General features: G+C 43.2%; 49 protein-coding genes and 1 pseudogene (1 of these 50 running past the window's edge). 37 read left to right on the top strand and 13 right to left on the bottom strand.

Annotated features, from left to right (window positions below; all coding sequences use genetic code 11):
- The 8 genes from ACX1DY_RS25580 to ACX1DY_RS25545 form a co-directional block, all read left to right on the top strand.
- A protein-coding gene (locus ACX1DY_RS25580) for a tRNA dihydrouridine synthase (protein ID WP_458967016.1) crosses the window boundary here: on the top strand, positions 1–644 show its 3' portion. Its footprint begins 346 nt before the window's first position; 644 of the gene's 990 nt are visible here — the last part of the coding sequence; its start codon lies off the left edge, out of view; it ends in the stop codon at positions 642–644.
- A 90-nt stretch (positions 645–734) separates the two neighbouring features.
- Positions 735–1304 carry an SF0329 family protein gene (locus ACX1DY_RS25575; RefSeq protein ID WP_458967015.1) on the top strand — a complete coding sequence of 190 codons (570 nt, stop codon included), beginning with the start codon at positions 735–737 and terminating at the stop codon, positions 1302–1304.
- 596 nt (positions 1305–1900) lie between these two features.
- Positions 1901–3526, top strand: a complete 1626-nt coding sequence (locus ACX1DY_RS25570) for a hypothetical protein (protein ID WP_458967014.1) — start codon at positions 1901–1903, stop codon at positions 3524–3526.
- Between the two features lie 866 nt (positions 3527–4392).
- On the top strand, positions 4393–5979 hold the full coding sequence (locus ACX1DY_RS25565) for a restriction endonuclease subunit S (protein ID WP_458967013.1): 1587 nt from the start codon (positions 4393–4395) through the stop codon (positions 5977–5979).
- Between the two features lie 16 nt (positions 5980–5995).
- Complete coding sequence (locus ACX1DY_RS25560; RefSeq protein ID WP_458967012.1) at positions 5996–7519, top strand: class I SAM-dependent DNA methyltransferase; 1524 nt, start codon at positions 5996–5998, stop codon at positions 7517–7519.
- Positions 7509–8678: a restriction endonuclease subunit S gene (locus ACX1DY_RS25555; protein ID WP_458967011.1), complete on the top strand. Its 1170-nt coding sequence runs from the start codon at positions 7509–7511 to the stop codon at positions 8676–8678. The genes ACX1DY_RS25560 and ACX1DY_RS25555 overlap by 11 nt, the downstream gene beginning before the upstream one ends.
- 102 nt (positions 8679–8780) lie before the next feature.
- Complete coding sequence (locus ACX1DY_RS25550) at positions 8781–11918, top strand: type I restriction endonuclease subunit R (RefSeq protein ID WP_458967010.1); 3138 nt, start codon at positions 8781–8783, stop codon at positions 11916–11918.
- Between the two features lie 123 nt (positions 11919–12041).
- Positions 12042–13493: a PIN domain-containing protein gene (locus tag ACX1DY_RS25545; protein WP_458967078.1), complete on the top strand. Its 1452-nt coding sequence runs from the start codon at positions 12042–12044 to the stop codon at positions 13491–13493.
- A 340-nt stretch (positions 13494–13833) separates the two neighbouring features.
- Here ACX1DY_RS25545 and ACX1DY_RS25540 read toward each other — a convergent pair whose 3' ends face one another.
- Positions 13834–15456 carry a DNA/RNA helicase domain-containing protein gene (locus ACX1DY_RS25540; RefSeq protein ID WP_458967009.1) on the bottom strand — a complete coding sequence of 541 codons (1623 nt, stop codon included), beginning with the start codon at positions 15454–15456 and terminating at the stop codon, positions 13834–13836.
- A gap of 1016 nt (positions 15457–16472) precedes the next feature.
- Here ACX1DY_RS25540 and ACX1DY_RS25535 point away from each other — a divergent pair.
- The 3 genes from ACX1DY_RS25535 to ACX1DY_RS25525 are packed head-to-tail and all read left to right on the top strand — an operon-like array spanning position 16473 to position 18345.
- Positions 16473–17357 carry a hypothetical protein gene (locus ACX1DY_RS25535; RefSeq protein ID WP_458967008.1) on the top strand — a complete coding sequence of 295 codons (885 nt, stop codon included), beginning with the start codon at positions 16473–16475 and terminating at the stop codon, positions 17355–17357.
- Entirely contained in the window at positions 17354–18133 is a 780-nt protein-coding gene (locus ACX1DY_RS25530) for a ParB N-terminal domain-containing protein (RefSeq protein WP_458967007.1), read from the top strand. Before ACX1DY_RS25535 ends, ACX1DY_RS25530 begins: the two co-directional genes overlap by 4 nt.
- Positions 18134–18147: 14 nt before the next feature.
- Positions 18148–18345 (top strand): hypothetical protein, encoded by a 198-nt coding sequence (locus ACX1DY_RS25525; protein ID WP_379146265.1) that lies wholly within the window; start codon positions 18148–18150, stop codon positions 18343–18345.
- Positions 18346–18795: 450 nt separating this feature from the next.
- On the opposite strand, the gene ACX1DY_RS25520 is transcribed toward ACX1DY_RS25525, so the two are convergent.
- The gene (locus ACX1DY_RS25520; RefSeq protein ID WP_458967006.1) at positions 18796–19044 is read right to left on the bottom strand and encodes a helix-turn-helix domain-containing protein; all 249 of its coding nucleotides are present in this window, start codon (positions 19042–19044) and stop codon (positions 18796–18798) included.
- A 151-nt stretch (positions 19045–19195) separates the two neighbouring features.
- Between ACX1DY_RS25520 and ACX1DY_RS25515 the strand changes: the two genes are divergently transcribed.
- The 9 genes and pseudogenes from ACX1DY_RS25515 to ACX1DY_RS25475 all read left to right on the top strand — a co-directional run bounded on the left by ACX1DY_RS25515 (position 19196) and on the right by ACX1DY_RS25475 (position 29043).
- A complete protein-coding gene (locus ACX1DY_RS25515; protein ID WP_458967005.1) occupies positions 19196–19693 on the top strand; it encodes a hypothetical protein in 498 nt (165 codons plus the stop codon).
- Between the two features lie 252 nt (positions 19694–19945).
- Positions 19946–20524 carry a nuclease-related domain-containing protein gene (locus ACX1DY_RS25510; RefSeq protein ID WP_458967077.1) on the top strand — a complete coding sequence of 193 codons (579 nt, stop codon included), beginning with the start codon at positions 19946–19948 and terminating at the stop codon, positions 20522–20524.
- 5 nt (positions 20525–20529) lie between these two features.
- Positions 20530–20853 (top strand): nucleoside triphosphate pyrophosphohydrolase, encoded by a 324-nt coding sequence (locus ACX1DY_RS25505; RefSeq protein WP_458967004.1) that lies wholly within the window; start codon positions 20530–20532, stop codon positions 20851–20853.
- A 52-nt stretch (positions 20854–20905) separates the two neighbouring features.
- On the top strand, positions 20906–23152 hold the full coding sequence (locus ACX1DY_RS25500) for an MrcB family domain-containing protein (RefSeq protein WP_458967003.1): 2247 nt from the start codon (positions 20906–20908) through the stop codon (positions 23150–23152).
- Positions 23124–25538: a DUF2357 domain-containing protein gene (locus ACX1DY_RS25495; protein WP_458967002.1), complete on the top strand. Its 2415-nt coding sequence runs from the start codon at positions 23124–23126 to the stop codon at positions 25536–25538. Before ACX1DY_RS25500 ends, ACX1DY_RS25495 begins: the two co-directional genes overlap by 29 nt.
- 216 nt (positions 25539–25754) lie before the next feature.
- Positions 25755–26024 (top strand): hypothetical protein, encoded by a 270-nt coding sequence (locus tag ACX1DY_RS25490; protein WP_458967001.1) that lies wholly within the window; start codon positions 25755–25757, stop codon positions 26022–26024.
- 228 nt (positions 26025–26252) lie between these two features.
- Positions 26253–27356 (top strand): slipin family protein, encoded by a 1104-nt coding sequence (locus tag ACX1DY_RS25485; RefSeq protein ID WP_458967000.1) that lies wholly within the window; start codon positions 26253–26255, stop codon positions 27354–27356.
- A gap of 159 nt (positions 27357–27515) precedes the next feature.
- Positions 27516–27773 (top strand): annotated as a pseudogene (locus ACX1DY_RS25480) (hypothetical protein); the annotation flags it as partial.
- 109 nt (positions 27774–27882) lie between these two features.
- Entirely contained in the window at positions 27883–29043 is a 1161-nt protein-coding gene (locus tag ACX1DY_RS25475) for a cobalamin-independent methionine synthase II family protein (RefSeq protein WP_458966999.1), read from the top strand.
- Positions 29044–29222: 179 nt separating this feature from the next.
- On the opposite strand, the gene ACX1DY_RS25470 is transcribed toward ACX1DY_RS25475, so the two are convergent.
- Complete coding sequence (locus ACX1DY_RS25470; protein WP_458967076.1) at positions 29223–29582, bottom strand: hypothetical protein; 360 nt, start codon at positions 29580–29582, stop codon at positions 29223–29225.
- A 313-nt stretch (positions 29583–29895) separates the two neighbouring features.
- Here ACX1DY_RS25470 and ACX1DY_RS25465 point away from each other — a divergent pair, with 313 nt between their 5' ends.
- The 4 genes from ACX1DY_RS25465 to ACX1DY_RS25450 all read left to right on the top strand — a co-directional run bounded on the left by ACX1DY_RS25465 (position 29896) and on the right by ACX1DY_RS25450 (position 33073).
- Positions 29896–31062: a DUF4317 domain-containing protein gene (locus ACX1DY_RS25465; RefSeq protein WP_458966998.1), complete on the top strand. Its 1167-nt coding sequence runs from the start codon at positions 29896–29898 to the stop codon at positions 31060–31062.
- Positions 31063–31113: 51 nt separating this feature from the next.
- A complete protein-coding gene (locus tag ACX1DY_RS25460) occupies positions 31114–31680 on the top strand; it encodes a DUF4256 domain-containing protein (RefSeq protein ID WP_458966997.1) in 567 nt (188 codons plus the stop codon).
- Position 31681: 1 nt separating this feature from the next.
- Positions 31682–32239 (top strand): hypothetical protein, encoded by a 558-nt coding sequence (locus tag ACX1DY_RS25455; RefSeq protein WP_458966996.1) that lies wholly within the window; start codon positions 31682–31684, stop codon positions 32237–32239.
- A gap of 288 nt (positions 32240–32527) precedes the next feature.
- Positions 32528–33073, top strand: coding sequence for a GNAT family N-acetyltransferase (locus tag ACX1DY_RS25450; protein WP_458966995.1), 546 nt, complete (start codon positions 32528–32530; stop codon positions 33071–33073).
- A gap of 181 nt (positions 33074–33254) precedes the next feature.
- On the opposite strand, the gene ACX1DY_RS25445 is transcribed toward ACX1DY_RS25450, so the two are convergent.
- The gene (locus ACX1DY_RS25445) at positions 33255–33632 is read right to left on the bottom strand and encodes a MerR family transcriptional regulator (RefSeq protein ID WP_458966994.1); all 378 of its coding nucleotides are present in this window, start codon (positions 33630–33632) and stop codon (positions 33255–33257) included.
- Positions 33633–33813: 181 nt separating this feature from the next.
- Between ACX1DY_RS25445 and ACX1DY_RS25440 the strand changes: the two genes are divergently transcribed.
- The 8 genes from ACX1DY_RS25440 (at position 33814) to ACX1DY_RS25405 (ending at position 44624) form a co-directional block, all read left to right on the top strand.
- On the top strand, positions 33814–34659 hold the full coding sequence (locus ACX1DY_RS25440; RefSeq protein ID WP_458966993.1) for an SDR family oxidoreductase: 846 nt from the start codon (positions 33814–33816) through the stop codon (positions 34657–34659).
- 47 nt (positions 34660–34706) lie between these two features.
- Complete coding sequence (locus tag ACX1DY_RS25435; RefSeq protein ID WP_458966992.1) at positions 34707–35657, top strand: alpha/beta hydrolase; 951 nt, start codon at positions 34707–34709, stop codon at positions 35655–35657.
- Between the two features lie 176 nt (positions 35658–35833).
- A complete protein-coding gene (locus ACX1DY_RS25430) occupies positions 35834–36769 on the top strand; it encodes a serine hydrolase domain-containing protein (protein WP_458967075.1) in 936 nt (311 codons plus the stop codon).
- A gap of 428 nt (positions 36770–37197) precedes the next feature.
- Positions 37198–38337 carry a cation:proton antiporter gene (locus ACX1DY_RS25425; protein ID WP_458966991.1) on the top strand — a complete coding sequence of 380 codons (1140 nt, stop codon included), beginning with the start codon at positions 37198–37200 and terminating at the stop codon, positions 38335–38337.
- Between the two features lie 529 nt (positions 38338–38866).
- On the top strand, positions 38867–40132 hold the full coding sequence (locus ACX1DY_RS25420; RefSeq protein WP_458966990.1) for a class I SAM-dependent methyltransferase: 1266 nt from the start codon (positions 38867–38869) through the stop codon (positions 40130–40132).
- Between the two features lie 2 nt (positions 40133–40134).
- Positions 40135–42720, top strand: a complete 2586-nt coding sequence (locus tag ACX1DY_RS25415; protein ID WP_458966989.1) for a metallophosphoesterase — start codon at positions 40135–40137, stop codon at positions 42718–42720.
- A gap of 138 nt (positions 42721–42858) precedes the next feature.
- Positions 42859–43644, top strand: coding sequence for a TatD family hydrolase (locus ACX1DY_RS25410; RefSeq protein WP_458966988.1), 786 nt, complete (start codon positions 42859–42861; stop codon positions 43642–43644).
- Between the two features lie 83 nt (positions 43645–43727).
- Positions 43728–44624: an ATP-grasp domain-containing protein gene (locus tag ACX1DY_RS25405; protein WP_458966987.1), complete on the top strand. Its 897-nt coding sequence runs from the start codon at positions 43728–43730 to the stop codon at positions 44622–44624.
- Positions 44625–44870: 246 nt separating this feature from the next.
- On the opposite strand, the gene ACX1DY_RS25400 is transcribed toward ACX1DY_RS25405, so the two are convergent.
- From ACX1DY_RS25400 to ACX1DY_RS25390, 3 genes are read right to left on the bottom strand one after another with little or no spacing between them, the layout of a single operon-like run.
- Positions 44871–45428 (bottom strand): O-acetyl-ADP-ribose deacetylase, encoded by a 558-nt coding sequence (locus ACX1DY_RS25400; protein WP_458966986.1) that lies wholly within the window; start codon positions 45426–45428, stop codon positions 44871–44873.
- Between the two features lie 28 nt (positions 45429–45456).
- Positions 45457–46281 carry a WYL domain-containing protein gene (locus tag ACX1DY_RS25395; protein ID WP_458966985.1) on the bottom strand — a complete coding sequence of 275 codons (825 nt, stop codon included), beginning with the start codon at positions 46279–46281 and terminating at the stop codon, positions 45457–45459.
- Complete coding sequence (locus ACX1DY_RS25390; RefSeq protein ID WP_458966984.1) at positions 46268–47578, bottom strand: helix-turn-helix transcriptional regulator; 1311 nt, start codon at positions 47576–47578, stop codon at positions 46268–46270. Before ACX1DY_RS25390 ends, ACX1DY_RS25395 begins: the two co-directional genes overlap by 14 nt.
- 229 nt (positions 47579–47807) lie before the next feature.
- Between ACX1DY_RS25390 and ACX1DY_RS25385 the strand changes: the two genes are divergently transcribed.
- The 3 genes from ACX1DY_RS25385 to ACX1DY_RS25375 all read left to right on the top strand — a co-directional run bounded on the left by ACX1DY_RS25385 (position 47808) and on the right by ACX1DY_RS25375 (position 51705).
- Positions 47808–49382: a limonene hydroxylase gene (locus tag ACX1DY_RS25385; protein ID WP_458966983.1), complete on the top strand. Its 1575-nt coding sequence runs from the start codon at positions 47808–47810 to the stop codon at positions 49380–49382.
- 42 nt (positions 49383–49424) lie between these two features.
- Positions 49425–50651 (top strand): RtcB family protein, encoded by a 1227-nt coding sequence (locus ACX1DY_RS25380; RefSeq protein WP_458966982.1) that lies wholly within the window; start codon positions 49425–49427, stop codon positions 50649–50651.
- A 427-nt stretch (positions 50652–51078) separates the two neighbouring features.
- Complete coding sequence (locus tag ACX1DY_RS25375; RefSeq protein ID WP_458966981.1) at positions 51079–51705, top strand: type 1 glutamine amidotransferase family protein; 627 nt, start codon at positions 51079–51081, stop codon at positions 51703–51705.
- A 21-nt stretch (positions 51706–51726) separates the two neighbouring features.
- On the opposite strand, the gene ACX1DY_RS25370 is transcribed toward ACX1DY_RS25375, so the two are convergent.
- From ACX1DY_RS25370 to ACX1DY_RS25350, 5 genes are all read right to left on the bottom strand, one after another.
- The gene (locus ACX1DY_RS25370; protein WP_458966980.1) at positions 51727–52455 is read right to left on the bottom strand and encodes a CPBP family intramembrane glutamic endopeptidase; all 729 of its coding nucleotides are present in this window, start codon (positions 52453–52455) and stop codon (positions 51727–51729) included.
- Positions 52456–52526: 71 nt separating this feature from the next.
- Complete coding sequence (locus ACX1DY_RS25365) at positions 52527–53117, bottom strand: TetR/AcrR family transcriptional regulator (protein WP_458966979.1); 591 nt, start codon at positions 53115–53117, stop codon at positions 52527–52529.
- A 153-nt stretch (positions 53118–53270) separates the two neighbouring features.
- Positions 53271–53927 carry an ABC-2 transporter permease gene (locus ACX1DY_RS25360; RefSeq protein WP_458966978.1) on the bottom strand — a complete coding sequence of 219 codons (657 nt, stop codon included), beginning with the start codon at positions 53925–53927 and terminating at the stop codon, positions 53271–53273.
- Positions 53924–54787: an ABC transporter ATP-binding protein gene (locus ACX1DY_RS25355; protein WP_458966977.1), complete on the bottom strand. Its 864-nt coding sequence runs from the start codon at positions 54785–54787 to the stop codon at positions 53924–53926. The genes ACX1DY_RS25360 and ACX1DY_RS25355 overlap by 4 nt, the downstream gene beginning before the upstream one ends.
- A 2-nt stretch (positions 54788–54789) precedes the next feature.
- Positions 54790–55167, bottom strand: coding sequence for a GntR family transcriptional regulator (locus ACX1DY_RS25350; RefSeq protein ID WP_458966976.1), 378 nt, complete (start codon positions 55165–55167; stop codon positions 54790–54792).
- Between the two features lie 168 nt (positions 55168–55335).
- On the opposite strand from ACX1DY_RS25350, the gene ACX1DY_RS25345 reads away from it, so the two are divergent.
- Positions 55336–56250 (top strand): helix-turn-helix domain-containing protein, encoded by a 915-nt coding sequence (locus ACX1DY_RS25345; protein ID WP_458966975.1) that lies wholly within the window; start codon positions 55336–55338, stop codon positions 56248–56250.
- A gap of 15 nt (positions 56251–56265) precedes the next feature.
- On the top strand, positions 56266–56835 hold the full coding sequence (locus tag ACX1DY_RS25340; RefSeq protein ID WP_458966974.1) for a GNAT family N-acetyltransferase: 570 nt from the start codon (positions 56266–56268) through the stop codon (positions 56833–56835).
- Positions 56836–56889: 54 nt separating this feature from the next.
- On the opposite strand, the gene ACX1DY_RS25335 is transcribed toward ACX1DY_RS25340, so the two are convergent.
- Positions 56890–57366 (bottom strand): SAM-dependent methyltransferase, encoded by a 477-nt coding sequence (locus tag ACX1DY_RS25335; protein ID WP_458966973.1) that lies wholly within the window; start codon positions 57364–57366, stop codon positions 56890–56892.
- Between the last annotated feature and the right edge of the window lie 305 nt (positions 57367–57671).

Raw genomic sequence — 57671 nt, 5'->3', positions numbered from 1 at the left:
GAAGCGGCCTGATCTGCCGTCCCGAACTCGCAGCGGAGATCATCCAGGCTGCAAAAGCCGGGGGACTGCCCGTCAGTGTAAAAACAAGACTCGGGTTCAGTGACTTAGACGAATGGCGTGGCTGGTTAACCCATATTTTGCAGCAAGACATTGTGAATCTGTCCATTCATCTGCGTACAAGAGAGGAAATGAGCAAGGTAGATGCCCACTGGGAACTGATTCCGGAGATTAAGAAGCTGCGTGATGAGGTGGCACCAGATACACTGCTGACCATTAACGGGGATATCCCGGACCGTCAGACTGGCCTGAGGCTCGCTGAAGAGTACGGTGTGGATGGGATTATGATCGGGCGTGGTATTTTTCATAATCCATTTGCTTTTGAGAAGGAGCCGAAGGATCACAGTAGTAGGGAATTGCTTGATTTGCTGCGGCTGCATCTGGATCTCCATGATAAATACTCAGTACAGGCACCACGTTCGTTCAGCCCGCTTCAACGATTCTTTAAAATATATGTCCGCGGATTCCGAGGGGCAAGTGAATTAAGAAATAGCTTAATGAACACAAGATCAACAAGTGAAGTGCGTGTGCTGCTCGATGAATTTGGAAATAAGGAGCCTGATGGGGCGGAGGAACGTGGGGATTAGGTTGCCAAGATTGAGGATCGGCTGAATGGAGAGGGGGACCAACCCGGAGCCAACAAGCCTTTCCTCTGTTTTTATAGGGAGGGGGATCACATGTCCTGGAGCAAATTGAAACAACAACTGGAGGGCTTTCTCTGTCCTGCGTTAAATGGAAGGGTAGAATACCGCGCACCAGGTTACCGTTATCTGCCTGATAAATCAGGGATTTGTTATATTACCGTAGATAAAAAGAACGTGCTCAATATGAGTGATAAAACGAACCCGATCAGATGGTATCAAACGGAGCTGGAAATTAAGAATGATCCGGATATCCAAATTCCTATCAGCAATGATGAAATTGAAGCGGTCAGAAAAGCCACCAAGGGGCCAGTGCCGGAGGATCGTCTAGTAGTAATGGCTAGAAGCAGAAAAAGTACAGAGCATGCAAAAGAGCTTTTGTCAGCACAGGCTTCATTAAGTAAATCGAATTTTATCGTTGTGGCTAATAAGTTCTTGACTACTCCTATAGAGGAAAGTATGGAGAGCGAGGAGATTCTGTTGAATGTTCTGGCTTTGGTGGATAGAAGGGTTGGGAAAAAGCGGATTGAGAGCATGGCTGAGAGGGTGAGGTTGAAGCATCCGATTGTGCGGTATTTTTATGAGTTGCGGCGTAAGACATTGTGAAGTATGATGCTCGCGAATGATCATAGATGGGCAAGGGGCAATCGGCAAATGGACAGGGTAGTGATAATTAAGAACTCACTCTTAAGTAGCGAATAGTTGTAATTATTAAACCGAAGACCCTATTTGATTTAGGTCGTCGGCTTTTCATTTTTTGGGGCACATCGTATAAAGTTGTATACACTGTCTACTTCACACATGTGGAGTCGGTAGCCTTATTGCTTCAAAAATGAGTTGGGGTGTATTGCTATAGTGTTGAAAAGAAGGATGGTCTAGTTACTACGTGGATCACTTGTATACAAAGTAGAATTGAATATTGTTTTTTTCAGAAAATAGGCACCTAACTGGTGCTTATTTTCTATCGGAAAAAGCAGGAAATAGACTTATCTAAACGAAATCAATTGATATTATTCTGAGTTCAACGGTTTTTGTTGCCTTTGGGATGGGATTGGTAACATTCAAACTGAGTTCAAATAATGCATCAAAAGACATTAAGTATAAGCGCAAATTAAGGTATAAGTGGCTTCGAGGAGTGTAGGGGAACTTTGATTTCTAAATATTACCTGTGAGGTTTAATTCAGGGAGGGATTACTTTGTCCATGGAACCATTATTACGTCCAGGAGATTATACTATCGAAAAATGCAGCATAGCCCTACTTCACTTTCTTAGACGGTTTAAAATTGATGATGTATTTCGATTAATTGGATACTCCTATATACGCTTAAACCATGAGGCAGCTACTTCCAGTGGATATAAAGTTTCACCTAAACTAATGGTTAACTTACCTTTCATGTATGCAGAAAATGCATTCAATGGGGTGGAGAGGATTAGTAATTATGATTCTGCTTTTACTCATATAGTAGATATGCTTGAAGACATTTATTATTGTCACTACAATGATGCAACAGCTGGAGCGGATACAAATTATTCTCATGGAGACGTAGCTTCTAATATGTATATGAATTTTCATTTTAACTTCCCTGATATTTCTATTAGACAGTACTTGGAGTTTTTCTATAAGCACGTTGATATATTAGAACACTATTTTAGAACGATTGAGTTAACTGGGGATCAGATTATCAGGGGGATCCTACTAGTGATGAATTATGAACGGGCATGCAACAAAAATTTAATGCTGAGAATGCAAAAGAAGTGGCATCAAATAAGAGACAGAAATTGTTTTGTTCCTTTAGGAGTTGATTCAAAAATTAACCCGAAGATTAGATCACATTTTTCAACAGAATGTATTCGCATGTTACTTATTAATTTCGATATTCCGGCGGACATATTCATTAATGCTTTGTTTCTTAATGTGCAACAACAAGATGTAATTTCCTTTGAGTATCCTACTAATCTATATAAGAAGTATAGAGGCTACATTGGAATAGAACATAACAGATATATCTTGTTACCCAGAAATCATTATGTTATGGATCGCTTGTTTAATATTATTGAGGACAGTGAGTTGTACATTGATAAAAGAAAAGGAGATTATTTAGAGAATAAAGCTTATGAGATTATTTGTGATTTTTTTGGGAAGGAAAATGTATATAAAAATTTATTCGATGAGAACGGAGATGATCAAGATATTATGGTCCTGTATAATGGTTATCTTCTATCTATTGAATGCAAAGCAACAAAATTAAAAGAGGTTTTTATCAACAATGAAAAATCAAAAACAAGATTACAAAGAAATTTTAAATCCTCATTACAAAAAGCTTATTCTCAGTCTGAAAGAATTGCTCTTCATATGGAAAAAGGTACAGCGAAATTCTACAACTCAAAAGATAAAGAAAAAAGAAAATTAATATTAGATTTAGCAGTAATCAAGAAAACGGCTGTTAGAAGCATAATTGTCACTCTTACTCCTTATCTAAATCTTGGTACGGATATTCATTTAATGCTAAAAAAAGAAGGTGTAATAAAGGAACCTTGGTCAGTTGATATATTTTCTTTGGAGCAAATACTGTTTAGATGCAAGCACAATTTCAATATTGAATTTTTCATGGGGTTTCTTGAAAACCGACTTGAGTTATTTGGTTCAGTCTTTTCAGTATCAGGTGATGAACTCAGCCATTTTGGAAGTTACATTAGATATCGTGAACTGTTTAACCAGCGTATAGAAGGAGTAACCACACGATTAGGACCTGGATATCGAAGTTTTGTCAACGACTATATAAATTTAGATAACTATATGGTTTTTCGTGATTACTTAGGTATTTAATTTTGTAGAGATTGACTGTTATTGAATAACGGAGGTGTTTTCTTAAACGATACAATAGTTTAATTTATCGGATCTATAAGATTTTCATGAAGCACGCTCTTTGATTATCACCGGATAACGGGGGCTCTGGTGAATCGAGGCTATCCTTTTAATAGGGAACATATACGCCGTCTGATGTAACTAATAGGCATATAGATATCATAAGCCCAATCTCCGCATGCACCTGTATTCCAAGTGCTGATGACCTTATATGCTTCGTAGACTGGCCATTGATCGTCCTACTATGAGCTATTCAGTTCTCTGGAAAAAGGTTTTGTTTTTACCCGCCTCAAATGCGCTTTCCAGCGCTGTAAACGGGAGATTATGAACATTGAATAAGACTCTTGCTTTATAAGTAGAACTTACCAGGGACTGCTCGGAAAGGAGATCTAAAGGTCTCTATAGACTTCAAAAGCCCCGCTCCAAAAGGATCTTGTATTATTCAGACAAAAGCAGTGATTGACCCTGCATTATAAGGACATGAGTACTCGCGAAAGAAGTGGTACTCCTCTCATATCGTACTACCTTTCTAATTATGAGCGTCGAACAACCTGCATCTTAAAGACAAGATGTGGGTTGTTTGATATTGACAGGCACTCTTCAATAAAATCTTGAAAAAGTAAAGGTATGAATGCCTATTACCTATATAGCCCTGAATTGATATTGATAAATATCTAATATGGGTAATTACTTATCCCACGGATGGGGTACCAACTTTAATTAAAAGAATTCGATAAAGAAACAATACAATCATTTTTAGTATTGTAATACTAAATATTATCATGGTATTATTTAGATGTAAGTTCCTAGTGCTAGAGGGTGATAAATTGATTGAATCGTTCTGGAATATCTGTTTACTTCATGATATTAGCTCCCGGGATCAATTACTTCGGGAGGCTGTAAGAGTTACTCAGACTAAAAGGGTATTGGAACAACAAGGGGGAGATCATCAGATTTTTTTAGAGCCGGAAGTATTGTTTCGATGGATGAAGGAACAGGTAGGAGAGAGAGAATTGGGACATTTCCCAGGTGATCAGGATTTATTTAATAAACTGTATCACGCTGGGAAGGATATCGACTTGTTGGAATATACCCTGCAGACGTTACAGCAAGATCGGGTTATGGGAGGAATTATCGTTCATTCCGGAATCATGGATAGGTTTGTAGCTATGTGTGATTATCATCATTACCAATCTCTTCTCATCACGGAGACAGAGAAATATATTCGAGGGCTAGTGGACACGCAGTGTTTCAAGCAATCGTTCAGGTTAACGCTGCTGACAGAAAACTATATTTTCGCAAAACTTCTGAAGGTCTACTTCGAACCTTATCCTAACGTCAATGTCATTCAAGGATCTATTTATCATCCATTGCCGCTAACTGGAAAATTCGAGGCCATACTAGCCATTCCAAATTTCGGAATGAAAATGGACGAAGATGACGAAGTGACGATTCGGGACTCCGAGGGCGTGGCAGTTAATTATCTTATTCCGCTCTTACAAGATGGCGGGAAGATTAGTGTAACTTTCCCCGCACGGATGATGTTTCAATCGGGGAGTATCGCAACTTGGCGTAAGCAAACGAATGAACTGATCCCAGTCTGTAATATTAATTTGCTTCCAGATGGGTTGTTTCGCCCCTTTACTTCCATCAAGACCTATCAAGTCGAATTTGGGAATTCGCCAGCAAAAGAGGTACATCTAGGTCGATTACAGCTTCAGAAGTTGACGCTAGTTAGTGAGCGAGAAATCACCATTCATGCTGAGCAGTTTCTACAGCTGGAGAATTGGCGAATCGACATGCTGCTGGAAGAAGATCATGACTTGTTACACGTGTTCAAGCAAGCTTCTGTTCCTAAAGTGAAACTACGAGATATAGCAGAGATTTTCCGGGGTAAGTCCATTTTGAAGCAAAATTTAAAGTCAGGAAGCATTAGAGTACTTAACATCTCCAATTTGCATGACGGCGAAGTGATTCTTGATGAACTAGAAACGATTGATGAAGAAGAGAGGAAGGTTAGGCGTTACGAAATCCTCAAGGATGATCTCGTAATGACCTGCCGGGGAACGGTGAACAAACTGGCAGTATTCCCGGAGTCTGAAGGAATCTTTATCGCCTCTGCGAATATTATCGTTGTTCGTTTCAAATCAACAATCCTAAGTCAGTATGCAAAGATTTTTCTGGAGAGTCCAGTGGGATCTACGCTGACTAAAGGCCTTCAACGCGGGACAACGGTCATGAATTTGAATCCAGCTGATGTGGCCGAAATCGAAATTCCTCTTCTAACGAAGGAAGAACAGCTAGATCGGATTAATAGATACAATCAAGAGAAACAGCGATACAAAACAATTGTCCAAGAGGCAACAACCCGTTGGGAGCAAGTGAAAAATCAACTTTACAGTGAACTATACTGAGGAGGACCAAGAAGACATGGCAACAGCTAATATCGGATTTGAAGAGAAATTATGGAGTATGGCTGATAAGCTGCGCGGGAGTATGGATTCCGCAGAATACAAGCATGTCGCGCTTGGCTTGCTGTTCCTGAAATATGTATCAGATGCATTTGAGGAGAAATTCGCGGCGCTTAAAAATGAACCTTATGCAGATCCAGAAGATCGGGATGAATACATAGCGGCAAATATCTTCTGGGTTCCAAAAGATGCGCGTTGGAGCAACATTAAGAGTAGCGCTAAAAAACCGGAAATCGGGCAAATTATCGACCAAGCAATGATCGATATCGAGAAAGAAAATCCGTCACTTAAAGGTGTATTGCCAAAGGATTATGCCAGACCGGCACTCGATAAAACACGGCTCGGTGAAGTCATCGACTTGTTTTCGTTCAAAGTCGGTGATGAAGCAAGTCGATCCAAAGATGTGCTCGGCCGGGTGTATGAATATTTCCTCAGCAAGTTTGCAAGCGCAGAAGGCAAGAATGGTGGAGAGTTTTACACCCCGAACAGTGTTGTTCAGCTATTAGTAGCGATGATCGAGCCTTTCAAAGGCCGTGTTTATGATCCATGCTGTGGTTCAGGTGGGATGTTCGTACAAAGTGAGAAGTTTGTAGAGGAACATCAGGGTAAGCTTGGCGATATTGCAGTATATGGCCAGGAGTCAAACCCGACCACTTGGAAATTGTGTAAGATGAACTTAGCGATTCGCGGACTCGACAGCAACCTGGGTGAGCATCACGCCGATACGTTTCATAACGACCTGCACAAAAACTTAAAAGCGGATTACATATTAGCCAATCCTCCGTTTAATATCAGTGACTGGGGCGCTGCAAGACTGACGGAAGACGCTCGTTGGGCCTATGGAATTCCTCCTGCAGGGAATGCAAACTATGCTTGGATTCAGCACATGGTAAATAAACTTGCTCCGAGTGGAGTGGCTGGTTTTGTACTCGCCAATGGTTCGATGTCCACGAGTACAACTGCAGAATTTGAGATTCGCAGTAAGCTAGTCAATGAGGATTTGGTGGATTGCATTGTCTCTTTGCCAGGGCAGTTGTTTTATTCAACGCAAATCCCGGTATGTCTCTGGTTTATGGCCAAGAACAAAGCTCCTAAAGGACAACGTGACCGCCGCGGAGAAATTCTATTTATTGACGCTCGTAAAATGGGGCAGATGGTGGATAGAACTCATAAGGAATTAAACTCCGAAGATATCAAAATAATCTCAGATACTTATCATGCTTGGCGTGGACAGCTTGATGCGGGGGACTATGAGAACATTAAGGGTTTCTGTAAAGCCACTACGCTTGCAGAAGTCCAAGAACACGAATATATTTTAACACCTGGTCGGTATGTCGGAATTGAAGATGTTGAGGAAGACAGCGAACCGTTTGAAGATAAGATGGTACGGCTGACGACAGAATTAGCAGAGCAATTCACTAAGTCCCGTCACTTAGAAAGTGAGATTCGAAAGCAGCTTGGGGGGATTGGGTTTGATTTCTGAAGAATGGCAGACTTATAAATTAGAAGAGGTGCTTGAAGCATTAATCGATTATAGAGGCAAGACGCCGAAGAAGACCAATGCTGGTATCCCATTGATCACCGCTAAGATCGTTAAAAATGGAACGATCATGAATCCCAAAGAATTTATTAGTGAGAAAGATTATGATTCTTGGATGGTTAGAGGGTTACCGAAATCAGGTGATGTGGTATTAACTACTGAAGCACCTTTGGGTGAGGTTGCACAACTTATCAATAGTAACGTGGCGTTAGCACAAAGGATTGTTACCTTAAGAGGGAAGGCAAATGTATTGGACAATGGTTTTCTTAAGTATTTTCTAATGTCCAGCATTGGTCAATCTAGGCTAAAGGAAAGAGAATCAGGTACAACGGTAACAGGGATCAAACAATCTGAATTGAGATTAGTCGAAATCAATATGCCTGATTATAATTCGCAGAAAAGGATCTCTAAGATCCTGGCATCTATTGATGAAAAGATCGAACTCAGTAACGCCATCAAGAAAAACCTGGAAAAAATGTCCCAGGCTCTTTTCAAACAATGGTTTGTAGGCTTTGAGTTTCCGAATGAGAACGGGGAACCCTATAAGTCCAGCGGCGGTGAGTTTGAGGAAAGTGAGTTGGGCTTGATTCCGAAGGGGTGGAGAGTGGGCATATTCTCAGAACTGGTAAATGTAAAGTATGGGAAAGATCATAAGAAGTTGGATGATGGCTCCATTCCGGTGTATGGTTCTGGTGGTGTAATGCGATATGTTGACAAGGTATTGTACTCTGATGAATCAGTACTGATTCCAAGAAAAGGAACTCTAAATAATGTCATATATGTTAATGAGCCATTCTGGTCAGTGGATACAATGTTTTACACAGTGATGAATGTGCCGTACATCGCGAAATTTATATACTTTTTTGTCAGCAGTAAAGATTTGGTATCAATGAATGTTGGCTCGGCTATTCCAAGTATGACAACAGATATTTTAAACAAAATGCCCGTTGTCATTCCGCGAGAGGATGTTCTTGAGAAGTTCGATAGAATAACTTCCGCATTATTTGATAAAATTTACAATTTGATTATTGAAAACAAGAAACTATTGGATATCCGTGACTCTCTCCTTCCCAAGCTTATATTAGGAGAAATTAGAGTTTAGGTGGATCAAGAAGACTCGTATACTGCTCAAACTTTCGACCTGCCCATAGCAACAGAAAGCAAAACGTGATACTCCACTACTTAAATCAAGGAGGTGCATCATATGGCTCTGTATACCTCATCCTATACCGAGAGCGACCTGGAACAGGCTGCGCTTGAATGGTTCGAAGAGTTGAATTACAACAAAGCTTACGGTCCAGAAATCTCGCCAGAGGGAGAATACCCAGAAAGACTTTTCTATCAGGATGTTATTCTAAAAGACCGCCTTCGCGAAGCTCTGATTCGGATTAACAAGCGACTGCCACGGGAAGCGATCGAGGAAGCGATTCGTATAATTGAAGTACCACGCAGTCCAAGCCTGATGATCAACAATAAAGCCTTCCAGAAAATGATTACCGATGGTATTGATGTACAGTACCGGGCGACTAACGGAGACTATCCAACAGAGAAAGTTTGGCTATTCGATACTCATCCTGACCGAGTAGATAATAACGACTTTCTGGTCGTTAATCAATTCACAGTAATCGAGAATCAAAAGGATAAGCGACCGGATGTGGTGGTTTTTATTAATGGTCTACCGATCGCAGTCTTGGAGCTGAAGAGCGCCTCCAATGAAGAAGTGGGAATTAGTGATGCATACAATCAGGTGCAGACATACAAAAAGGCGATCTCATCTCTTTTTACATATAATTCGTTTTTGGTCATCAGTGATGGTGTTAATGCTCGTGTAGGAAGCTTGACGGCTGATGAGGAACGGTTCATGATGTGGCGGACGATCGATGGTGAAGATGTTGCCTCCTCCTCTCTACCTCAACTCGAAGTGTTGATCAAGGGGATGTTCGAGAAAAGAAGGTTGCTCGATATTATCAAGCATTTTGTATTGTTTCAGACGGATGGGGAACATCTCTTCAAAATATTAGCCGGTTATCACCAGTACCATGCTACCAACAAGGCGATAGCGTGTACTGAGAGAGCGACGATGGAGGAAGGCGATCGGAAAATTGGTGTCATCTGGCACACGCAAGGCTCCGGAAAAAGCCTATCCATGGTCTTTTACGCCGGAAAGCTGGTACTGACAATGGACAATCCGACGATTGTTGTCGTAACAGATCGAAATGATTTGGACGATCAACTGTACGCTACGTTCAGCAAGTCGAAAGATTTGCTACGTCAAACCCCTCAACATGCAGAAAACCGCACACATTTACAAGAGTTGTTATCGGTGGAGTCAGGTGGGATTATTTTTACAACGGTCCACAAATTTTCGCCTGAGGAAGGCGATTCAAAGTACCCAGCACTCACAGACCGCCGCAATGTGATCGTCATCGCGGACGAAGCTCATCGTAGTCAATATGGATTTCAGGCCGAGATGGTCACAGCTGAAGATGAGGCTAACATTAAGTACGGATATGCCAAATACATGCGCGATGCATTGCCAAACGCTTCCTTTATTGGCTATACAGGAACACCTGTTGAATTGACAGATAAGAATACCCCTGCTGTCTTCGGTGATTATATCGATATTTATGATATGACGCGAGCGGTGGAGGATGGGACAACTGTCAAGATCTACTATGAAAGTCGAATTGCCCGGTTGGAGTTATCTGATACTGAGCGACCCATCATCGATAATGAATATGAAGAAATTACGGAGTATCAAGAATATACACAACAAGAAAAGCTGAAGTCTCGGTGGGCGCGGTTGGAAGCGTTGGCTGGTTCGGAGAAACGGATCAAACAAGTCGCCAAAGACATGGTCAATCACTACGAGCAACGGCAGGGTGCCATGTATGGTAAAGCGATGATCGTTGTTATGACGCGTCGTATTGCCATCGATTTGTATAAAGAAATTATCTCGCTTCGACCAGATTGGCACAGTGATCACGACAACGAGGGTAAAATCAAAATCGTTATGACAGGAACCTCCAGTGATCCAACAGATTGGCAGCCTTATATTGGAACGAAGCGCCGCAGAGAACATTTGGCAAAACGGATGAAAGATTTGAAAGACCCTCTTGAAATCGTAATTGTCCGCGACATGTGGTTAACGGGATTTGACGTCCCTAGTATGAACACCATGTACATTGATAAGCCCATGAAGGGGCATAACCTTATGCAGGCGATTGCCCGTGTAAACCGGGTATTCCGAGACAAGCCAGGCGGTCTAATCGTGGACTATATTGGCATCGCGGATATGTTGAAATCAGCACTTCAACGGTACACGGAAAATGATCGCAAGACTGCGGGTATCAATACGGATCAGGCGGTTGACTTCATGCTTGAGAGATTACAACTTATCCGAGAACTTTTGCATGGACACGACTTTACTAGATTCGCTTCAGAGAAAGCTTCCGAACGGATGAAGGCCATCGTTGAAGCGGTGGACTACGTACTGGGACTCGGTGATCAAGGAAAACGTGATTTTGTGGATTGGACAACGGAGTTGGCAAAAGCATATGCCCTATGCGCAACTACAGAAGCTGCAGAGCAGGTAAACTTGGAGATTAGTTTCTTCAAGTCTGTCAAATCGGGAATCGTCAAAATTATCACAACGGAAAACAAGAGGAAGACGACGAATGAGCTAGACGCTGAATTAAATCAATTGATATCCAAGTCGATAATGTCTGACGAAGTCGTTGATATTATGGAAGCAGTCGGTTTGCAAAAGCCGGACATCTCGATATTGTCGAATGAATTCCTGGAGAATGTACGTGGGATGAAACAAAAAAACCTTGCGGTAGAGTTGTTGAGAAGGTTGCTTCAAGGTAAGGTGAAGGCTGTTTCAAGAGTCAGCATTATTCAGTCAAAGAAGTTCTCAGAGATGCTAGAAGAAGCTGTTCGTAAATACAACAACCGTACAATCGAGACAACGCAGGTAATTGAAGAGTTGATCCAAATGGCCAAGGAGATGAACGCTGCCGTAAAGCGCGGTGAAGATCTGGGGCTTATTAAGGAAGAAGTAGCCTTCTATGATGCCTTGTCCTCAAACGAAACAGCAAAAGAACTGATGGGCGATCTCGTTCTAAAGCAAATTGCCCATGAGCTCACACAAGCCATTAAAAGCAATATCAAGGTGGATTGGACGCTTAGGGAGAATGTACGGGCCCAGATGCGGATTACCGTCAAACGGTTATTGAAGAAATATGGTTATCCGCCAGATCTTGAGAAGATGGCTATAGACCTCGTCATTCAGCAAGCAGAATTGATGGCTCAGGCAGAGACAGAAGATTTTAAATATTAAGACACCAGGCGTAACTAACAGATTTTATCTTTAGTTGCGCTTAATCTCATACCCAAATTAAAATAATAGGACGAGAAATCCTAATAAATGAGAAAGTAAGATTATTGACTGGAGTGGTGAAAACTGAAGACCTACATAATATTTGACACAAATATCTTGCATCGAAGTAAATATAGTGATTATTCTAAGTTTGCCTTCCCGCAAATATATGATGATATAAGAGGTAAAATTGAACGATATGAATTGGAGGAAAAATTTGAGGTTTTCGTACCAGAAATTACAATTAATGAACTTTTCCAACAACAAATTGAGTCCTTTGAAGAGATATTTTGTGCTCTTAAGGAAAAATATGACTCTTGTAAACAATTATATGGTCTAGATCTTATAATAAAGGAAGATTTTGATTATCGGACTGAGTTAGAAGCTAGAAAGACGCAATACTTATCTCATAACAGAGTATTGTTACTACCAGTTTGTAGTGAGAATAGGTTTTCGTCTATTGTGAATAGAGCATTAAATAAACATGCACCTTTCCTTGGAGCGAGAGGGAATTCTGACAAAGGCTTTAAAGATGCTGTTATATGGGAGTCAATTCTTGAATTTGCTCTAAGAAATAATGGGGAATATATATTAATTACTCATGATAAAGGATTTAAAGAATATTTAACAAGTGAATTCAAAGCAGTAACAGGGCACAAAATTGAGATAATAAATAAAGATGAAATTAGTTTTTTAGACACTAAAATAGAAACCCTCTCAAATGAACAAAGTATCAGGAGTAAATGGGAAGCAATTAATCATGAATTACTTGAAGAAGGACTATTGGATAAACTCATTAAGTTTATTAAAAGTGAAGAATTAGATCTCATTGAAGTTAATGGATTAAAGTGTAATGTTGCAGAAATACATATCATTAAAGATATTATAGACCTAAATGAAATAGGAATAGATTCCTTTAGATTTAAGTTAAAAGGGCATTTTTTGGTGGATAAATTTGCAATTCCTATTGTATTTGAAATGGATATAATCGTAGTGCTTGATATTCACAGACTTAATGTATTAAGAATGGAGTTAGATAATATTGAAGGACATTTGTCATCTGGGGATTTATTGTTGATCAATATAAATAAATTTATATACACTCCGTATGAATCAAATGACTTAGATGACTTTGAAGATAATAGTGATGACATTTCAGAAGTAGTGGCGACAAGGTATACCAAACCTGCCGACTCTATAATTACAACGGATAATGCAAATAAGCCCACGGTAGAAGATAATAAATCAGGAATAGAGATTTATCAAAAAAGTATTTTAAACTATGTAGACATATTATCAAAGAAGAACGTTTCTTATTCTGATGAGTTAGTATTTTCATTAATCGATGTTCTAAATGAAAATGCCACAGTCGATTGGTTACAGTTTGAAAGTAAAAAATCCAGGATGCGATTGGCCATAAAAGGGTTACTAAAGAGCACCAAAGCCAATATTCCTTCACTAGAAGAACTTGTTGAACAGATTACTCAACAAGCAGTAAAAGATTATGAACTATTTCTTGAAACGAATCGGATTTAAGTCTGTAAAATATATTGTGTAAACTCTCAAACCCATTAAATGGAAATAAGAGAAAGGTTGGGGAGAACACATGGGACTTTGGTCAACACCCGGAAATGGACAGGACGTGTCAAAAACTGGGGCCAGATGCTGCTCCAGCTGTCGGTCTTTTTCCCCGATCGGGTCGGTCAACACTTGCGTTAGATCACAAATTCCCCCTCGGGGGAATCTATGCTTAAAAGAGTTTACACAAAAATTATTGACAGACCCTGTTCCGGATGAAGACATGACCCCATCATCAGTCTCAAAATTAGTGGTTGGTATTTCAGTCAGATAAAAGATGCCTTTATACGAATTAAAGTTAGGAAACAGGGATATACTTCTTCAAGTACTCTCTTAGGTTATCGTCACAAACATAGACATATGTTCCTCTGATGCCACGAGTTAGAAAAACGGCATATGTATTAAGAATGTAAGATTTTAGTTCTTCATCAGTTATTCCATTCTTTACTTTGTTGTCAAAGAAATTATTCTTATTTATCTTTATCATATTTTCCAACTTATCAAATCCGAGATCGGGACCAATAATAACTCCGGCATAGTTTAAATCAAGTCCAGGCAATGTATAGATACTACCCATCTCTTTTTTAGCATTCAAATTACTTAACCAACCGCTTGTCTGACTGTTCCATTTAATGTTAACACCGTCAATACTGATATCTACTAACGTGTTATCTTCTTTACCTTTCCATTCCCATGCATATCCCGAACAAAGCCTGCATAAACCCCAATTTTTTTCTTTTTCGTCAAGAGCTCTGACCATATCGGCAAATGAAGTAAAAAGTTTAAAATCGTAGTTTTCAAATACAAGCTTGTTAATAGTTCTTTGATATAACATATCGTAGATGTAAGGAACATAGCTATTGCCAGCTTTTATTCGCAATTGTTCATCCAACTCTATAGGACGAATCCCCCGCTTTCTTTCATACAGTCTTTCTTCAAAGTGTTCGTGTGTTATGTCGGAAGGACTTGTACTTTGTTTTCCGTCATAGAATAGAATCTGGCAGTTAGAATTAGCCAAAATCCAATCCAGTTCATCGTGTGTTTTATCGAATCCGATTCGGGCATTCCCTTTTTTAAAGTTTACATAATACATTCCGAGATTTTTACCTCTTCTCAGTCGTTGGGCTTCATCGCAAATAATAATGTCGTAGTGTTGTTTGGTGACGTTCACTGGGCTGATAACATCTTTTTTGTTCAACCCCTCTGTATTTTTAAAAACCTCTTGAATTTCACTGCGAGTAGAGGGGTTTGCATAAACCAATGCAATTTTTTTATCTCTAAAACGCTCGTTGCTTTTTAAATAATGAAATAGTGAGGTAGCTACAACAGTTTTACCGGTTCCCGCGTCACCTCTTATTAGAATTGGCCTTGTCTTGAAAGTTTGTTCATGTGGTAAAGTCTCACCTGAATCAATAGTATTAACAATACTTGTTAAAGTTTTGTGTTGTTCTTCGGTTAGGGCAGTATGAGGAGAATACTTATATGTATTGGAGTTAATAATCATATTAAATTCTTTCGTTTTTACCAGCCCTTTTTCTTCAAGCTGGAGCCATAGCTTATCAAATTGCCGCTCAAAATCATTTTTTCTTCGGTAATGCGGCTTCTGGCCGTCACTGCTATTTACAATATGAAACTTATTATCAACCTTCATCAGTTTTATTAGTAGGTTTTCATAATGTTTTGCTGGCGTTTCCTCCATTGATAATCCAGTAATGATATGCATTTTATTAAAAAGGTATCTTTTATTCTTATTTTTACGGGAGTTGCTGGAATGTTCCTTCGCTCTTCTGATGGAATTGTTGGTTTCACCGATGTAAGCCTCTTTACCGTTTTCTAATATGTAGACACAGTGATAGTCAAAAGGTATTTCCCATTCATCAAAGTTTTTAGTGGTATAATCATAGGTTTCTATTTTAAACATAATTCCTCCTACGGGGATTAATTTGGGATGCTAGTCCCCCGAATTTATACTACATGCTTTAGTCCAGGGAGACTTCTTAGATTATCTCATGAGGTTTAATTGATATTGATATTATAGATTTTAACACCATCCATACAGACGATTGTAGTATTTTATATTGATATTGTATCGGTATGTCAACAAAATCTTTATTTGCTTCTAATGTAATTTAATAAACAAATTAAAATGAGATAGACTAACGGTTCTTGTAAAATTTATCTTTGCAAAATATTGTGTTGTTGTCAAAATGAATGATGTTATTTATCCAAAGGGAGTGATTATACTGGTTGTATCCAAGGCTGTTCTCATTTCATGTTAATGAAGTGGAGAGTATAGAAGAGTGGCTATACCTCGAACCAAAGTTGATTTCTACCACTATCGTTGCAATAACCCTGATATAAGAACTCCAAAAGCATGGAAGATGCGACCCACAAGGCATGGATCGCCGAAAACAACCAGGATACCCCCCTCGTTTTCCCGCTTGCACGCCGACTTTGAAGCACTAAAGAAACCCAAGGTCGTTAATTGACCAGAGTTTCTCGAGAATCTGGTGACGCTGAAAAAATTATCTCAGCGTCTTTGTTATATAACAGATATTTAAATCTATCTGCCGTTGCATGATTAGTATTTCCCAACGCATGACCCAAGTATGTAGTGATACTACAGTGTCTTAAATGCTCCGAGATTTCTAATACAAATGGCACGGACAACTCTGTTTAATACGCCATATCGAAAGTGTAACGTGGATGCATTAAAAAAATGATTGTAGACGATAAACCATATATTAAAAAGATTTTTGAATTCTTAAAAATAGGTACTGTTTATAGTTAATCGCGATGTAAAACATGAAAGAAATTTATTAGGATAGTGATATGTATTTGGTTATTTTCCGTATTTCTGAGATTTGTAGTTTCGGAATATATGTTTTACATATTATTTGTTTTATTGTAATATGTAAAACAGGAGGGTGTTTAAATATGATTGGCGAAAAACAATGCAATATGTGTAAGGAGGTCAAGGCAACCACTGAGTTTTATTCGCAAGAAAACATTTGCAAACAATGTGTTAGATTAAAAGACAAAGAAACGCTCTTAAAGCCTTTGTTAGAACCAAAAGAATTAGTTGTCGAAAAACAGTGCACTCGTTGTAAGAGAATAAAACCTAGAGAGGAGTTTCTTACAAGCAAATCTTCAAAAGATGGATTACGAAATTCATGCCGTGATTGCGATAAATTGTCACAGCTTGAGTATGATTTGGCTATTAAAGCAAGACGAGAGGCGAATCCTGACCTTTACCAAGTAGCCGAAAAAAAATGCTCTCGCTGTAAGGAAGTAAAACAAAGAAGCGAGTTCAGCAAACATAGCTATTCATTGGATGGTTTACAAACCTATTGTAAAGTTTGTAGAGGAGAACTTGGTAAGAAGCGAAAAGAGGAGCTTAAGAAACAAGTCTTAGAGAGTGTGATTATTGAAAAACGATGCAAAAGCTGTAGGGAAATTAAAAAGGTAATAGAGTTCACAAAGAGCCTCAGCTCTAAAGATGGATTTTCAAATACGTGCAGACTATGTTCATCTATTCAATATCGTAATCGTAAACGCGAAAAGCAGCTCAAAGAGAGAATGGACGCAATTGGGTATGTTGAAGTCGAGAGAGTTATCCCGCAGGACATTGATTTGAACCAGCTTAAGACATGTACCAAGTGCAATATGGAAAAAACACTTCGTGAATTCAACTTTAATTATACTGTGAAAAGATTCCGTTCTGAGTGCAAACAATGTGGTACAAAAACAAGGCACAATTATACAGTTAATAATGAGCTAAAGCGATTACAGCGTTTAAAACAAAGGAGAGATTCTGAATGATGGAGCAAGAAGCAAGGGACTATGATAAATACACTGAAGTATTCGTAACCCAAGACTATGACAGGTTTAATACCATAGATGGAAACAGAATTATCAACGAGTTGCATGTAAAACGACTTATTGAGTCCATGCAACAGAGACAATTAATTACACCAATTATCATTAATGAGAAATATGAAATTATTGATGGGCAGCATCGTTTTAAATCCCAATCAACTTTAGGGCTGCCAGTGTACTATATTATATGTGAGGGATACGGCCTATCAGAAGTTCACCGTTTAAATGAAAAAAGTAATAATTGGAAACCGATTGACTTTCTGAATGGTTACGCGACATTAGCCGAAAAAGAAGAAAAATTCTTTGACTACATCTTACTGAAAGATTTTATCGAGAGTAACGCGATTAAGCCAATTTTAGGAATTTCATTAACGAGAGGGGAGTTGAATGAACAGGATGCGATGACGGCGTTCAAAAATGGTCACTATAAGGCGAAAAATATCGAAGAAGTACAGAGATTCATGAATCTACTCGAAGATTTTTCGTCATACTTTAATGAAACTTATAAGTCGACAAAGTTTATTAAGGCATTCCTGCTGTTTTCAAATAGCACAAAATACAACCATGATAATATGACTAAGAAGCTAGAATATATGAGCGGTTACCTGCAACCACGGAATCAAATTAGTCAATATCTGGATATACTTAGTGATATATACAACACAAGGCTCTCAGAGAAGAGTCGTATTCATTTCAAAGGTGAAAAGGAAATATCATAGAATCGAGGGACATAATGACAAAATCAAAGACGACAAGTAGCTTCAGGTTCGATATCGATTTTATTGATCTGCTGAATACATGGTCATTTGTTAGTAAAAAAGAGAAAGGCGTACTCTTACAGGATGCATTCCGTGAGTATGCCAAAATGAAGCAGAACTCAGATGTTGCCCAAAAAGTGAATATGATCTTGGAAAGCTTAAAAGAGGATTGAGTCGCAGGCGCGACTCTTCCTTCGTACTTGGAGGTGGTTGATAACGGTCTGTAGTTACTTAAAAACAGAATTTTAAAATTAAGTGATTGTTCATAAAACTTGGATAAAGACATCGCTCAACCATAATCGTTAACGAGCAAAACAAATATTCTCGTAATCAGACATGGAGATTTCAGCTACGAAAATGTTATCATTTCCATAAAAAAATGAAGAAGGCAAGATGTATTTCAGCCACAGGAGGGCGACTATACAAGCATTCTTAACAAGATGGATGGTATCCACAAGTACTAAGATAAAAGTTAAGAACAGCTCGAGCTTTCTGTATTAATCCTGATCGAGTCGGCCATTACTTGTGCTAAATACTACCTCGGAGGAAAAAGTTTACACAAAATATTAACAGAACCCTATGTAACGAATTAATTAAAGCACCAGAGTTATCCCACTATCCATTCACCCACTCTCCCCCAACAACTCCCCAACAGAAACATCCAGAGCTTTCGCAATGGCAACCACCTCATAATCCTGCACGAGTCTATATTGACCTTCCAATCGCGATAAGCTGGTCGGACTAATGTCTAGACCGAAAGTTTGCAACTTGGCAAGGAAATCTTTTTGCTTCATTCGCTTAGCTTTTCGAATAGCTACAACTCGGGTTCCGATGATATTTTTGTCACCCGGTGGTTCTTTGCGATGCTTCATTTCGGTGTCACCTCACAATATTAACCAAATTGTATGCGAGGTAAGTATTGTTTTAATGCGAATATCGAATTAAAATAAAATAAACCGATAAACGCATTAAACTTCTGTACATCGTCTACAGATATAGCTTTTCCAAGGAGGAGGGGGTGCGATGCAATATCTGATGCGCAAATATGAGGAGGAGAAGTGCAAACTGAACGAACTCGGAGAGAAATCACTGGAGCAGGGAATTCCGTTGAGCAGCAATGAGGCGGTTCAGGCCCAGAGTCGCAGGGTGGACGAACTCATTAATCAGATGTACCAAGAAACAAACGGACATGTTGAGGCTTTTCGATTAAACTTCTGTCATGGAGGAGATGTGGTGAGTTTTCCGGCATGGTTTATACAAACGATTCAAGGTCGATTGGATGAGGTGAGCGCACTGATTGAACATCAATCCGAGCCTAGACAAGCTTTTGAAGAAGAGCGCAAAGCTTTTCAAGCGTTGTTTGCCTCCATGGATATTGCGCGTAAGCCAGAGTTTGAGTATTGGGAGGACAAGCTTTCTTTAAAGCAATCCGTTCTTTATGAACGTCTATATCTACAAGGGCTCAAGGATGGAATGCAGCTTGCTAATGCATTTGCTGCTCCTTCTGTTCTCTCGGATTAAGACGGAAAATCCTAGGTAAACGTTAACTTTATGTTGGGGCTGTCCATGCGACAGTCTTTTTTCTTGTGTGGTTTTTGGAGGTAAACCTTCCCATATTGTCGAATAACCATACATAATGTAAATCTAGATTAGACGAGGTTTTGCTATGTTTAAATCGCTATTGTCTCTCTTCAAAAAAACCGACACTATGCCGACACAGACGGTGAGTAAGGTACAAACTCCCAAGTCGAAACCGAAGGTTGCGCCAATCCGATCGGTGAGCTGGGCGAGCACAAAATCAATCTTCAGCTGGATCAGCTTCCTAAAGAATGCAAAGCGCTGAGCGATTTACTGATTCCAAATCCTAAGTCGCGCACAGGCTATTCTCAGGTGGATCATCTCGTTATTTCTCCGTACGGCCTATTCGTGATTGAGACGAAGAATTATCAGGGTGAGATTAAAGGCGGGCGTCAGGATCAGCAATGGACAGTAAGCAACCGTTACAAGATGTACAATCCGCTCAAGCAGAACTATGGCCATATTAAAGCGGTTGAGAGTCTGTTACAGGACATAGCTGAAGTGAAGTTTATTTCTATGGTGTCGTTCACGATGAGATGCCGCTTCAGCATTGACCCCGAGCTTCGGAAAATCCAGTCGGACGAGCTGGTAATCTACGATGTTGAATTAAGCGAGTTCATCTCCAGAAAGCTGCTTCGCCTGAAGGCAGAGACTCCCAAACCTTCTATTTCTCCTGCACAGACGCAAGCCATATATGAGCATCTGCTCCAGGCTAATATCACAGATAGCGAGATTCGCAAGCTTCATGTGAACAAAATCAAGAACAGGAGCTGATCCTAATGCCGATCTATAATAAGCTTGTTCGTGACAAAATCCCTGAAATCATCAGAAGCTCCGGGAAGAACTGTAGTTGCTTAGCGTTAGAGGAAGAAACGTATATTGCAGAACTAAAAAAGAAGCTTCGAGAAGAGGTGGATGAGTATACCCGAGCAGCCAATGACGAAGAGGGGCTTGAAGAACTAGCGGATATTCTCGAAGTGGTCCATGCTCTCGCTCAAATACATAAAGTCCTTCCAGGGGATGTAGAGAAGATACGTGCTAAGAAAGCCGAGGAACGCGGAGGATTCAAGGATCGTATTTTTCTGGTTGAAGCAGTAGAGTGATTAATCTTTTCAGTAAGTGATAAACTTTTAATTCCTATTTGGGAGGATCATCATGCCATTACCAGAATCCATTTCTCAAATTTTTAGGAGAAAACAGAAATCGTACAAGATGGTATTCATCTTATCTTTAATTGAAGAGCTGAAGGCCACTAATCAGGAGCGAGCTTCATTCGACAAGGTGAAAAATCGTTTCCTCAGTTACTATATGCAGCAAGAAGAGCTTGGGCATAGGGTAGATGAGACGCCTATTCGCTATCACGCTCGATGGAGTCAGATAACGAAGGGGCAGCTCAATACTATTTTAGCGACCCCTATTAAGGTTCTCTCAGACATTGTGTTTGTTAATACAGAAGACAATACAACAGGTTTTTATCCTGAGATCAAGAGCCAACTAGGGGAAGAAGGATTACTTCAATTGGAGAACCTAGCAAGAGAAGAACTGAATGAGTATAATACTGCGATGCAACAATTCTCTCTGAAGGATCATCTAGAGAGCATCATGGCCCAATATGTTCAGGCTAAAAGAGAGACCTTTGCAGGTCATGCGTTAGGCACTTTACTGCGGCAAACGATTCCTTCTGAGCTAAAGGCGTTGCCTTTTTTGAATGAAGAGCACTATAAGGTGCAAGGCTCCATTGGACAGGGGAATTGGGCAGATGTGCCTTGGCTTGCTATCCTGGATAAACGAATCACAAGCACCACTCAAAGCGGCGAATATGTCGTCTATCTTTTTGCCGAAGACATGAGTGCAGTGTATCTAACGCTTGCTCAGGGAGTGACTGTTCCATCGAAAGAGAAGGGTCGTAAGGAAGCGTATGCCTACCTTCGCAACAAAACCAAAGAAATTCGTGAGCTCATTCCACTGGCGAATATGAACAAGGATGAGAACATTCAGCTTATGGGCCGTGGCTTAGGACAAGATTATCAGGCATCCACAGTTGCTTACGTGAAGTATGAACGTGGCAAGGTGCCGTCAGACGAGCAATTAGTGCAAGACCTGCAGAACGTAATGGAGAATTATTGGATATATGTTGAAGATCACGTTCTTAACGAAACGGCAAGCACTTTGGAGGTAGAGCCAGTGATGGAGTATCCGGCACCTGAGCCGATAGAAGACGCCCAAATCCCCACTATCCTCCACCAAATCCAATCCCACATCCGCCGCCAAGGCTTCTTCTTCCCGGAGCATCTTATTGAGAACTTTTACCTCTCGCTGAAGGCCAAGCCTTTTGTCATTCTTGCGGGCATATCGGGCACAGGGAAGACTCGGCTGGTGAAGCTATTTGCGGAGGCACTTGGAGCAACGAGGGATAACAGCCAGTTTACCTTGATCCCAGTCCGGCCGGATTGGAGCGATCCTGCGGATCTGCTGGGGTATAAGGACCTTTCAAGCAGGTTCCAACCCGGACCGATTACGAAGGTGTTCGTGGAAGCGCGGAAGCTGGAGAATCAGCATAAGCCTTATTTTATCTGCCTGGATGAGATGAATTTGGCGCGGGTGGAGCATTATTTCAGTGATCTGTTAAGTGTGCTGGAAACACAGGAGTGGCGGGAAGGAGAAATCCAGACGCAGAATCTTATCTCTCCTAACATGCTGGATACACTTGAGGACCAAGAGGTATATGGCAGCCTTAGCATTCCGGAGAATGTGTTCTTAATCGGGACCGTGAATATGGATGAGACAACGCATCCTTTTAGCAAAAAAGTACTCGACCGCGCCAACACGCTAGAGTTCAATTACATCAATCTGCAGCAGTATCCGGAAGGAAATGAGCAGGAGGTGAGTGACCTCGCTGATCTTGCTGAACTGAATCATCTTTTTTTGCGTTCGGATTATTTGCAGCTAGTTAATGCCTATGATGCTCATCAAGAACTCGTTGTCCGGACAACGGAAAGATTGGTTAAGATCAATACTCTGCTTGAGGATGTTCACGCTCATGTGGGCTTCCGGGTTCGGGATGCAATTTGCTTCTATATGATTTATAACGACCGTTTCAACCTGATGAGTGAGGAAGAGGCGTTTGACTGGCAGCTCCTACAAAAGATTTTACCCCGTATCCAAGGGAGTCACTCCTCGGTGCGACGAGTCCTGTTGAACTTGATTAAGGGTGCTATTGGTGGTGGTACTGGCGTGACAGTAAATATTGAGGATCTCATGCAGGATGCCTCTCCACTCTATATGAAATGGGCTGCTGGGCAAACTCCGCCTACGGCCAAACATCCGCAAAGTGCTCGTAAATTGGCTTTTATGCTTAGGAGGCTGGAGGAAGATGGATTCACCTCATTCTGGCTCTCTTAATCAGACGGTTCAGTTGCTCCGTGTCGAAACGGAGCTTTTTACTCTTTTTCTTCAAGGTCGGCCTTATCATCCTACTGTAGAGACTTTGCAGCTTCATCGCTCTTCGGACCAGGAATGGGTGAATGCTCACCTTGGGCTTGTGTGCTCCGAACGGCTTGGTGAAGTACAGATACAAGTGTTCTCGCCTGAAGCTTACGGGATGGTAGACTGGCAGCCGGGGGAGTCTTCCTTTCCTTGCTTTTATGAGACCCAGTCGTATGAAATGGTTATTCAGAATAAGAGCGGGAGTCTCCTTTCTTTTTACCATGAGAATGTGTTGCTCCGTCAGGCAATTAAGCCTCTGGGTGAATCTATCCTTGCGGGTGTTCTGAATTTCGGGAATGAGATTGGGCTGACCGAATGGGAAGTCCGTAGTAATGGGCAGACATTGCTGCGGGTAGAGATGGAGATTTTCCCCTCGAAGATGGATTACAAGCTGGATTATCAGAATATTTTGAATGAAGTGAATGAGCAGATTTATAATTTGGCGTTTGATTTTTTGCGCCGAACCTACCAGCTAACAGGCCTACGGGAGACGCAGCATCAGAGCCTGACGGAGTTCTTCACCATCCTTCAACATGTGTTCGGACAGCTCTTGGACGCTATTGAGCGGATTAACAGGAATCCCAATTATGCTCTGCTCCAGGATCGCCGACTAATGGATGCCAATCGGGTCAAAAAAGCCGGAAGAGAGAACATCCGCGAGCTCGCGAAGCATCCTGAACGATTGAGGGAGGACATGAACCATGGATTCTTAAAAATCGGCACCCGGAATTACACAGCAACGCACTTAGTGGAGACACGCAGACGCCTCGCCTATGATACGAACGAGAACCGGTTCATCCGCTGGATGCTGGAACGTATTCATGGGAAGTTGAAGGAGCTTAAGGGTCGCTGGAAAAAGCAGAGCCGAACTCCAGATCCATTACTCATCAAAAGAATCGACGCAATGCTCACCCAATTAGAGCGAGTGCTCAAGATGGATTTCTTGCGTGAGGTTGGAGTGCTGAAGCAGATGTCTGTTACGCTTGTGCTCCAGATGGCTCCAGGATACCGCGAAGTCTATCGCTGTTATCTGTTGCTGCTAAAAGGTCTGTCTATCCAAGGTGACCTGCTCCGCTTATCCATGAAGGATGTTGCTCAGCTCTATGAGTATTGGTGCTTCCTCAAGCTGAATCAGCTGCTGGGGCAGAAGTACAAGCTGGTGAAGCAGGATATTATTAAGGTGAATCGGAACGGTATTTTTGTTACTCTGGATCGCTCGCAGAGCGCCAAGATGGTCTATGAGAATCTGGTTAACGGAGAGCAGTTCATCCTGTATTATAATGCGATTCCAGGCTCGGATAAGACCCCGACGCTCAGTCAGCGTCCGGATAATGTGCTTACTCTGAAGAAGAAAGACGCTGGCAAAATCAAAGAGTACAAGTATGTCTTCGATGCGAAATACCGCTTAAACCCGGCCTATGAGGGGACCTCTTATCATCAGAAATATGGACAGCCTGGGCCAGAAGAGGATGACATTAATACGATGCACCGGTACCGGGACGCCATTGTGTACCAGGAAAAAGGTTCGGGAGAATATGAGCGAAGTATGTTCGGGGCGTATGTGTTATTTCCGTACCCGGATGAGGAGCGATTTAAGACTCATCGATTCTATAAGAGTATTGAGCTAATGAATATTGGGGCATTGCCGTTCCTGCCCAATTCCACAAGCTTGGTGGAACAATTCTTAGATGAGATTATTCAGGATAGTCCGGAAAAAGCTTTTGAGCGCTCCACACGTCCACGTGGGACGAGAGAATATTATGCCGATCAGCTTGCAGGCAAGAATGTGCTTGTCGGTTCTGTTACAGGCCCTGAGCAAGTTGAGGTGGCGAGGCGGCATTCTTTTTATCATGTGCCGCTAAGGAACCTTTCGGATGCAAAGATTCTCACCCAAATTGAATATGTAGCGATGTGCCAGTCCAGAAGGAAATTTTTTGATCCTGCTAAGACAGGGATTCATTGGGTGGGTAAAGTGGCAGGCTGGAAGGTGGTAAAACGTAAAGAAATAAAGGAAATTACCCCTGAGACTTATAAGGAAGAGAGAGATTACGTTAGATTTGAAGTGGAAGAGTGGATACCTTTAAAGCCTCACATTGCTCTAGGTGGCCAGGGAATATATAAACTGCTCTTCACAAGTAAATACATTCTGGACCGGGCCTTGGAGATTGCTGAGCTTCGTCTGGAAACGGAGGAGGATCTTCGCGAATGGCGTGAGAAGCGCCGCAAGGGCAAAGTGAAGGTGAAGCTGGATCATGATGAATATGTGGATTTAGGTAGGGTTGTGGAGGTTCGGAATATATAGGACACAGAAAAAAGCTCAAGCGCAGGTCCCCTCCCTGCCTTGGAGCTTTTTTTCTATAGCTCTTCTCCATGTCGTCAATCACTTCTGGCCGCAAATGTTCCTGGAACATTTCAAACTAAGGATACACTCTGGAAATTTATTCTTCCGTCGTAATACTTTCGCCATGTTCGTACGGCATGATTTCAGCGATGATAGAACCTGTAAGACATAAGCGTAATGATGAGCAAGTTGATAACGCCAAGCGGCGTTCATCATACATTAGGTTCTTATCCGGGCGGTCGTAACGAGGCGGGGATCTCAGGTGATCCCGCAGTGCCGGCATGTATGTTACGGTATCCTGTACGGTCCGTTTCGGTAAGAGTCACGTTGGGGTTCGATTCCCCAATCGCCTTGGGAGCGATATTGGTACAGTACTCGATTTCCATCGAGCGACAATTGAAGCAAATTCAGAGTAAGGAAACCAATGGACAGAATCCCGGCGGCTAATATAGCGCACTGCGGAAGGGCTTTGCAATCCGTGGATACCGATAGTAGAGCAGCAGGGGAGGCTGTGGGAAGGACAGAAGAGTCGTGGGCTGGCTGATGTATGGCTCGGCCTGCGGATTCAAATGTTCTCCCGGACCTCCCGGCAGACCGCCTATCTCAAGCGTGATTCCGTCTGAACCCGCGGGGGGATTCTGCCATCCATTGGTCAAACATGAAGGGGGTAAATATATGTTAAAGCAAATAACGATTCAAGCGGACCAGCGCGGTCTGCTCTTTCATAAGGGAAGTTATGTGAAACGTCTTCTTCCGGGAACCTATCGCTACTTATCGTGGTCACAGCATACGGCAGTTGTGCTGAATATTGCCAAACCGTTCGTAGTCGAAGGTAAAGATTTGCAGCTGTTCTTACAGGATGAAGACCTCCTGCGGGAGCTCGATGTCGTAAGTGTACAGGATCATGAGATTGTCTTGCACTATGAGGACGGACAATTCGTGCAGCTGCTGAAGCCGGGGGTATATGCCTATTGGAACCTCCTGAAAAAGCATACCTTTGTACATACGGATATCAGGCAGCCGGAACTCCCTGCCGGGATCGACCGCTCCATTATAGCGAAGCTTACCCCGTATGTGCAGTGCTGTGAAATCGCGAGCTACGAGCAGGGATTTCTGTTCTATGATCATATCCTCCAGCGGGAGCTTGCGCCTGGTAAGTATTACTTCTGGAAAGGCCCTGTCTCAGTGCTGATCAAGACGGTCGATCTAAGACAGCAGCAGATGGATTTGATCGGCCAGGAGATGATGACAGAAGATAAGGTTACGCTTCGCCTGAACTTCGTGTGTCAGTACAAGATCGTGAATCCACAGCGGGTGCTGGAAATGAAAGCCTTCGACGAGCAGATTCACATCCAGCTTCAGCTCTTGCTTCGGGAATATGTAGGGACGCTGAAATTAGATGATCTTCTGAAACGTAAGGAGGATGTTGCATCATTCATCCTTTCCCGTATCCAGGCGAAGGGAGAAGAATTCGGGGTGCTTTTCCTCGGGGCGGGGGTAAAGGATGTAATTCTGCCAGGGGAAATGAAAGACATCCTTAACACCGTTCTGCTCGCAGAGAAGAAGGCGCAGGCGAACCTGATCACCCGCCGGGAAGAGACGGCTTCGACGCGAAGCCTGCTCAATACGGCGAAGCTGATGGATGAGAATCAGACGCTGTTCCGTCTGAAGGAGCTGGAATTCCTCGAAAAGATATGCGACAGAATCGGTTCCATCTCTGTTACGGGTGGCGGCGATCTGCTCGAGCGGTTAAGCTCGCTCATCGGTGTCCAGAAATAGACCGCTACTTGGCGGTCTATTTCTTTTTGTGGAAAGAGAGAATGAACGCTGGACAGTGTTTCGGCTGAGTCAATTGTGCGTCTTTACCAGAGAACAAGAAGCTTGCGTATTAGATATCTTCATCTCCTCGAGAATGAGATCTGATAGAATGGGAGTTTTGAAGCGGTTCAGAATTGTGCAGATCATGAGAGTGCACGGATGTTGGAGAAGCGGTGGAAGGAAGTGATTCCTTCCAGTAAAAATGAACGTGATGTAATGATGGAGATCTGGGGATATGCCGGATTGCTGGTACCGGGTGAAACACCTCGTAAGCGCAGAGGCGGAAGTTCTGATTATGACTCTATGGCGGAATGGCAGGGGGATGACGGTTATTCTCAGGAAGCGCTGGAGTTTTATTTCGGTGCATTTTTATTATAGCTTTTACCTTTAACCAGATATTACTTTTAAGTGTTACGTAGTTAACAATCCTCCATGCTAGAATCAAAGCATTCCAGCAAAAGATGAGTTAGATTGAGGAGGATTTCTTATGTGCAATAGATTTCAAATCGTAGGCAGCCTGTTGCGTCCGTCGAATTTATTAGAATATAAACAGCAGATTGAACATCGTGATGATATCCAGTATCCCTTTTACCAAGACTTTCAGGGGTATGAACAGTGTGAATCGGATGCGATTCAGGCTGTAGTCGATCAAGAAATTAACAATGGCCTGTCCATTCTTACGGATGGAGAGTACTCCAAATCCATGTGGCATCTGGACTTCGTCTGGGGTTTCCAGGGGATTAGCCGCTATATTGCGGATCATGGTTATTTCTTCAGAGATACAGATGGAACCTCCAAATACGAGACTAGAAAAGATATTGGTCTGCGCATTACAGGTGAATTGAGCGGGAAGAACCATCATTTTATTCATGCCTATAAGAAGCTTCAAGCCCTTGCCGGCGACCGTGAGACCAAGCTGTGCGTACCTTCGCCATCTCATATTTTTGGTGAGCTATCCTGGTCAGATAACATTGGCGGTACAGAAGCCGTTTATAAGGACAGACATGAGCTTAAAGACGGTCTTGTGAAGGCTTATAAGGATTTTGTGGAGGAATTCGCTGCTGCCGGAGGGCAAATCCTGCAATTCGACGATTGCTTATGGGAGCTCTTCGCAGATGATAACCCGAACTCTCCATATACTGGCGAGAACATCAATCAAGAGGAAGTACAGGCTCTGGCTACAGAATTTATTGACATTAACAATACACTAATTGATTACGGACATAGCTTAGGCTTGAAAATGTGGACGCATAACTGTCGTGGTAACTATGATTCCCGTAATATGGGTGGCGGCTCCTATGCTAAAATTGCCAATCTGTTCTTGAAGCAGCTAAAGTACGACCGCTTTTTCCTTGAATGGGATGATGATCGTGCAGGCTCGCTTGAGGCGCTTGCGGTGTTCAAAGATAAGCCTGAAACGGAAATTGTACTTGGCTTGTTGTCTTCCAAGACCAATACGCTTGACGATGAGGCTCGTGTAGTTCAAATGCTTGATGAAGCATCTAAGATTATTGACAAGGATAGATTATTACTTTCTCATCAATGCGGTTTTGCGTCCTGTGACGGCGGCAACGAATTAACGGAAGCTGAACAGTGGGCGAAAATTAACCAAGGACAACAGATTGCCCGGCAATATTGGGGTAGTTAATATTTAACTTAGTTAAATAGGGGAGCAGATTCCCCTTCTTAGACTGTCGAAGATATTGTCGGCAGTCTTTTTTCTATGAACAGAAACCTCCAGCGCCGGAGAAATGACGAAATCGTCTTTTGCTCATAAAAAATGACCGCGAGAGGCGGTCATCAACGGGGGACTTATTTTCCAGCGAATTAATTGAAAGAAATTGTGTAGTATACAGAAGGGTATGTCGTAGTAGATCCTGGTACTCGTTCTACAACAGTGATCAGTGTACCGGGTTCGTAGTAGCCTGATCCGCCGTTGTAATTGGTTTTGTTGACGATAGCGGTACCCAGGTCGATCGTTGTATTGTTATAGCTCCAGTAGTAGTGTAGGCGAAGTGCATTTACTGCGGAAGTCGTGATTTTCACGCTTGTGCCGGTCGTCTTGGCGTTGGGAAGAATGTAAGCATATCCTTGACCTTCGGTCAGCGTATTGGGATAGCTGCCCCCATAGCTGACGATGGCAGGATTAGCCCAAGCGGTCAGGCCAAACAACAGAGATAGACCCATGATCAAGGTAAAGACTATGCTGCTGCGTTTTTTCATAGATTGCTCATCCTCTCAAAATGATTTCGAAACGGATTAGAGCATCCTCCTTCCACATAATAGGGTTTATATGTCTATCCCCTACAATATATACCAATTTATTACATGTGTAAATGGCAGAGTAAATGGTAGGATAACCTTATAGATTATCTTGTTGATCCCTTCCATCGTTGCCTTGTACCGGATTCTGGAACCGGCATAACACCCCTAACCCATTTCCGCCCCAATCGTTTATACTAATAAGGCATAACACTTCTAAGGAGCTGCAGAACCGATTATGAATAAGAAAGAAGTCGCGCACATTCGCAAGCAATTCAAGCTGGACCATGAAATGCTCAAGCTGTTTGATATTCTTAACGTGTATATTATGAAGGAAAGCAATGAGATCTATCATTGGGAGCGCCTGCCGTTTGGCCTCGTGGACAGGGAGAAGCAGGAGCTGTATATGGGCAATTTCAAAAAACTGCTCACCGGTGAGCTCGACCATAAGCTGTTCGAGTTGAAGTTTCAGGAGGAAGCGGAGGAGCCGTCGCGGGTAATGCTTCACCAAGGCCTGGTGACAGGTGATGCTGAAGAATGGCAGGACCTGATGCTGATGCTGGTGGATAAAATGCTGGTAGATACCAAGTATGAGAAGGATACGGTCGTCACTTTCGTTCGCGGGCAGTATTATCGGCCGACTAAGGCCAGGAATGAAGAAGCCGAAGAGAGCGGGAAGGACGAGATGTTCGCGCATCCGTTCATTCTGTGCAGCGTAAATTCCACGGAGCAGCAGCGCAAGAACCTCATGTTCGATTATGTGGAGAAGGAATTCAAGTACAATATTATCGTCGATCCGATTGTCAAATTGAGTTCGCCGGAGCAGGGGTTCTTCTATCCGAGTGTGACGGACAATTATTCGGATGTGAACCGCATTCTGTATTGTACGGGAAAATCGAATTATCCGGACCCGCAGTTCATCGAGCAGGTCTTGAATGCGGAAAGATCTGTAACAGCCTTGGAAGAGAGAAGCTTCTTCGAAGATATCGTGAAGGAAGTGGCGGGAGAACAACTCGATACGACCACACTTGCTCAGGTGTATGAGGAAATCCAGCAGGTCATCGAAGGTGGCGAAGGGGAGGAAGAACCGCCTAGGCTGGATTACAAGGATATAGAACGTGTTCTGGCAGCAAGCGGCGTAGAGAACGTGACGGCTGAAAAGGTGGAGCTGGCTTTCGAAACGGTCATCGACGATAAGTTCTACGAAATGAAGGCGAGCAGCGTTATACCGAAATATACTACAAAATCGATCAAGATAGATACGAAGGTGGCCACCATCTCAATCAGCCCGCAAGATTTAAGATATGTGAAGCAGGTAAATTATCAAGGGAAACGCTGCATCATGATTGAGGTTGACGAGGAAGTCGTGATCGAGGGCTTCACGCTTAGTACGGAAACGTTGTAGTTAGCATTGGCATTAGGGAAGTAAAGGTACAGGAATTAAGGAGGTTTTGTTGTGGTAAATGAAAAGAGGGAGTTATCACCAGAACAAAAAGAAGCTCTGCTGGGAGTGTTACAAGCCCGTTTCGAGAAAAACATGAATCGCCACGAGGGATTGGAATGGGCCAAAGTACAACTAAAGCTGGAAGCTAACCATGACAAATTATGGTCCATTCATGAGATGGAAAGAACCGGCGGTGAGCCGGATGTGGTTGGTTATAATGAAGAGGCGGGAGAATACATTTTGTATGACTGCTCGGCAGAAAGCCCCAAAGGCCGCAGAAGTATTTGTTACGACGGCGAAGCTCTGAACGCCAGAAAACAAAATAAACCGGAAAACAGCGCCATTCAAATGTCGGCGGATATGGGCATTGAGCTGCTTACCGAAGAACAATATCGGGAGCTGCAGAAGCTTGGAAGCTTCGATACGAAAACATCAAGCTGGATAAAAACACCGTCCGATATCCGAAAGCTCGGTGGTGCAATCTTTGCTGATTTCCGTTATGGACATATCTTTGTGTATCATAACGGTGCGGATTCTTACTATGGCGCCAGGGGCTTCCGTGGCTCGCTTAGAGTCTAAGATGAAGACGAAATTGGGATTATTACTGATCATGTTTATATTGTCCTCCTGTTTGGTTGGATGTAATAATGCTGTAAAAGAAGAGGACAATAGTATTCCAAGGAATACATCTGAACCTTTTGTAGGAAGGATGGATTTGGATAGTGAAACTGAGAAGTTGTTCTATGGAACTTGGAAGGTTGAAAAGCTGTTAGGATTCGCAAATTCATATAACGATGCGTCTGAATATCCAACAGGGCAAAAGGTTATTGGTGATGAAATTATCATCAATAAAGATTTCTTCTCATCTAAAGGGTTTGAAAATTATAATGTTTATCAATATGAACTAGAAAATCCACTCTATGATATTACTGAAATAACCTATAACGAGGACTCTTTTTATAGAATATTTAAAATGGATATGCTAAATCTAAATACAAATGATGAAGTAAAAGCATTACGCGTATCTGACTCTTCTGATGGACTTGCTATACCTGTAAGTTTTTTGGATGTTAATAATGATAGACTTATCCTGATGTTAGAAGCAACACAATTTGAGCTGAAAAGAGTTGCGGAGTAAAGGGTAGGCAATGATGCTGTGCTTGTTGGCCCTATTGTTCAAATTGAACAATAGGGCTTTATAGCGAGCACCAACTGATCTCCGGTTCCTTTTAACGTAATATTAACCCCATTAGTAACCATTCTCTTGGTTCTGCTCAGCCAGGATTCCTGATAGGCACCATAACTCTGACCAGATATTCCTCTGCATGTTGCAGGACAACCTCATCCTGTAAATATTCCTCGTAAGCATTGCCAATGACTACATTTTGAGAACTGTGAAATCAAGGTCAAGAGAGGATGATAATACATGCAAAAAATCGAAACAAACCGGCTGGTATTAAGAAATTTCTGCGCGGCCGACGCTCCGGGATTGTTGGAGTATTCCATGAATCCTAGAGTGAACTGCTTCCTTGATGGGAAATTGGATACGCTGGAGGAGGCTTCCCTGGAGGCTGAAAAAAGAAGCGGCGATGATTCTTATATTGCAGTCTGCCTTAAAGAGGACGACTCCCTCATCGGAGACCTGTTCTGTATGAAAGAAGAACCCGATACGTTCAGTGTCGGTTGGAATTTCAACGAGAGATATGAGGGAATGGGATGTGCACGTGAAAGTGCAGAAGCGTTGCTGGACTACCTCTTTATGCAAAAAGAAGCAAGAAGGCTGTATGCGTATGTTGAAGACGACAACTTCAGATCGCAGAAATTATGCAAAAAACTGGGTATGCGCCAGGAAGGCTGCATGCTGGAATTTATTTCTTTTACCAAAAACGGAGACGGAACACCCAAATACGAAAATACCTTTCTCTATGCATTGTTAAAAAAAGAGTGGCAAAATCAGCATCACAAAGAGTAACTGCAAAGGAGAGGACCGCTCAAGCCGCTTGCTCTGAACTTCAGAGCGAGCGGCTTTTTTAAAATATAAGAAAGTATATGTTTCACGCTATACTCTATCCTTATATTTCTCGCTGAAACGGATACCGTCCTTATAAGGACGGCGTAGCCGTTTCCACTTGCATGAAGAGAGAAATATGATATTAGGGCAGCCTGTCAAATTTGTTGTCTTGGGCATCAATTAACGCGAGTTTGTAATTGAGCTTTTCCAGTGTTTTAATCAGTCGTGCGATTTGTTCCTCTACTTTGTTTTTTTGGTTGACCAGCATCGTCTTTCTTAGGTGCAGTGTACGATCCCCGCTCTTGTATAACTCCACATATTGTTTTATTTCTGCCAGAGGCAGGCCTGTTGAACGTAGGGCTTGAACCATCTCAACACAATCGACGTAGTGTTCGTTGAATTTGCGGACCCCGTTAGCATCCCGGTCAACAGCCGGCAATACGCCTTCCTTCTCATAAAAACGTAAAGTATACGGGGTAATCCCCGTTTTTTTCACAATTTCCTTTATTGTATAAGCCACAAGATACCCTCCCCGCCTGCCTGAGTGTTAGAGCTACTCTCATCTATTGTACAATCTGAACTTGCTTCCAGTCCATAATCTCCCTTTTCTATAAGGCTTACATTTTAGATTTGACTTAGAGCCGCTTTAACCCGGTAAGCTGATTGAGAAAGAACAGAAAAGATTAAGAGGAGGGTATTCAATGACGAAAACGGTATTGATCACCGGGAGTTCAACAGGATTGGGAAATACAACAGCAAAGAAGTTTGCTGATGAAGGATGGAATGTGGTCGCTACGATGCGTAAGCCGGACCGCTCCCTGGCAGAGGAATATCCTGAGCGGATTTTCGTAACCGGGCTTGATGTGACTAAGCCAGCTTCCATTGAGGCGGCGATTGCAGCAGGAATTGCTAGGTTCGGCCGGATCGACACCGTCGTGAACAACGCCGGAATCAGCATCCTCTCGATATTTGAAGCAACACCGATGAATGTGATCCGTGGGATTTTCGAAACCAATGTCTTCGGTGTTATGAACGTTATCCAGGCGATTACCCCTTATTTCCGCGAACAAGGCGGTGGAACCATCGTCAATATCACTTCGAACGTAGGTTTTGTATCCAATCCGCTCCTGTCGGTCTATGTCGCGACCAAGCATGCAATCGAGGGGCTGTCTGAATCGCTGTCGTACGAGCTGGAATCGCAGAATATCTCCGTCAAGCTGGTGGAACCCGGCGCCATGCGGACCACGAATTTCACATCGAACACCATGGCCGCCACCCAAGACGTATCCATCCCACAAGCATACAAGTCTTATTATGATCATATGATGAACTCCATGATGAACTATCCGTTTGATAATGCAGATGAGAACCAGGTTGCAGATCAGGTATACGCCGCTGCGTGCGATCCTTCTAATCGGCTGCGTTATCTCGCAGGCCCGGATGCGGAAGCAACGGCTAAGCTGAGATGGTCCCAGTCGGAAGAACAGTACATGTCGGCCATGCGGGATCTACTGGGGCAGACGGCGTGGCACAATAACCAAGGCTGACATTTAGTAATGATTGACAACTCTGCTTCACAAAGGATGGTTGGGAAATGGAAGATAGATTACACCCGGAACTTCAAAGTATGTTCTCCGCTTTGCCAGAGGTTGTGTATACTTGGGAGAATTTAGCAGCCAAAAGGAAAGAGATGCAAGAGTTTGTAGCCGGTGTGGCGGCATCGCTGCCCGTTAATGATACAGTTCTAACCTCAGAGAGAGTTGTTCCCGGTGCAGCTGGGGACCCGGAGGTCCGGATTAAGATTTACGAGCCGAGTGTGAAGAAGGGACCCCGACCCCTTCCGGGCATTCTATATATTCACGGTGGCGGCTATATCCTCGGTTCCGCGGATATGATGGACCCTGCCTTGCAGCAGCTGGTATCCGAACTCGAATGCGTCATCGTATCTGTGGATTATCGGCTGGCTCCAGAGCATCCTTTTCCGGCTCCGCTCGAAGATTGTTACGCCGCACTCCAATGGTTCTCCGAAAATGCTGAGGTGCTGGGGACCGATTCATCCAGAATTGCAGTAATGGGCCCCAGTGCCGGCGGTGGATTAACGGCTGCTCTCTCCCTTTTGGCAAGAGATCGAAACGGTCCTTCTATTATGTTCCAAATGCCGCTTTATCCGATGCTTGATGACCGGAGCATGACCAAGTCCAGCCATGAAATAACGGATGAAAGAGTATGGAGCACAGCAAAAACCCGATTGGCCTGGGAAATGTATCTAGGGAAAACAGGTGAAGTCTCCCCATATGCCGCTCCGGCACGTGCAACCGATCTCTCAGGGCTTCCGCCTACATACACTTGTGTCGGTGACTTGGATCCGTTTCGCGATGAAACCATTGATTATGTACTAAGGTTAACGCAGGCCGGTGTGCCAACAGAATTTCATTTGTACCCCGGATGTTTTCATGGCTTCGAAGAGTACTTTCCTTCTGCTGAGATCAGCGGGGAATTTATAAAAGAATACCACGCAGCCTTAAAGAGTGCTTTGTATAAATGATCCTAAAATTAGAGCTTGAATATGAGGAGGGCTTGGTTAATTCCAAGGCCCTCCTTATATTTGGTATTGATTGAATATAGATAAAGTCGGGATATGTATTATAAAGGTCGGCTGATACAATAAAATTATTCAGGAGGATATAACCAATATCTGAAGCTGTAGCAAATAACTTGGAGATGATTACAGTGAACAATGAATTGCTGAATGATTTGATAGTGTCCGTAAAAAGTCAAAACCTTCGGGTGCTAAATGTTCTAGTTAGGCAAGAGGGTCAGATCATAGCCAAATATGATTTTGAAGAAGAAAAGCCTGCTCCTTTGTGGTCAGTAAGTAAAACGTTTACTTCAATGGCAGTTGGGATTGCCATCAGTGAGGATTACTTCAAGATGAATGACTATGTTATAGATTTTTTTCCTGATCTTCCACATGTACATTTAAATGAATATTTAATAAAGATGACTATACATGATTTGCTATGCATGGGAACTGGACACGCAGAATGCCCGGTATTTAAGGCGGATTGGGGAAGTGATACAAGTTGGGATATTTCTCAATTGTTCTTTGAAGAACCGGTTGTATTTGAGCCTGGGACTCATTTTACGTATAACAATGCTGCAACGTACATGCTTTCAAAAATGATAACCCTGACTACAGGGAGTAACTTAAATGATTACTTAGATAAAAGAATATTTCAGCAATTGGATATACCGAAACCTAAATGGGATACCTGTCCAAAGGGAATCCCGCAGGGATTTGCAGGATTATATTTAACGGCAGAGCAATTATCCAGATTCGGACAATTAATTCTTGATCAAGGAGTCTGGCAAGGTGAGCAGCTTATTCCTTCAAGTTATATCAAACAGGCAACATCTGTCCAAATTCAAACCAAAGATTTCACCCCAGACTTTGCAACCGCTGACCATCAGCAGGGATATGGATATCAAATCTGGATGAACTCCTATCCTAATTCATATCGAATGGACGGTTTATATGGTCAATATGTTGTCATGCTTCCAGATAAGAATGCCGTTATTACCTATATTTCAAATGAACCACACAACATGACAGGGGTTCTTGAGCTGACCTGGAATACTCTAATAGATAAGCTGTAGGGCAGTGCCTGTGCATTATCAGTAGCTGCATACATGCTGAGAAACTTGTCTGCTTTACTGCCATATGTTTTATTGATTTCTGTTCTATAATCGGCCGCATTCAGTGAGGAATAGCTTGGTATCCATGATAATGGCCAGGGCAAGGGGATAAATATGGTGCTTTCATTAGCGTTATAACCAATTAAAGCCGGTACATCGTTTTCTTTTCCTGAGGCAATAGCGTTGTATGGAGCATCCTCTATCCTAATCTGACGAAGAAAGGGAAAGTCGAATATCAAAGTTTAATAGAAATAAAAGCGTGAATGGGCAAATTACAGTCATTATGATATACTACAGACATAAATAAATACTTGCATGAACCGGTGGAGTCTGCTCAAAGCAGGCTCTTTCTGCGTTTTTACGGTCATGCGGGAAGGTGGTAAAGTAAAATGGAGTTCTATTTACAATTGTTGGTTATTATCTTGAGTACTAAGCTTGCTGGTGATCTTGCAGTACGATTAGGGCAACCCTCGGTACTTGGGAAGCTGATTATTGGCGTTGTAATCGGTCCTGCTATACTGGGCTGGATTCAGCCGTCGGAGTTGATTTCTTCTTTTAGCAATATCGGGGTGTTGCTGTTGATGTTCTTTGCAGGCCTGGAAACAGATATCAAGGAGCTTAACAATAACCGAAATTCATCTGTGGCAGTAGCTGTTGGAGGTATATTATTGCCTCTCGGACTCGGGTACATTACTGGAATCATCGTTGGCTTCGAGAGTTCCCACGCGATATTTCTCGGATTATTACTGTCTGCTACTTCTGTAAGCATCTCTGTTCAGACATTTAAGGAGCTGGGAAAATTAAAAAGCCGTGAGAGTACAACCGTTCTGGGGGCGGCTCTGGTTGATGATATTCTTGTGGTTGTAGCTCTAGCGGTATTTATGAGCTTTGTATCCACGGAAGAGATTAACCTGGGCTTGGTGTTGTTGAAGAAGGTAATATTCTTTGCACTGGTCATTGGTATTGGCTGGAAGGTCGTACCGTGGGTTATGCGTAAGCTTGCCCCGCTCAAAATTACCGAATCGGTCATCAGTATTGGAATTGTCATTTGCTTATTTTTCTCTTACATGGCGGAATATTTCGGAGTGGCAGGAATCATTGGCGCATTTGCTGCAGGTATAGCCATCTCCAGGACTGAGTTCAAAGAAGAAGTCGAACAGAAACTCGAACCCATCGCATATGCCATATTTGTACCTGTGTTTTTTGTGAGTATCGGACTATCCGTGACCTTTGAAGGATTCATGTCCCAAATACTAATCATTATTGGATTAGCAATTGTAGCTATTCTGTCCAAATGGTTAGGAGCAGGGCTCGGGGCAAAAGTAACTGGATTCAACTGGCGTTCCTCTACTGTTATTGGAGCAGGTATGGTTTCACGTGGGGAAGTAGCATTGATCATAGCGGCTATTGGTTTAGAGTCGGGCTTATTAAGTCAAAAATATTTTACTTCAGTGATTATAGTTGTCATACTGACAACATTAGTTACCCCGCCGTTATTAAAGGCTCTCTTCAAAGGAAGACGGACATGAACCTCGAAACTAACGAAATGTACTTGAAATGGAAAGGGGCTAACGATTAGGCCCCTTCTATACTTTTTTACCCCGGAATCTAAAATTACCATAATCAATAACAACAATTTCTCCATTTTGCTTCAAATGCACATTTTGATAATTTGGTCTTCCCTGACGAGTTAGAATCTCATATGGAATAATACCACTAAATCCATTCTCAAAGTCAATAATCTTGGCAAGATGCTTTCTTATAGAAGGCGAAGATGAACGATATATGATTACTTCCCTCTTATTACAAAAGGGCTTTCTCCTTGCTATCAGTGGACGCTCCATTAAGAGGATAAGGTACGAAAAACAATTTAAAGGTTGTAAGGAGGATTTTGGAAAGTTATATTTGACGGAGTGGGTTAATTCCCTGGCTCGTAATACATTCACCCTGTTCGATTGCATATAAGTAAGCGAAAATACGATCAGAGGTCGTGATCATCGAGGCGCATGGATGGTTACCCGCTCAAGGTCCCAATTTGTAATTTAGGAGTAGATGAAGATGGCAATCGTTCAAGTCAGATCCACCAACCCGCAGTTTTCGTTTTTAATTAAGAAAAATCCGAACTCTGGCATGATGCTTCGCTCGATCCGCAGGGGCATGGTATATGGCTGGTATACGGATGAGCAGACCTTTAATGTGTATTTTAAAGATGCGGATAATGAGATCTCTTATAAACAGCACGAAAATGAGAACTTCGAATATCTGAATGTATCGAGATACAACACGCCCTTATTTCCGCTGAATGCGATTAACGAATTTTTCTCTACGCCGCTTAAGGCCCAGGACGAACGGGACACTGACGGTTACGAGCATACCTTGTTCATTAATATGATACATATCGAACTGGTCCGGTATATCGAGTTTTTTGAGAAGCACCTGAAGGATTTTACTTTCGAAGTCACCCATCAAGCCCATAAGAGCTACTCCCTAACAGTTACGACACAGAGGAGCCTGTATCATCTTTTACATGCTGTTAGTGTATTGTGCTTATTCCTCTCGATGTTCGGAAACGAATATATTGATATCTCGGACAGCGTCCTGGATAAGTACATCAAGAGCATGAATGTGATTGATGCGCCGTTTTATATTCGCAGCCTCTTTGTGCGAAATTTCTTGTCCACCAAGGGCCGTTTTCAAAAATACAAAGCGGAGCTTGAGAAAACTGACCGCTACGATATTAAATTCGCCTACGGGGGCACGGCTCTCCAGCGGAGAAATTATATCGGAAGCGCTCTGGCCTTCGACAAGTCGATATTGGATGTGGGATGCGGAGAAGGTTTTTATGCGATTTCTTTTGCGGGGAAGATCGAAGGCAGCTACTATGCTGTCGACATCAATGAAGAGGTGTTGGAGAAGGTATTGCGTAAAGCGGAGTCCAAAGAAATCGACAACATCGCCACATTCGGCTCGATTAATCAGTTCCTGGAAAACTACAATGGGGAGCAGGTTGATGTGGTTTTGACAGAGGTCATCGAGCATATGAGTCAGGATGAGGCCAAGCAACTGATTCTTCAAATTTGCGCACATGTCGATTTTGACAACCTCATCATTACAACACCCAACGCCGACTTTAACCACTACTACGAGCTGAGCGATTTCCGGCATGACGATCATAAGTGGGAGATGGGTGAAGAAGCGTTTCGACGTTGGATGCATGATGTAATTAAGGAAACGAATCTGCATGCCGAATTCGTAGCTGTCGGAGACGGTGTTAACAATATCCAGACTACGCAGGGCGTCATTCTTAAGAAAAGGGGGGCGTAACAATGGATATCCAAACGAAGGTTCACACGATTTTCATGCTAATCGGGTCTACGGAATGCGGCAAAACGACGTTTGCCAAGGAAGTGTTAATTCCCGGGCTACGTTTTGAGGATGCCAGCCGGAATGTCAGGGCTAACGTTCAATATTTGTCCTCCGATCAGATCCGCCAAGAGGTCCTCGGATATGAATACGACAAGTATGATCAGGTGATGCTCGAGTCCAGCGGGCAAGCTTTTCACCTGCTGTTTGAAAGATTGAAGATGGTGACTTCCTTTCCGGTCAATGCGGAGTTTGTAGTCGTCGATACAACCGGGTTATCCGAGGATTTTCGGGCCAAGGTGAAGGAGAGTGCGTTTCAAAATAACTACAATCTCGAGGTCATCGTCTTCGATTACCGGAAGCGGGAAGATTACTACGCATCGGACCGTTCGAAGAAGCTGATCACGACTCACATAAACCGGCTGAAAAAGGAGGTGCTCGGCACGCTGCCCCGCGAGGGATACGGCAAGATCCATAAAGTGCGTGCAAAAGATTTTTATGTGGCGGAAGCGGGAAGGGCGAATCCTGAGTATAAAATAATAGTTGAGGATTTGGATGCTTACTTGGCGACTATTCTCCCTCAGGATCAACAGTACATCATTATCGGAGACGTACACGAATGTGTGGACGATTTGAAGGGGCTGCTGCTCGATTACGGCTACAGGATCGAAGCGGGAAAGCTTGTTGTGACAGATAAGCTGAAGCAAACCAGGCTAATATTGGTCGGAGACTGGATTGACAAGGGTAAACAAACGAAGGATATCGTTCAGTTTCTGTACGATAATCAGGAGCACTTTTACTTCGTGCTTGGGAATCATGAAAATTTCGTTGATAAGTATATCAAGGGTGAAATTAACGGTGTAGATCAGGAACTGCTACATACGTATTTTGACTCGACTCAAGTTTTGATGAACGATCAAGAACTGCTGGGGATATTTCGCCACCTGGTCTCGATTTCGAAGCCATTTGTGCGGTATGTGGGGGCTAGGGGGTCGTCCTTCTATGTCACTCACGCCCCGTGCCGGAATAAATACATTGGCAAGCTGGATTCGAATTCTGTTCGGCATCAAAGGAATTTCCGGATCGACCGGGAAGCACCGCTAGAGAAGCAGCTTGCTTTTCTGCAGGAGGAAGCGGTCAAAAATCATCCATACCACGTGTTCGGGCACGTCGCGGCCAAGCAGTCTTTCCGGATCGCTAATAAGATTCATATTGACACGGGCAGCGTACATGGCAACCTGTTGACATCCGTCAGTATCTCGTATAGACCGTTTATGAAGTCCCGGAAGTCCCGCCAAGCGGTAATCACTGAGGACCTGAAGACCTTATTCAAGGCCGAACGAAAGGTATCCATTCAAGACCTTGGGGAGGATGACATTCGCAGACTCCACTACTGCTCGCGGAAAAAAATCAATTTCATCTCAGGTACCATGTCACCGGCGGACAAGAATGATGAGACGAATGAACTGGAGTCGTTGAAGCGCGGTCTCGAATATTTCAAGGAACGTGGTGTTCAACAGGTTGTTCTGCAGCCCAAGTATATGGGCTCAAGATGCAACGTTTATTTGCATCAGGATCAGGAACAGTGCTTTGCAGTCAGCCGCAACGGCTATAAGATCAATCATGTGGATTTAACGGGGATTTACGACAAGCTGTGGATGAAATTCGGTCGTTATATGCAAGAACAGAAGATTGCCATGCTGATTCTGGATGGTGAGCTTCTTCCGTGGAAAGCGCTGGGCGATGGGCTGATCGAAAGGCAGTTTAAGCCTATTGAAAAAGCGCTTGAGACAGAGCTTGCGTTTCTGCAGCAAAACGGTTTTGAAGAAGCCCGCAATAAGCTTATTGCTGAATATGAAGCGAGCGGGTTTGAAAAAGACCAGCATCATACCGCAAAATCTGTTTTGAGCGACAAGTACGGTCCCAGTGTGTACCAAAACTATAAGTATGTCCATGAGATCCGGGAAACCTATAGTCCTTTATCTGAGCACATAGAGGCCTATCAAACGTACAGAAGACAGCTAGAGCTGTATGCGGAAGACGAGGTCATGGAGTATAAGCCTTTTACCGTTCTGAAAATTGTGTATGAAGACGGGAAGGAACAAATTGCGGAATGGAAGACCTCAGAGATGTACGCTTTTCTGTCGGAGGATGAGGCACTTAATCTGGATCTGTCCGAACCGGACTGCCTGGAGAAAGCTGAGCGTTACTTCTCTAAGCTTACGCTGGAGAAACATATGGAGGGAATCGTGATTAAACCGGAACTATGGAACGGAAAAACGGTGCCTTATATGAAGGTGCGAAATCCCGATTATTTGTCCATCATTTACGGATATGATTACAAGTTTCCGCATAAATACCGCAAGCTGCTGAGGCAAAAGAATGTTAATCAAAAGCTTCGTACCTCGCTTAATGAGTACCAGCTTGGGATGCAAATGCTGGCAGTGCCATTTGATGAGATTGCGCCTGAGCATGAGGCCTATAAAGAGATCGTGGCTAATCTGCTGTTTGAGGTGGCGCAGGAGCAGGAGATTGATCCGCGTCTGTAACTTTTGATAAGGTGGTCGTAGGTGAAACCGGAAGATATTGAGCAGGTGGTCCAAAATTCGACCAAGTTCAATATACTCCGGCTAATCCTCCGGCCATTCTCTATCATGGGATGAACAAGGAAAAGGAGTACTCGAATCATGAATCACACAATCGTTGATATCGGCGTCAATCTGATGCATCGTTCCTTTCACCAGGATCGTGAGCAGGTCGTCGAAAGAGCAATTGCAAACCATGTTGCACCCCTTATCATTACAGGGACAAGCTTGAGGAACAGCCTAGAAGCTGCCCGCTACGCCGGACGTTACGAGGGGAAGCTGTATGCTACTGCGGGAGTACATCCCCATGATGCGAAGAACTGCAGCGAAGAGACGATCACGAAGCTAAAAGAATTAGCGGCACGGCCACAGGTGGTAGCCATCGGGGAATGCGGTCTAGACTTTAACCGGGATTTCTCGCCGCGGGACGTGCAGCGTAAATGGTTCACTGAGCAAATTCGATTGGCGCTTGAGCTAAACATGCCGCTATTTCTGCATGAGCGGGAGGCATTTTCAGATTTTATTGCGATTCTTAAGGAACATGCGGTTCAAAAAGCGGTGGTCCATTGTTTTACAGGGACTCAGTCTGAGCTTAAGGCATACCTTGAAATGGGATTCCACATCGGGATCACCGGCTGGATTTGCGATGAACGAAGAGGCAAGCATCTGAGGGACCTTGTGCGAATGATTCCGCCCAATCGGCTTATGATCGAAACGGACGCACCGTTCTTGACTCCGCGGGACTTAAAGGAAAAGCCAGCGGATGGACGGAACGAGCCTGCTTTCCTACCGCATATCCTGCAAACTGTAGCACGATGTATCGGCAGACCCGCAGAAGAGGTAGCTAGAGTAACGACAGAGACAGCGGCGGAGTTTTTCGGTATTTGAGGTATTAACGGGTATAGGGTGTATGGAATACCGAAATATAGTACGATTCGTTAGCATTATTTTGTTTTATGGAGGGTATCCGGATGAAGATCCTGTTTTGTTCTGATCCTTTGAATGATAAGGCTGTAGATATGGAATATGAACATGAGTATAGATGTGCCCGAAAGTTGGGGCTGGATGTCTTTTTATTTTCCCTGGAGTCGGTTTTGGACGGGAACTTATTACAGGCGGTTAAGCGGATTCCAACATTTGAAACACCTGAAAGTTTCATTTATAGGGGCTGGATGCTAAAGCCGAATGATTACGAAAAGTTATATCACGCACTGCAGCAGAAAAACGCCGTCTTGATCAACTCTCCTTCGGAATATAAAAATGGGCACTATTTTCCTTATTCTTATGAGGCAATTCAAAAGGCAACTCCACAGAGTATTTGGCTCGAAATAGAAGAACTTTCAAATGGTTTTGACGCTCTGTTTGAAAAAATACGCATATTCGATAACAAACCCGTCATTGTCAAGGATTACGTAAAGTCCAGAAAGCATGAGTGGGAAGAATCCTGCTTTATACCGGATGCATCCGACAAAGAAAGGGTTCAAATGGTTATTCGGAACTTCATCGACCGTCAAGGCACGGAGCTTAATAGCGGAATCGTGATTCGTGAGTTCATTCAACTGGAGCAGCTCACTGAGCATCCGAAAAGCGGTATGCCTTTATCGAAGGAGTATAGGCTGTTTTTTCTTCGTCACAAGCTGATTCAGTGTACGGAGTATTGGGATGAGGCGGTATATCAACAGGGAATTCTTAAGCTGGATTCGTTTACAGAGTTAGCCATGGGCGTAGCAAGCCAGTTTTTTACGATGGATATTGCCAAAACCACAAGCGGAGAATGGACGGTTATTGAGATAGGGGATGGGCAGGTCTCGGGGCTTCCGAGTCATGCGAACCTGGAACAGTTTTATAATTCGATATCGGAATTATAGGTCAACTAAGAGAGGTGAGAAGTATGAATCATATTCTTTAGAAAGTCATTGGGAAAAGGTAATAGCATCCCTCTGGTAGAATGGAAAAGGGAAGAAGAATAAGCCGGAAGACCACGGTTCGAATTAATTGATGAAAATGATTCGTTAGGGGGATCTCAGTTCCCCCTAATCTCATTGTTTTTTTGGTTCGAATCGCAAATATTTCTCTCGTAGTTCAAGCAAGGGGTTTCCCTTTGGAAGTTTCCTTCAAGCTTTGATGAGCTTACTACGATATATATCAAAATTCTCGTCATCGAAGCAGACAAAATAAATCTGTTCTATCGTCCTCTGCTCAGCACTTTCAGAGTTCAAATAATTTAATACTGCCTCAAGTGCCGTTTCAGCGGCTAATTGTTTGGGGAAACGGTAAATTCCCGTACTGATATTCGGAAAAGCAATGCTCTTGGCTTTATAATCCGAGGCAAATCTTAGTGAATTTTTGTAGCAGCTCTTGAGTTTTTCAATTTCGTTGTTGTTACCACCGTTCCATACAGGACCTACCGTATGTATGACATAAGATGCAGGCAGGTTGCCTGCTGTAGTAATGACTGCCTCGCCGACAGCACAGCCCCCTTGCCGTTCTCTGATCTTAATGCATTCCTCAAGAATGCTTTTTCCGCCGGCTTTATGAATTGCACCATCCACGCCACCGCCACCTAATAAGCTTGTATTCGCGGCATTAACGATCACGTCGGCCGTTATTTTCGTAATGTCTCCTTTAAGCAAGGAAATGATTGTTTGATTGACCTTTATACTGTCCTCCATACTACTCCTCCAAAGGCAAATTTTATTACTACGAAGTCAATTCCTCATCCTCCGTAATGACCCCGTATCGCTCCAAAGCCTTCGTCGATGCTTCCAGCATGCGCCTTTTTAAATAATCCCCATCAACTACCCGAACTCGCTTCCCGAGAAAACGGATCTTGGAAAGCAAATACTCCATTTCATCCCCAAGCAGAGAGACCCTGACCCGATAGGTATCATTCTCCGTATCGTACTCCACATTTTTTTCGAAGCTGGAAAAGGCGTACAGGATGCGGGAGAACTCTTCGTTATACATACGGATAATTTCAATGACCACTTCATTTTTACCCGATTCAAGAGTTTGCGTGATCTTCTTCAGGATGCTATCCGCTGCTGATGGCTCGATAGGTTCTGACGTGACAGAATGGATATTCTTCAGTCTGGTGCTCATGAAGGCATGGCGCCGGGTGTGGTACCAGAGCAAATACCACTCCCGTTTGACCATGGAGTACTCCAGCTTATACGGAAATCCAGACTGGTCCATGTTCACACGTCCACTCTTAATCTCGTAAGTTATACGGATGCTCGTCTTAATCGTGATGTACCTGCGCAAAGGCCGCAGGAGCGGGTGGTAGACCTGCTTTTCCATCGTACGGGCTTTTTCAATCAAGTGGAGGGATATATCCATAACCTGATCCGTCTCGAGAGCTGAACGCAGCTTATCCAAAGTGTCCGCATTGAAAGCATCTGCCGCCGCGGGATGCTCCAGCATTGTTTTCAGCCACGCCCGTTCGTGCGAAGTGACCATGAAGGTACCGGAATCCTCGAGCCGGGAGATGATCTGGTGATTGAATATTTTCTCAAACAGATTCATAGTAAGACGCAATCTCCTTCCATTCGGCAATCATTTCCCGGCGCAGCCGAAGCGGCTCGAGAACCTCACAACTGGAACCGAAGCTCCGCAGCCACGGCTTGATTTCGGTAGTCCCGTTTACGGTGATCTCGTAAATAAATGAATGTTCATCTTCAAGCACAACCTGTCCCCACTGTCCCTGCAGCATTACCCGCTCTTTGACGAAGTTACGTTCAGAACCTTCTGGAGTATAAAATCGGGCACGCACCGTCACTGGCTGACCAGTATCAATCAGCCAACTGTACCGTATTTTCTCGGCAAGCTCGCTTTTCTTTTTCTCATACCATACCTCGTCAACGGCTTCATCCTCTTCAATTTGCGTGATTCCTTCCATGCGGTATTTTCGAATCCCCTCCCGGCTGTGGGAAAGCAGATACCATCTACCATATTGATGATCATAGACGATCTTGAGCGGTAGTGTCTTCTGGGTTTTGCCCTCCGTCTCCCGTTCAAACAGGGGATTGGTGTTTTTGGAGGCGTAGCTTTTTTCAGACTTCGGAGAGAAGTATAGAAAACGGACCTTGCGGTGGTTACGGATGGCATGAAGGAGTGTGAATAGATGCGCCTCATCCAAGATCCGCGAGTAATAGTGATACTTATATAAAAATGGTTCGACGGCATGCTGCCGGGCTTGATTGCGCAAAAGCTGCTTCTTGAGTCCATCGCGCAGCAGATAGCCTTGTACGGAAGGGACTTGAGTGTTCGCCATCACATCCACAAAATCATACAAATCAAAAAGCTCTTCATCCGATAAGCTTCGGACCAAATCATCTTGAATGCGATACCGGTAGGGACGAGGGCCGGGCTCCTTCTTAATGACGCCAACCTCCTCCAAATACTTGAGGTCCGACCGAATGGTTTTCTCGTCAGGCAGAGGCAGCCCGGAAGACAGACTGCTGCAGCATAAATCGAGTAGCTCCATCGCAGTCATAGTCTGCTCATTCATCGCGGCTAAAAGCAGCGAGATTCTTTGGCTTTCGGATTCCTTGACGGATTTGGCGCGGAACAGAAACAGGAGCAGAGGATCGGTGGAATCGTAATAGCTGAACCGAATGGTCTCAGAGAGTTCCTTGCTTTGTTCCTGCGGCAAATGCTGGTGCATGGAGCTCACAACTTCTTTGAGCCGCCGGATTGTTTTATCAAAGGTGTGTACGGAAATGCCGAGCCGCTCTGCGAACTGCTGTCTGCTGAAGGCACCGCTTGTCAGTACGAGCATACGCAGGAATTGAATTTCCTTATCGAAGCTTTCTTTAGCCAAAGTAATCCCCCGTTCAAATGAAACAGCTTCTTACATTGTAACAGGGGAGAGAATTGGGTGAAATGGAAAAGTTTATGACCGGTCGTAATACTTTCACCATGTTCGCTGCTCCAAAAATAAGTGATTATAGATACAGAAGGCCGACGCGATAAAGTGACGGTCCAACTTCCTCCCAGTGGAGGAATAGCTCAGTTGGTAGAGCGGGTGAAGGAAATTTGGGGAAAAGGTGATGAAAACGATGGTTATTTTCTTCAATAAAGCTGTACGGCCTCTTTGGGAAGGCAAGTCCTCCATTTATTCATATATTCAGAAGCAAGGCGGATCGGTGGACGGTTCCTTGCCGGATGACGAAGAATTCTGGTCCGGCAGTACAATGAGGTGGGTAGCGGGCGGTTTGGATGGAGCATTTGGACACCATGCATCGCCCGGTAAGATGACGGATGAGGCACAGGAGGTAGTCCAGCTTCTGGCGAAGCAATCCAGGAAGCCGAAGAATTCAACAAGAAAGGCTCTTTATGCAAAGCTTGTGAAGACGGATATAAGCGGTGTGATTGACGCAAGCTTGGATGAGGTGCGCAAACACGCCAATTTACAACCAGATGCAATATTCCATGAGGCGACATGGATGGTGGAGAATGCGGCACACCGAAATGTCGTCAAATTCGGAATTGCGCTGCTGGGACTTTTTCAGAACGAGCAAGTGAAGGAACTGCTTCTGACACTAGGGAGACATGAGGAATTTACGCTATATGCCATGGTTGCGATTTATAATGGAATGGAAGACGGTAACCAGGTACTATTTGAATTAGCTAAGCAAGTTCATGGTTGGGGGAAAATTCATATCGTTGAGAGACTCGAGCCATCTAGTCAGGAGATAAAAGATTGGTTGCTGCGCCAAGGGTGCCTAAACAGCGTCATGAACGAATATTTGGCTTGCATTTGTGCGAGAAATGGTGATTTGCGGGAGGCGCTCTCGACTGATCGGGTAGATAGCGAATTGTTTAACGGGGCGACCGATATCATCGAAGCGTTATTGAATGGCGGGCCGGCTGAGGACATAGATGATTATGAGTATGGTCCACAGGTAATATCCGATTACATGAGGCTGGCCCGGGAGATGGGCTCAACAGCAAAGCACTTGTCAGCCGTATTTAGCATTCTCGACTTTTTGTCTCAGGATGAGGAGGAGTGGGCAGGTCGAATATCGGCCGGATGGACCGGGCAGCTAAGAACTGATAATAGAGATGCTTGTCAATTGATTATTGCCGACGTCAAGTGGGGAAGCATTGTTATGGATGCTGTTAGTACTGGTGATTCGTCGGACCGTTATTATGGCGTATTTTGTGCCGAAAAGCTCGGCATTGATATCTGGGATACTCTCTATGATCAGCTTGCCGACAACCCGCTGGAGGACTTTCATTTCTTTCAGCTTATGAAATCGAATGATCCAAACCGAATCCGAAAATTGGTTCAATTTGCAACCGAACAGCTTCCTTTGCAGCAAATCGCTGTAGGTCCCGGCAATGAGATGGGGCTTGGCAAAGAATATGCTGCGCATAGGAATTTGGATACCATTTTACAGAGTCTGGATCAGTATGAGGGAATGGGTATGGAATTGATCCTCACCGGTCTGAACAGTCCTGTGATTCGAAATCGGAACATGGCGATTAAGGCGCTAGAGGGCTGGAACATTACCTCATGGGGGGATCAGCTTGCCAAAGCAGTTATTCATTTATCACAGACTGAGCCTGACGACTCGGTAAAAGAACGGATTCATAAGCTGCGGGAAGCAAAAGGGCTCTAACCCCGGGAAATGTATTCATTTATGTAGGAGTGGAATAATCTTATGGCTTATCAAAATATAGATGGCGTGCGTGTCTGGGGAAGTCCTGACAATGGGGCGCTTGCTCAAGCAAAAACGTGCGCGGAAACCGGCAATGTGGTTCAAACCCTGCTTATGGCGGATCACCATAAAGGCTACAGTCAACCGATCGGTGGGGTGGTAGTATATGACGGGCAAATCTCTCCTTCCGGCGTTGGTTATGATATTGCATGCGGGAATAAAGCAGTGCGAACCAATTTGTTTGTCCAAGACATAAAGCCAGGATTGGCGAAGATTATGGATGAGATCGCCCGCAAAATCTCCTTCGGGGTAGGCCGGGTTAATAATGAAAAGGTTGACCATGATCTTTTCGATGATCCCGATTGGGCTGTCTACAAGGCGGTTGGCAAGCAAGAGCACGACAAGCTGAAGGCGTTAGCGCAAAGTCAGCTCGGCACTGTCGGCAGCGGCAATCACTTCGTGGATTTGTTTGAAGAAGCGGGAACCGGCCGTTTATGGATCGCCAATCATTTCGGGAGCCGGGGTTTTGGACATAAAACAGCAAGCGGATTTATTAACCTGACTGCCGGCAGAGAGTTTCTCGCGAACGCTCCCGGAGAGAAGATGGATCAGCCGCCTGTATTGCTTGACCTGAGCAGTGAGCTTGGCGACATGTATACCCTGGCTATGAAGCTGGCCGGACGTTACGCCTATGCCGGAAGGGACTATGTGATCCGTCAAGTGTTGGCCATTCTGGGAACGGAAGCGGACCTTGAAGTGCATAACCATCATAACTATGCCTGGAAAGAGACGCACAACGGGAAAGAGGTCGTTGTCGTCCGTAAAGGAGCGACCCCGTCCGCACCCGGACAGGTTGGTTTCATCGGCGGGAGTATGGGGGATATATCCGTTATCGTAAAAGGGAAGAACAGCATAGAGAACAGGGATTCTTACTACAGCACCGTTCATGGAGCGGGACGAATCATGAGCCGGACCCAAGCAGCAGGAAAAATGAACTGGAAGACCCGTACCCGCAGCGGCGGTCAAATTAGTACAGAACAAATGATGAAGGCTGTTCGGGATTTCGGTGTGGAACTGCGCGGAGCAGGCACGGATGAGAGCCCCTTCGTTTATCGGAAGCTCCAGGAAGTGCTGGATGCGCATGCCGAAACAATTGAAGTCATGCATGTGTTGAAACCGATAGGTGTCTGCATGGCTGGAGCGGATGAGTTAGATCCGTATAAGGATTGATTCTGAGAAAGGTGGATGTATATGGATATTGATAAGACGATAAACGATTATTGCAATGCAGCAATAAATATTGGGGATAAATCATATTTTCGGAATCTATGTAGGAGAGGTGCTTCGGAAAAATAACGCTAGTGATTTTCAGTGGGAGAGTACGGAGCATGGATTTGGACTGGGGAAAGGGAATAATGTGGTCTTTTCCATTGCAAAAGCCTATAAACATATCCAGAACGGAGTAGAAGGTGGAGACCGGATTGATTCATTTTTTGCTATCGCTAGCATGATAGTCCAAGGAAAATTTCCAAATCGGGGATAAGACGATTTATAGTTTCCGGGCATATTGTCAAATAAAACAGCTTCACTGACAGTAGATGTCAGTGAAGCTGTTTTATTATGGTGATAAACATAGATCATTTAGGAGGAGTTTTGAATGAACAGTACGGTATATCTTTATGTATTTGATACAATGGCAGATTGGGAGATAGGTTATTTGACTGCTGAACTGAACTCGGGAAGATATTATAAAAAGGGGCTGGCCCCGTCAAAAGTAGTTACTGTGGGAATTGAAAAGACTCCTGTAACCACAATGGGCGGATTGAAAATACTGCCTGACATCAAGCTGGATGAGTGCAGCATTGAAAGCACGGATGCATTAATTTTACCGGGTGGAGATACATGGATGGAAGCAATCCACGAACCAATAGTAAAAAAGGCAGAGCAGTGTATACAGGAGAACATTGTTGTCGCAGCGATATGTGGCGCTACAGTAAGGCTTGCTCAGAATGGATTGCTGGATTCAAAACGGCATACAAGCAATGACTTGGGATACCTCAAAATGGTGTGTTCCGGTTATAAAGGTGAACAGCATTACATAAATGAGCCTGCCGTTACTGATGGAAAATTAATTACGGCTTCAGGGGTAGCTCCATTGGAATTTGCTGCACATGTCTTGAAGGCTTTGGATGTGTTCGCGCCAAAAACATTAGATGCCTGGTATAAGCTCTATGAGACTCACGAAGCTGAATATTTTTATGAGTTAATGAATTCAATACAATAAGCAAATTCTAGAACCACTATCTCACTTTAAAAATCCTAAAGCGATGACTACTGCCATCGGTCCATTTACAATTGCATGAACAATAAGTCCGGTCATGGTGTTCTTAGTTTTTTGTATTGTGTAAGGTACAATAAATAGCAACGGCAGCAAAAGAATGATTAAATCGGCACCAAAGCAAATGTGAAATAGCAGCCAGCAGAAGGCGTTAACAAGCCAAGCCGATTTGCCATGGGTTAGCTCCTGCCGTGGTAAAATATAGCCGTGCCACAGCATTTGTTCCCCCACAATATTAAAGAAAAACATGGGCAACCAGACGAGCAAATACAATTTTTGAAAGCCCTCCAGAGGCTGTGAACTCATAAAATCAGGTGTGGTTTGCAGTGGAGAAACAGAAAAATATTGAGTAAGCAGAGTGGAAATCCACCATACGAGCCCCATGGCTGTAAATGACAACAATGTAGCGCAAAGCGTCCAAATCACATCTTTTTTTGTCAGTTTTTTCAACCTCAATCTTCTAAGTAATATTTGGAGATTGAGAGTGCCTGTTTCTCTTTTTACGAATAAAAGAGCACTAACAAACAGTGGGATAAACACAAGAAGGCCTGTTATGTACCAGCTCAGAGAAGGATGTAAGCCCAGATTTTCGTGTAAAAAGGGCGTGAAGTACTTTGTTAATGCAATGAAATAAGCGCTGGGTAATGCAAATAGAACGATGGATCTCCAAAGAGGTAGTTTTTTGAGATTTTCCATACAAAAGACATATCCCTTCTGTTTTTTACTAATAATGATCAGGTGATCATTATTTCGGCAAAAAAATAAAGCTATGAAAAATGCAAGGTTCCCTCAATAAAAAAGGCAAACATGTCACTGATGAGTTGTTGTTTTCTTTCATTGTCATCACAGGTCTCAATAATAAAAAGCAAACCCGCGAGAATTTGTTCAGCTAAAATACGGGTAAATCCTGGCGTTGTACTAATACCATACTCAGTAAAATGCTTATCGGAATGCTGCTCAAGGGTCTTTAAAACAATACTCCTTGCAGATTGGTACTGTGTATTCTCACTCCTATCAATGAGTAGTAGAAAACGTTTAGTAAAGATGGGCATAAACTTTGTGAGATAAGTCTGAAAATAATCACGCCAGTTGATACTATTATCATTTTGGTGATTGATATCTAGCATCTCTTCATTTTCATGATGCTCCATCAAATAAAGAAAAGCGTTATATTCATTTTTGACAAGTTCATCAAAAAGTGCTTCTTTGTTTGAAAAGTAGCGATAGATATTGCCGATGGTCGTGCCGCTTTCTTTTGCAATGTTACGTAAGGAAGCATGCTCGAATTTTTTTTGTAGAAATTCCTGTTCTGCCTTTTTCAAAATCAAGGTTCTAAGTTCTTCTTTAAGTACCTGCATTAATAATCACCCGATCATTATTATGAACTTATTTTTATAATTGTCAATATACTATGCTAATATCGTGTGTTAACAAGTTTTGACGTCGGCGGGGAATAGCTTCCCGAAATTATGAGAGACATTGCAGCCATTCCCCGCCTTCAATGCAGCCACTTAATACAAAAGCTCCTTCTTTGAGAAAATCACATAGCTGATTTTGTACATCACCAGGTTCCACACCAGCGCTATCACCGGGGAGCAGCACAGCAGGATAACCATAAGCTGATCTGTAAAAGAAACACCAAAGAAGATCAGAACCTCATAGATACCAAAGCAGATCAAAGCAGGAACTATAAAGGAAACAAGTGATAACGTGCGGGCTTTTTCTGTACCGAACTTAAATAAGAGCGGGATGGACATACTTCCCAAGATTTCCGCAATCACTAGACCAATCAAAGTGACAAACAGCAGCGTGAGGATGTTGCTCATGTTGCTGTAATCAACTTTGCGGACGATGATGCCGCCAATGCAACCAATCACTAGACCGCTGACAGCACCGATCACCGAGAAAATCAGCAGAACGATAAATTTGCTGGCGACCAATTCTTTTTTGGTAACTGGAGTAACCATTGCGTATTTCATCCATTTGGAGTTGTCATCAAAGCTAAACGTGGTCATAACCATCATGCTGCATAGAACACCACTTGCGATAATATAGGCTTCCGGTCCGCTGAAAGGGATGAAAATCACGGCGAAAACCAACAGCGTAAACACCATGGATTTTGCGTTGTGTCCAATGTTATACAAATCTTTTAGAATCAAGCTCTTCATTGTACCTGTTCCCCCTTTACATAGAGAAGAAGAATATCGTCGATAGAAGCGTCGTCTACTACTGCCGTCTTATACTTGCGGCGCGCTTTTTCCTTATCGGCAACCAGCACATCCCACTGATAGTCGAATTTCCGGTAGGCAAGGATCTCCGATTTATCAATCTCCTCAAACAGTGCCGCCCCGCAGCGAATAATGCCGTAGTTGTAACGCAATTCGTCCTTTGCCTTGCAGAACAGAACCTTCCCCTTGTGAATAAAGGTGATGTTATCAGCCACTTTCTCCAAATCCGTGGTGATGTGGGAAGACATCAGGATAGAATGGTTTTCGTCCTGGATAAAATCCAGGAAAACATCTAATATATCGTCACGCATGATAGGATCAAGACCGCTGGTCGCTTCGTCCAGGATCAAGAGCTTTGGCTTATGGGAGAGTGCTACTGCAATACAGAGCTTCATCTTCATACCTTTGGAAAATGTTTTGATCTCCTTGTCGGAAGCGAGCTGGAACTTATGTAAATAACCGTTGTAAATGGCATCGTCCCACTGTCTATAGGCAGCCGCCGAAATTTTGCCGACCTTGGCCGGCGTGAGGGTCTCATAGAAGTTGATGCCATCAAATACAACACCTATCTCCTCTTTGAGTTGCTTGGGGTTAGAGGACAGTTCCTGTCCCCAAAATGTGACGGTTCCCTCATCCTTTCGGATAAGATCAAGAATGGCGTTAATCGTGGTGCTTTTACCGGCGCCATTCTCGCCAATCAGCCCCATAATCGTGCCTCTCGGGATAGAAAAGGAAACATGATCCAGCTTGAAATCAGGATATTGTTTGGTCAGGTTCTCAACCTGCAAGATAGGTTCCATAGTTATTCCTCCTCTTGGTAAAACATAGTCAAAAGCTCAACCAGCTTGCTGAGTGGTATACCGCTGGTACGCGCAATATCTGCGGCCTCCTGTAAATGTCCTTCTGCTTTCCGCTGTTGTTCTTCTTGGAAGAAATCTTTGTTCTGCGTCGATACAAAACTTCCTCGCCCAACAGTCGTTTCAATAAAGCCATCCCGCTGCAAATCCTCGTAAGCCTTTTGAACGGTAATAACACTGACATGAATGGATTTGGCGAGCGAACGCATGGACGGAATCGGGTCGCCTGTCTGTAATTCTCCGCTCATAATCATTGCCTTAATCTGTGAGGTGATCTGTTCATATATCGGCTTGCTCGTATTACTGCTGATGATGATTTCCACACGACCCCTCCTTTTTAGTGTGTTATGGTGTACTTATCGTATAAGTACATTATAGTTAGGTGGAGTGTATTTTGTCAAAAGAGTTCCCCACAGTGCAGTAGTTGTACAGAAAATGCAAAGCAGAATCACAAAATATGCTGCATAATACAATTGAAAGGAGAGGTGAACATGGAAGCGCTCGATCAAACACAGCAGGTTATTGATACGCTCGAAGCGGACATTATGAACGTGGATTATCAAAAAATCGAAAAACTGACAGGTATCCCGTTGGGGCTCTATCAGCGTATTTTCACGTATATCTGTGATATTTCCTTAGCCGGATATGTACGAAAAAGAAAGCTTACCTTGTCTGCGGAAATGCTTCTGTTGGGAAGTGCCAATGTAACCGAAATAGCAATGGAATGCGGCTATGAGAGCAGTTCATCTTTTTCAAGAGCGTTTAAGGAGCAGTTTTCTGTTCCACCTGCAATGATTACACCTGGTATTTATAATGAAAAAGCATTCCACCCGCTTTCTTTAGCAGATAAAGATTCATATTATGTTTTGAAAGGAAGAAGAATTATGGCGGAGCTTGTGAAACTCGAATATGAGAATACAGAGGATATGCTTCTTATTGGCATCAGCAATAAAGACTATGGAGTTACAACCAACAAACTGTGGGATGTTTTTTGGGAGCAGGGTTTTGACCAAAAACTCGCGAAGCTTGAAGAGCATCAGATAGGGATGGAGGACTGTATGGGGCTCGGCTACATGACCGACTTCAGTAACGACAACGGTCTTGGGGACACATATATTGTCGGCAAGTATTTTAAAGTAAACACTCCGGTACCGGATGGCATGACTGGCAGAATGATTAAGGGCGGAACCATTGCCAAGGCACAGATTGGTGCGAAGAATCTTGACGAAATTATTAGCAACGCATATATTCTCATTTCCAGCATGGTGCAGAAGAATGGCTATACACTTGCTTATGACAATTTCTATTGGCTGGAGGCTTACACTGTCAGCAGATTCTGTGATCCTCTTGAACATGGCGCTCAGCAGGTTATTCTCGACTGGCATATGCCATGCAGAAAAATATAACAGGAGGGATTCGATATGGGCGATCCTTATGCCGAGTTTCCACACATAATCACCGATAAAGTTATTTTGCGAAAAATCGTAGAAACTGATATTGATGGGCTGTTTGAGATCTACAACAATGAGAATGTATTTACTTACATACCCGGAGATATTAAGAAGAACAGAGACACTGTGCATAATATGATAGGTCATTTTGAAAGGGATTTTAATAAAAAGAAAGCCATATTCCTAGGGATTTGCTCAGCCGAAGCACCGAGTGAGATTGTTGGTGTAGCAGAGATGTTTGAATATGATGTTAAAGTAAATATGATCACAATAGGCTATCGGCTCAGCGAACGCTATTGGGGCAAAGGGATCGCGACAGAGGCGGTCCGCGCAATGGTTGATTATCTTTTTAACACCGCTGGAATTAACCGTATCCAAGCATTTGTAATGCCTGCGAATGAGAAATCCCAAAAGGTATTACAGAAAAACAACTTCATGAAGGAAGGAATCATGCGGCAATCACAGTATTGGCAGGGTAAGGGAGTGGTTGATTTGGCGGTGTATGCTTTGATTTGTTCGGATGTGGATTGCATAACATAAAGGGAAGCCGTGAGCTGATGACTCACGGCTTCCCTTTTTGCTTCAAATCAAAAGTTAGAAGTTAAAAACCGCACTCCAATCAAATTCCCCGGAGGTTTCCACATTATTAGGCCAATCTGCACACCAAGAGGGAACAATGGGATATTCTACTCTATCCAGGCTAGGCGTGTACGGCTTGATATCCAAAACAGGAGTTCCATCCTCTGCATCAATAAAAGCCAGTCCAATAATTCCGTTGTCATAATCCAGATCGGTGACATAGACGCAAGTAAGAGCTAGCGGATTCGGGCGTTCCGGAGAGCGTGTTGCAAAGATGCCCAAGGTATCTGGAGAAGCCTTATAAGGGCTTTTCTCAATGAGTTTTGAACGAGAGTCTGCATTGTCATTCTGATGAAACCACCAAAAGACATTAATGTACCCGAAACCTTCAAGATTGGTAAGAGCGGGAATAAACTCTTTTTCCAGTTCTATGCGCATTCCTCTAACGTCTGAACGAACTTTTCCTATTGCTTGTACTGTGAATTGTTCCATAAATAAAATCTCCTATTCGGTTTATTTACGGCGCCGTTATTTTCAGTATAGCGATGTGTTTCTACACTACAAGCCTGTGGTATTTCAAATAAGCAATATCGAATAACATTTTATGGGATCTTGAAGGAACTAATTGGATTTTATCGAATTTATGCTGTAGAAATCTAATTGTAACTGGAACAATACCACTAGCGTTGCAATAACCCTGACATAAGGACCTAAAAAGTATGACAGTGGGTTATGAGTTATATTTTTACAGTTCCTTTTTCGTCTCCAAAGCTAAAGATCAACGGGGATAGAAATGT

It is taken from the genome of Paenibacillus sp. BAC0078 (genome assembly GCF_054483875.1).
Note: the sequence above shows the minus strand (reverse complement) of the source record. Positions and strands in the feature narration are given on the sequence as shown.

What these genes read in the sequence shown, in the direction of transcription:
- ACX1DY_RS25575 (WP_458967015.1), top strand. Translation starts at nt 735, where the DNA reads ATGTCCTGGAGCAAATTGAAACAACAACTGGAGGGCTTTCTCTGTCCT.
- ACX1DY_RS25570 (WP_458967014.1), top strand. Translation starts at nt 1,901, where the DNA reads ATGGAACCATTATTACGTCCAGGAGATTATACTATCGAAAAATGCAGC.
- ACX1DY_RS25560 (WP_458967012.1), top strand. Translation starts at nt 5,996, where the DNA reads ATGGCAACAGCTAATATCGGATTTGAAGAGAAATTATGGAGTATGGCT.
- ACX1DY_RS25550 (WP_458967010.1), top strand. Translation starts at nt 8,781, where the DNA reads ATGGCTCTGTATACCTCATCCTATACCGAGAGCGACCTGGAACAGGCT.
- ACX1DY_RS25540 (WP_458967009.1), bottom strand. Translation starts at nt 15,456, where the DNA reads ATGTTTAAAATAGAAACCTATGATTATACCACTAAAAACTTTGATGAA.
- ACX1DY_RS25535 (WP_458967008.1), top strand. Translation starts at nt 16,473, where the DNA reads ATGATTGGCGAAAAACAATGCAATATGTGTAAGGAGGTCAAGGCAACC.
- ACX1DY_RS25530 (WP_458967007.1), top strand. Translation starts at nt 17,354, where the DNA reads ATGATGGAGCAAGAAGCAAGGGACTATGATAAATACACTGAAGTATTC.
- ACX1DY_RS25525 (WP_379146265.1), top strand. Translation starts at nt 18,148, where the DNA reads ATGACAAAATCAAAGACGACAAGTAGCTTCAGGTTCGATATCGATTTT.
- ACX1DY_RS25520 (WP_458967006.1), bottom strand. Translation starts at nt 19,044, where the DNA reads ATGAAGCATCGCAAAGAACCACCGGGTGACAAAAATATCATCGGAACC.
- ACX1DY_RS25515 (WP_458967005.1), top strand. Translation starts at nt 19,196, where the DNA reads ATGCAATATCTGATGCGCAAATATGAGGAGGAGAAGTGCAAACTGAAC.
- ACX1DY_RS25505 (WP_458967004.1), top strand. Translation starts at nt 20,530, where the DNA reads ATGCCGATCTATAATAAGCTTGTTCGTGACAAAATCCCTGAAATCATC.
- ACX1DY_RS25500 (WP_458967003.1), top strand. Translation starts at nt 20,906, where the DNA reads ATGCCATTACCAGAATCCATTTCTCAAATTTTTAGGAGAAAACAGAAA.
- ACX1DY_RS25495 (WP_458967002.1), top strand. Translation starts at nt 23,124, where the DNA reads ATGGATTCACCTCATTCTGGCTCTCTTAATCAGACGGTTCAGTTGCTC.
- ACX1DY_RS25490 (WP_458967001.1), top strand. Translation starts at nt 25,755, where the DNA reads ATGATGAGCAAGTTGATAACGCCAAGCGGCGTTCATCATACATTAGGT.
- ACX1DY_RS25485 (WP_458967000.1), top strand. Translation starts at nt 26,253, where the DNA reads ATGTTAAAGCAAATAACGATTCAAGCGGACCAGCGCGGTCTGCTCTTT.
- ACX1DY_RS25475 (WP_458966999.1), top strand. Translation starts at nt 27,883, where the DNA reads ATGTGCAATAGATTTCAAATCGTAGGCAGCCTGTTGCGTCCGTCGAAT.
- ACX1DY_RS25470 (WP_458967076.1), bottom strand. Translation starts at nt 29,582, where the DNA reads ATGGGTCTATCTCTGTTGTTTGGCCTGACCGCTTGGGCTAATCCTGCC.
- ACX1DY_RS25465 (WP_458966998.1), top strand. Translation starts at nt 29,896, where the DNA reads ATGAATAAGAAAGAAGTCGCGCACATTCGCAAGCAATTCAAGCTGGAC.
- ACX1DY_RS25455 (WP_458966996.1), top strand. Translation starts at nt 31,682, where the DNA reads ATGAAGACGAAATTGGGATTATTACTGATCATGTTTATATTGTCCTCC.
- ACX1DY_RS25450 (WP_458966995.1), top strand. Translation starts at nt 32,528, where the DNA reads ATGCAAAAAATCGAAACAAACCGGCTGGTATTAAGAAATTTCTGCGCG.
- ACX1DY_RS25440 (WP_458966993.1), top strand. Translation starts at nt 33,814, where the DNA reads ATGACGAAAACGGTATTGATCACCGGGAGTTCAACAGGATTGGGAAAT.
- ACX1DY_RS25435 (WP_458966992.1), top strand. Translation starts at nt 34,707, where the DNA reads ATGGAAGATAGATTACACCCGGAACTTCAAAGTATGTTCTCCGCTTTG.
- ACX1DY_RS25430 (WP_458967075.1), top strand. Translation starts at nt 35,834, where the DNA reads ATGATTACAGTGAACAATGAATTGCTGAATGATTTGATAGTGTCCGTA.
- ACX1DY_RS25425 (WP_458966991.1), top strand. Translation starts at nt 37,198, where the DNA reads ATGGAGTTCTATTTACAATTGTTGGTTATTATCTTGAGTACTAAGCTT.
- ACX1DY_RS25420 (WP_458966990.1), top strand. Translation starts at nt 38,867, where the DNA reads ATGGCAATCGTTCAAGTCAGATCCACCAACCCGCAGTTTTCGTTTTTA.
- ACX1DY_RS25415 (WP_458966989.1), top strand. Translation starts at nt 40,135, where the DNA reads ATGGATATCCAAACGAAGGTTCACACGATTTTCATGCTAATCGGGTCT.
- ACX1DY_RS25410 (WP_458966988.1), top strand. Translation starts at nt 42,859, where the DNA reads ATGAATCACACAATCGTTGATATCGGCGTCAATCTGATGCATCGTTCC.
- ACX1DY_RS25405 (WP_458966987.1), top strand. Translation starts at nt 43,728, where the DNA reads ATGAAGATCCTGTTTTGTTCTGATCCTTTGAATGATAAGGCTGTAGAT.
- ACX1DY_RS25400 (WP_458966986.1), bottom strand. Translation starts at nt 45,428, where the DNA reads ATGGAGGACAGTATAAAGGTCAATCAAACAATCATTTCCTTGCTTAAA.
- ACX1DY_RS25395 (WP_458966985.1), bottom strand. Translation starts at nt 46,281, where the DNA reads ATGAATCTGTTTGAGAAAATATTCAATCACCAGATCATCTCCCGGCTC.
- ACX1DY_RS25385 (WP_458966983.1), top strand. Translation starts at nt 47,808, where the DNA reads ATGAAAACGATGGTTATTTTCTTCAATAAAGCTGTACGGCCTCTTTGG.
- ACX1DY_RS25380 (WP_458966982.1), top strand. Translation starts at nt 49,425, where the DNA reads ATGGCTTATCAAAATATAGATGGCGTGCGTGTCTGGGGAAGTCCTGAC.
- ACX1DY_RS25375 (WP_458966981.1), top strand. Translation starts at nt 51,079, where the DNA reads ATGAACAGTACGGTATATCTTTATGTATTTGATACAATGGCAGATTGG.
- ACX1DY_RS25370 (WP_458966980.1), bottom strand. Translation starts at nt 52,455, where the DNA reads ATGGAAAATCTCAAAAAACTACCTCTTTGGAGATCCATCGTTCTATTT.
- ACX1DY_RS25365 (WP_458966979.1), bottom strand. Translation starts at nt 53,117, where the DNA reads ATGCAGGTACTTAAAGAAGAACTTAGAACCTTGATTTTGAAAAAGGCA.
- ACX1DY_RS25360 (WP_458966978.1), bottom strand. Translation starts at nt 53,927, where the DNA reads ATGAAGAGCTTGATTCTAAAAGATTTGTATAACATTGGACACAACGCA.
- ACX1DY_RS25355 (WP_458966977.1), bottom strand. Translation starts at nt 54,787, where the DNA reads ATGGAACCTATCTTGCAGGTTGAGAACCTGACCAAACAATATCCTGAT.
- ACX1DY_RS25345 (WP_458966975.1), top strand. Translation starts at nt 55,336, where the DNA reads ATGGAAGCGCTCGATCAAACACAGCAGGTTATTGATACGCTCGAAGCG.
- ACX1DY_RS25340 (WP_458966974.1), top strand. Translation starts at nt 56,266, where the DNA reads ATGGGCGATCCTTATGCCGAGTTTCCACACATAATCACCGATAAAGTT.
- ACX1DY_RS25335 (WP_458966973.1), bottom strand. Translation starts at nt 57,366, where the DNA reads ATGGAACAATTCACAGTACAAGCAATAGGAAAAGTTCGTTCAGACGTT.